This is a genomic window from Cyclobacteriaceae bacterium (assembly GCA_030584025.1).
Lineage (GTDB): Bacteria > Bacteroidota > Bacteroidia > Cytophagales > Cyclobacteriaceae > UBA2336.
This window is the reverse complement of record CP129487.1, coordinates 3315001-3372671: the sequence shown is the minus strand read 5'-3', so window position 1 is coordinate 3372671 and position 57671 is coordinate 3315001. Positions and strand designations below refer to the sequence as shown.

The 57671-nt window shown below is 43.9% G+C and carries 55 protein-coding genes, 1 tRNA gene and 1 pseudogene (1 of these 57 running past the window's edge); 39 read left to right on the top strand and 18 right to left on the bottom strand.

Annotated elements, in window-relative coordinates; all coding sequences use genetic code 11:
• Positions 1 to 388 carry the 3' portion of a 2-C-methyl-D-erythritol 2,4-cyclodiphosphate synthase gene (gene ispF, locus QY309_15180; protein ID WKZ59196.1) on the top strand. 98 nt of this gene lie to the left of the window's left edge, so the window shows 388 of its 486 coding nt (coding positions 99–486); the start codon falls outside the window, past its left edge; the stop codon is at positions 386 to 388.
• A 3-nt stretch (positions 389 to 391) separates the two neighbouring features.
• Here ispF and QY309_15175 read toward each other — a convergent pair whose 3' ends face one another.
• On the bottom strand, positions 392 to 1447 hold the full coding sequence (locus QY309_15175) for an AI-2E family transporter (GenBank protein WKZ59195.1): 1056 nt from the start codon (positions 1445 to 1447) through the stop codon (positions 392 to 394).
• Positions 1448 to 1473: 26 nt separating this feature from the next.
• On the opposite strand from QY309_15175, the gene mnmD reads away from it, so the two are divergent.
• The 5 genes from mnmD (at position 1474) to QY309_15150 (ending at position 10350) form a co-directional block, all read left to right on the top strand.
• Positions 1474 to 2145 (top strand): tRNA (5-methylaminomethyl-2-thiouridine)(34)-methyltransferase MnmD, encoded by a 672-nt coding sequence (gene mnmD, locus QY309_15170; GenBank protein WKZ61708.1) that lies wholly within the window; start codon positions 1474 to 1476, stop codon positions 2143 to 2145.
• 173 nt (positions 2146 to 2318) lie between these two features.
• Positions 2319 to 6839: a glutamate synthase large subunit gene (gene gltB, locus QY309_15165; GenBank protein WKZ59194.1), complete on the top strand. Its 4521-nt coding sequence runs from the start codon at positions 2319 to 2321 to the stop codon at positions 6837 to 6839.
• 3 nt (positions 6840 to 6842) lie between these two features.
• Positions 6843 to 8312, top strand: coding sequence for a glutamate synthase subunit beta (locus tag QY309_15160; GenBank protein ID WKZ59193.1), 1470 nt, complete (start codon positions 6843 to 6845; stop codon positions 8310 to 8312).
• Between the two features lie 60 nt (positions 8313 to 8372).
• Complete coding sequence (locus QY309_15155) at positions 8373 to 9254, top strand: carbon-nitrogen hydrolase (GenBank protein ID WKZ59192.1); 882 nt, start codon at positions 8373 to 8375, stop codon at positions 9252 to 9254.
• Between the two features lie 49 nt (positions 9255 to 9303).
• Positions 9304 to 10350 (top strand): agmatine deiminase family protein, encoded by a 1047-nt coding sequence (locus tag QY309_15150; protein WKZ59191.1) that lies wholly within the window; start codon positions 9304 to 9306, stop codon positions 10348 to 10350.
• On the opposite strand, the gene QY309_15145 is transcribed toward QY309_15150, so the two are convergent.
• From QY309_15145 to rimO, 3 genes and pseudogenes are all read right to left on the bottom strand, one after another.
• On the bottom strand, positions 10347 to 10919 hold the full coding sequence (locus tag QY309_15145) for a 5-formyltetrahydrofolate cyclo-ligase (protein WKZ59190.1): 573 nt from the start codon (positions 10917 to 10919) through the stop codon (positions 10347 to 10349). The genes QY309_15150 and QY309_15145 overlap by 4 nt on opposite strands.
• A gap of 23 nt (positions 10920 to 10942) precedes the next feature.
• Positions 10943 to 12481 (bottom strand): annotated as a pseudogene (gene bshC / locus QY309_15140) (bacillithiol biosynthesis cysteine-adding enzyme BshC).
• An 85-nt stretch (positions 12482 to 12566) separates the two neighbouring features.
• On the bottom strand, positions 12567 to 13880 hold the full coding sequence (rimO, locus tag QY309_15135; GenBank protein WKZ59189.1) for a 30S ribosomal protein S12 methylthiotransferase RimO: 1314 nt from the start codon (positions 13878 to 13880) through the stop codon (positions 12567 to 12569).
• Between the two features lie 85 nt (positions 13881 to 13965).
• Here rimO and QY309_15130 point away from each other — a divergent pair, with 85 nt between their 5' ends.
• Both QY309_15130 and QY309_15125 read left to right on the top strand, forming a co-directional pair.
• Positions 13966 to 14418, top strand: coding sequence for a DUF6452 family protein (locus tag QY309_15130; protein ID WKZ59188.1), 453 nt, complete (start codon positions 13966 to 13968; stop codon positions 14416 to 14418).
• A 13-nt stretch (positions 14419 to 14431) separates the two neighbouring features.
• Positions 14432 to 15061, top strand: coding sequence for a DUF6048 family protein (locus QY309_15125; protein ID WKZ59187.1), 630 nt, complete (start codon positions 14432 to 14434; stop codon positions 15059 to 15061).
• 195 nt (positions 15062 to 15256) lie between these two features.
• Here the strand turns inward: QY309_15125 and ftsY are convergent, their stop codons facing one another.
• From ftsY to QY309_15100, 5 genes are all read right to left on the bottom strand, one after another.
• Positions 15257 to 16216: a signal recognition particle-docking protein FtsY gene (gene ftsY / locus QY309_15120; GenBank protein WKZ59186.1), complete on the bottom strand. Its 960-nt coding sequence runs from the start codon at positions 16214 to 16216 to the stop codon at positions 15257 to 15259.
• Between the two features lie 104 nt (positions 16217 to 16320).
• Complete coding sequence (locus QY309_15115; protein WKZ59185.1) at positions 16321 to 16476, bottom strand: DUF4295 domain-containing protein; 156 nt, start codon at positions 16474 to 16476, stop codon at positions 16321 to 16323.
• Between the two features lie 2 nt (positions 16477 to 16478).
• Complete coding sequence (rpmG, locus tag QY309_15110) at positions 16479 to 16661, bottom strand: 50S ribosomal protein L33 (GenBank protein WKZ59184.1); 183 nt, start codon at positions 16659 to 16661, stop codon at positions 16479 to 16481.
• Between the two features lie 20 nt (positions 16662 to 16681).
• Positions 16682 to 16918 carry a 50S ribosomal protein L28 gene (rpmB, locus tag QY309_15105; GenBank protein ID WKZ59183.1) on the bottom strand — a complete coding sequence of 79 codons (237 nt, stop codon included), beginning with the start codon at positions 16916 to 16918 and terminating at the stop codon, positions 16682 to 16684.
• Positions 16919 to 17040: 122 nt separating this feature from the next.
• On the bottom strand, positions 17041 to 19233 hold the full coding sequence (locus QY309_15100) for a T9SS type A sorting domain-containing protein (protein WKZ59182.1): 2193 nt from the start codon (positions 19231 to 19233) through the stop codon (positions 17041 to 17043).
• Positions 19234 to 19299: 66 nt separating this feature from the next.
• Here QY309_15100 and murF point away from each other — a divergent pair, with 66 nt between their 5' ends.
• On the top strand, positions 19300 to 20583 hold the full coding sequence (gene murF, locus QY309_15095; protein ID WKZ59181.1) for a UDP-N-acetylmuramoyl-tripeptide--D-alanyl-D-alanine ligase: 1284 nt from the start codon (positions 19300 to 19302) through the stop codon (positions 20581 to 20583).
• A gap of 220 nt (positions 20584 to 20803) precedes the next feature.
• On the top strand, positions 20804 to 21463 hold the full coding sequence (locus QY309_15090) for a DUF2461 domain-containing protein (protein WKZ59180.1): 660 nt from the start codon (positions 20804 to 20806) through the stop codon (positions 21461 to 21463).
• A gap of 2 nt (positions 21464 to 21465) precedes the next feature.
• Here QY309_15090 and QY309_15085 read toward each other — a convergent pair whose 3' ends face one another.
• Complete coding sequence (locus tag QY309_15085; protein WKZ59179.1) at positions 21466 to 23946, bottom strand: AsmA-like C-terminal region-containing protein; 2481 nt, start codon at positions 23944 to 23946, stop codon at positions 21466 to 21468.
• Between the two features lie 162 nt (positions 23947 to 24108).
• On the opposite strand from QY309_15085, the gene QY309_15080 reads away from it, so the two are divergent.
• The 5 genes from QY309_15080 to QY309_15060 all read left to right on the top strand — a co-directional run bounded on the left by QY309_15080 (position 24109) and on the right by QY309_15060 (position 29990).
• On the top strand, positions 24109 to 24999 hold the full coding sequence (locus tag QY309_15080; GenBank protein WKZ59178.1) for a lysophospholipid acyltransferase family protein: 891 nt from the start codon (positions 24109 to 24111) through the stop codon (positions 24997 to 24999).
• 129 nt (positions 25000 to 25128) lie between these two features.
• A tRNA-Val gene (locus QY309_15075) sits at positions 25129 to 25203 on the top strand.
• A 254-nt stretch (positions 25204 to 25457) separates the two neighbouring features.
• On the top strand, positions 25458 to 27677 hold the full coding sequence (locus QY309_15070) for a bifunctional alpha,alpha-trehalose-phosphate synthase (UDP-forming)/trehalose-phosphatase (protein ID WKZ59177.1): 2220 nt from the start codon (positions 25458 to 25460) through the stop codon (positions 27675 to 27677).
• Entirely contained in the window at positions 27674 to 29449 is a 1776-nt protein-coding gene (locus tag QY309_15065; protein WKZ59176.1) for a glycoside hydrolase family 15 protein, read from the top strand. Before QY309_15070 ends, QY309_15065 begins: the two co-directional genes overlap by 4 nt.
• A gap of 43 nt (positions 29450 to 29492) precedes the next feature.
• A complete protein-coding gene (locus tag QY309_15060; GenBank protein ID WKZ59175.1) occupies positions 29493 to 29990 on the top strand; it encodes a DUF6265 family protein in 498 nt (165 codons plus the stop codon).
• Between the two features lie 19 nt (positions 29991 to 30009).
• Here the strand turns inward: QY309_15060 and QY309_15055 are convergent, their stop codons facing one another.
• On the bottom strand, positions 30010 to 30522 hold the full coding sequence (locus tag QY309_15055) for a YdeI/OmpD-associated family protein (GenBank protein ID WKZ59174.1): 513 nt from the start codon (positions 30520 to 30522) through the stop codon (positions 30010 to 30012).
• Positions 30523 to 30580: 58 nt separating this feature from the next.
• On the opposite strand from QY309_15055, the gene QY309_15050 reads away from it, so the two are divergent.
• The 5 genes from QY309_15050 to QY309_15030 are packed head-to-tail and all read left to right on the top strand — an operon-like array spanning position 30581 to position 34233.
• Positions 30581 to 31033: a MarR family transcriptional regulator gene (locus QY309_15050; protein ID WKZ59173.1), complete on the top strand. Its 453-nt coding sequence runs from the start codon at positions 30581 to 30583 to the stop codon at positions 31031 to 31033.
• Complete coding sequence (gene pxpB, locus QY309_15045; GenBank protein WKZ59172.1) at positions 31034 to 31798, top strand: 5-oxoprolinase subunit PxpB; 765 nt, start codon at positions 31034 to 31036, stop codon at positions 31796 to 31798.
• Positions 31795 to 32793 (top strand): biotin-dependent carboxyltransferase family protein, encoded by a 999-nt coding sequence (locus tag QY309_15040; protein WKZ59171.1) that lies wholly within the window; start codon positions 31795 to 31797, stop codon positions 32791 to 32793. The genes pxpB and QY309_15040 overlap by 4 nt, the downstream gene beginning before the upstream one ends.
• Positions 32790 to 33533: a 5-oxoprolinase subunit PxpA gene (locus QY309_15035; protein ID WKZ59170.1), complete on the top strand. Its 744-nt coding sequence runs from the start codon at positions 32790 to 32792 to the stop codon at positions 33531 to 33533. Before QY309_15040 ends, QY309_15035 begins: the two co-directional genes overlap by 4 nt.
• A gap of 43 nt (positions 33534 to 33576) precedes the next feature.
• Positions 33577 to 34233 carry a hypothetical protein gene (locus QY309_15030; GenBank protein WKZ59169.1) on the top strand — a complete coding sequence of 219 codons (657 nt, stop codon included), beginning with the start codon at positions 33577 to 33579 and terminating at the stop codon, positions 34231 to 34233.
• On the opposite strand, the gene QY309_15025 is transcribed toward QY309_15030, so the two are convergent.
• On the bottom strand, positions 34220 to 35308 hold the full coding sequence (locus QY309_15025; protein WKZ59168.1) for a serine hydrolase domain-containing protein: 1089 nt from the start codon (positions 35306 to 35308) through the stop codon (positions 34220 to 34222). The two genes, QY309_15030 and QY309_15025, sit on opposite strands and share 14 nt — an antisense overlap.
• Positions 35309 to 35357: 49 nt before the next feature.
• A complete protein-coding gene (locus QY309_15020) occupies positions 35358 to 35735 on the bottom strand; it encodes a helix-turn-helix domain-containing protein (GenBank protein ID WKZ59167.1) in 378 nt (125 codons plus the stop codon).
• A 150-nt stretch (positions 35736 to 35885) separates the two neighbouring features.
• Between QY309_15020 and QY309_15015 the strand changes: the two genes are divergently transcribed.
• The gene (locus QY309_15015; protein ID WKZ59166.1) at positions 35886 to 36542 is read left to right on the top strand and encodes an NAD(P)-binding domain-containing protein; all 657 of its coding nucleotides are present in this window, start codon (positions 35886 to 35888) and stop codon (positions 36540 to 36542) included.
• 82 nt (positions 36543 to 36624) lie between these two features.
• A complete protein-coding gene (locus QY309_15010) occupies positions 36625 to 37092 on the top strand; it encodes a YbjN domain-containing protein (protein ID WKZ59165.1) in 468 nt (155 codons plus the stop codon).
• Positions 37093 to 37094: 2 nt separating this feature from the next.
• Here the strand turns inward: QY309_15010 and QY309_15005 are convergent, their stop codons facing one another.
• Both QY309_15005 and QY309_15000 read right to left on the bottom strand, forming a co-directional pair.
• Positions 37095 to 37718, bottom strand: a complete 624-nt coding sequence (locus QY309_15005; protein WKZ59164.1) for a dienelactone hydrolase family protein — start codon at positions 37716 to 37718, stop codon at positions 37095 to 37097.
• A gap of 9 nt (positions 37719 to 37727) precedes the next feature.
• Positions 37728 to 38684 carry a ring-cleaving dioxygenase gene (locus QY309_15000; protein WKZ59163.1) on the bottom strand — a complete coding sequence of 319 codons (957 nt, stop codon included), beginning with the start codon at positions 38682 to 38684 and terminating at the stop codon, positions 37728 to 37730.
• 125 nt (positions 38685 to 38809) lie between these two features.
• On the opposite strand from QY309_15000, the gene QY309_14995 reads away from it, so the two are divergent.
• The 5 genes from QY309_14995 to QY309_14975 are packed head-to-tail and all read left to right on the top strand — an operon-like array spanning position 38810 to position 42357.
• On the top strand, positions 38810 to 39679 hold the full coding sequence (locus QY309_14995) for a pirin family protein (protein WKZ59162.1): 870 nt from the start codon (positions 38810 to 38812) through the stop codon (positions 39677 to 39679).
• Between the two features lie 57 nt (positions 39680 to 39736).
• The gene (locus QY309_14990; protein WKZ59161.1) at positions 39737 to 40339 is read left to right on the top strand and encodes a nitroreductase family protein; all 603 of its coding nucleotides are present in this window, start codon (positions 39737 to 39739) and stop codon (positions 40337 to 40339) included.
• A gap of 1 nt (position 40340) precedes the next feature.
• Positions 40341 to 40748, top strand: a complete 408-nt coding sequence (locus QY309_14985) for an OsmC family protein (GenBank protein ID WKZ59160.1) — start codon at positions 40341 to 40343, stop codon at positions 40746 to 40748.
• Positions 40749 to 40790: 42 nt separating this feature from the next.
• The gene (locus QY309_14980) at positions 40791 to 41219 is read left to right on the top strand and encodes a (4Fe-4S)-binding protein (GenBank protein ID WKZ59159.1); all 429 of its coding nucleotides are present in this window, start codon (positions 40791 to 40793) and stop codon (positions 41217 to 41219) included.
• Between the two features lie 34 nt (positions 41220 to 41253).
• Complete coding sequence (locus QY309_14975; GenBank protein WKZ59158.1) at positions 41254 to 42357, top strand: serine hydrolase domain-containing protein; 1104 nt, start codon at positions 41254 to 41256, stop codon at positions 42355 to 42357.
• Between the two features lie 249 nt (positions 42358 to 42606).
• Here QY309_14975 and QY309_14970 read toward each other — a convergent pair whose 3' ends face one another.
• Complete coding sequence (locus tag QY309_14970) at positions 42607 to 43656, bottom strand: IS481 family transposase (GenBank protein WKZ59157.1); 1050 nt, start codon at positions 43654 to 43656, stop codon at positions 42607 to 42609.
• 170 nt (positions 43657 to 43826) lie between these two features.
• Here QY309_14970 and QY309_14965 point away from each other — a divergent pair, with 170 nt between their 5' ends.
• Genes QY309_14965 through QY309_14955 form a run of 3 tightly spaced genes read left to right on the top strand, consistent with a single transcriptional unit; the run spans position 43827 to position 45847 of the window.
• The gene (locus QY309_14965; protein WKZ59156.1) at positions 43827 to 44468 is read left to right on the top strand and encodes a DUF4136 domain-containing protein; all 642 of its coding nucleotides are present in this window, start codon (positions 43827 to 43829) and stop codon (positions 44466 to 44468) included.
• A gap of 1 nt (position 44469) precedes the next feature.
• A complete protein-coding gene (locus tag QY309_14960) occupies positions 44470 to 45072 on the top strand; it encodes an outer membrane beta-barrel protein (GenBank protein WKZ59155.1) in 603 nt (200 codons plus the stop codon).
• A gap of 34 nt (positions 45073 to 45106) precedes the next feature.
• On the top strand, positions 45107 to 45847 hold the full coding sequence (locus QY309_14955; protein WKZ59154.1) for a hypothetical protein: 741 nt from the start codon (positions 45107 to 45109) through the stop codon (positions 45845 to 45847).
• A 14-nt stretch (positions 45848 to 45861) separates the two neighbouring features.
• Here QY309_14955 and QY309_14950 read toward each other — a convergent pair whose 3' ends face one another.
• Positions 45862 to 46548 (bottom strand): response regulator transcription factor, encoded by a 687-nt coding sequence (locus QY309_14950; GenBank protein ID WKZ59153.1) that lies wholly within the window; start codon positions 46546 to 46548, stop codon positions 45862 to 45864.
• Positions 46545 to 48020, bottom strand: a complete 1476-nt coding sequence (locus QY309_14945; protein ID WKZ59152.1) for a HAMP domain-containing sensor histidine kinase — start codon at positions 48018 to 48020, stop codon at positions 46545 to 46547. Before QY309_14945 ends, QY309_14950 begins: the two co-directional genes overlap by 4 nt.
• Positions 48021 to 48166: 146 nt before the next feature.
• Here QY309_14945 and QY309_14940 point away from each other — a divergent pair, with 146 nt between their 5' ends.
• The 9 genes from QY309_14940 to QY309_14900 all read left to right on the top strand — a co-directional run bounded on the left by QY309_14940 (position 48167) and on the right by QY309_14900 (position 57447).
• Entirely contained in the window at positions 48167 to 48934 is a 768-nt protein-coding gene (locus QY309_14940; GenBank protein ID WKZ59151.1) for a GLPGLI family protein, read from the top strand.
• A 23-nt stretch (positions 48935 to 48957) separates the two neighbouring features.
• A complete protein-coding gene (locus QY309_14935; GenBank protein ID WKZ59150.1) occupies positions 48958 to 51765 on the top strand; it encodes a TonB-dependent receptor in 2808 nt (935 codons plus the stop codon).
• 113 nt (positions 51766 to 51878) lie between these two features.
• Positions 51879 to 52817, top strand: coding sequence for a glycerophosphodiester phosphodiesterase (locus tag QY309_14930; GenBank protein ID WKZ59149.1), 939 nt, complete (start codon positions 51879 to 51881; stop codon positions 52815 to 52817).
• 57 nt (positions 52818 to 52874) lie between these two features.
• Entirely contained in the window at positions 52875 to 53870 is a 996-nt protein-coding gene (locus QY309_14925; protein ID WKZ59148.1) for an adenosine kinase, read from the top strand.
• A gap of 92 nt (positions 53871 to 53962) precedes the next feature.
• Complete coding sequence (rpmH, locus tag QY309_14920; GenBank protein WKZ59147.1) at positions 53963 to 54124, top strand: 50S ribosomal protein L34; 162 nt, start codon at positions 53963 to 53965, stop codon at positions 54122 to 54124.
• 64 nt (positions 54125 to 54188) lie between these two features.
• Positions 54189 to 54554 (top strand): ribonuclease P protein component, encoded by a 366-nt coding sequence (gene rnpA / locus QY309_14915; GenBank protein ID WKZ59146.1) that lies wholly within the window; start codon positions 54189 to 54191, stop codon positions 54552 to 54554.
• Positions 54538 to 56187: a S41 family peptidase gene (locus tag QY309_14910; protein WKZ59145.1), complete on the top strand. Its 1650-nt coding sequence runs from the start codon at positions 54538 to 54540 to the stop codon at positions 56185 to 56187. The genes rnpA and QY309_14910 overlap by 17 nt, the downstream gene beginning before the upstream one ends.
• A complete protein-coding gene (gene tsaB / locus QY309_14905; protein ID WKZ59144.1) occupies positions 56187 to 56864 on the top strand; it encodes a tRNA (adenosine(37)-N6)-threonylcarbamoyltransferase complex dimerization subunit type 1 TsaB in 678 nt (225 codons plus the stop codon). The genes QY309_14910 and tsaB overlap by 1 nt, the downstream gene beginning before the upstream one ends.
• Before the next feature lie 46 nt (positions 56865 to 56910).
• Complete coding sequence (locus tag QY309_14900; GenBank protein ID WKZ59143.1) at positions 56911 to 57447, top strand: DUF2480 family protein; 537 nt, start codon at positions 56911 to 56913, stop codon at positions 57445 to 57447.
• Positions 57448 to 57671: the final 224 nt, after the last annotated feature.

The window sequence follows — 57671 nt, the reverse complement described above, 5'->3', positions numbered from 1 at the left end:
AGCCACCGGCCATTCCGATGCGGATGTATTGATTCACGCCATTTGCGATGCGTTGTTAGGCGCAGCCAATTTGCGCGACATTGGTTTTCATTTTTCAAACAAAGATGCCCGCTGGAGCGGCATGGATAGCAAGTTTTTTCTGAAAGAAATAACGCGCATGCTGGAAGAAAAGGGCTGGAAGATTGGCAATGTGGATTGCACCATTTGCCTGGAGCATCCGAAAATCAACCCGCATATTGACGAAATGAAAAAAGTGTTGGCACCCTTGATGAACATTGAAGAGGATGATGTTTCTATAAAAGCTACCACAAACGAAAAACTCGGGTATGTAGGTCGCGATGAGGGTGTGAATGCCTATGCTGTAGCACTCATCACCAAGTCAGCGTAATACTTATTCTTTTTTCGACTCTCCGCCCAGTAAGATCGACCAGATTTTCAGATCCGGAGTTCTGTCGGCAATCATTTTCATAATCCCTATAAAGGGAATGAACAAAATCAATCCGGCAACGCCCCAAAGAATTCCACCAATAACAATGGCCGCAATCGTAACCAGCGCATTGAGTTTTAAGCGACTGCTTACGGCAACCGGAAATATTACATTGGCTTCCAGGTATTGAACAACGGAGAACACCGCGATTACGCCTACCGGATACCAGATGGAATTATAGGTGACCCATGAAATGGTAATGGGTAAAAGTGCGGCAATGATAATTCCGACATATGGTATGAAGGTGAGGATGGAGGCGGTGAAGCCAAACAGCACCGGGTGCGGTATGCCCAATATGTATAATCCTAAGCTGTTCAGTAAGCCCACAATCAGGTACACCAGTAACATGCCTTTGATGAAATTATAATACGATTGAATGCTCAGATGAAGAATTTCGCGAATACGTTCCTTTCGTTGCGCAGGAAACAATCGGTATAACACGTCAACCCAACGTTCCCGATGATAAAGTATCAGCACCACATAAACGGGAATCAAAATGAACAACACACCCGACACCGTGCCTGCGGAAATCGTTTTACGTACAAATCCCATCGCATCCGAGCCGGATTGCTGACTGAGATTTTTCAACCACTCGTTTTGTTTTTCAACACTGATATTTAGTTCCTGGGTTACCCACACACTCAACTCGCTGAAGGTTTGAGCAAGTTTATCTTGTAATGCTCCCCATTCGTTTGAGAAACTTAAAAGTTGGAGTACAAATAGATACAGGATGGCTGCAACCAAAATAAAAACCAACGAAAGGCTCAGCAGAATGGCATTCATTTTCTTAATCTTGCGTTGCTCCAGCCAAATACAAATCGGGTAAAGAATGCAACTGATGAGCAAAGCAAAAGAAAGTGGAATAAATAGCGGCCTTCCCACATACAGGATAACGCCTCCAAAAACGATATATTGAAGTACAGTGAGGTAGGAGGGTGCTGTGTTTGCCTGTAGTTTCACAAAACGAATGTAAGGTAAAGCCTGAAATTTATACCATGATAGAAATCATCTTTACGAAGGACGGTTCTCAGACTTTACGCAACGTTGAGTTAAACGAGACCTATCACTCCATTCATGGCGCGGTGCAGGAGTCGCTTCACGTTTTTATTCGACACGGACTGGAATTTGTGCAGGAAAAATCTCCTCAGAAGATTTCCATTCTTGAAATTGGTTTCGGAACTGGATTAAATGCGTGGCTTACCGCCAGGCATATTCAAGATGCGAATGGGCACGTGGAGTATGTAACACTTGAATCATTTCCGCTGGAAGAATCAATTTGGACAAAATTAAACTATGCTGAGAAGGATGCCGATAAAGCACTTTTCACCAGACTTCATTTGGCTGACTGGAACAACCCGATTCAGATTAACAATAATTTCAAACTTCATAAAAAGCACGTGTCAGTTCAGGAAACTGATCTTCCCTCATCCGAATTTGACCTTGTCTATTTCGATGCCTTCGCTCCTGAAAAGCAACCCGAAATGTGGTCGCAGGATGTTTTGAAGAAGGTAGTCTCGACTATGAAGCCCGGTGGAATATTTGTTACGTACTGTGCAAAGGGGCAAGTAAAGCGCGACTTAAAAAGTTTGGGACTAACTGTTGAAGCATTGCCCGGGCCTCCGGGAAAGCGGGAGATGATTCGCGCACATAAGACTTAGTCAGAGTCCAACATTATCCTGATTTTCTGGTTCAAATTTTCCGAACACGTTTGCAGCAAACGTTTGTTGTAATTTAATGACCATTATTCTGTTTTTATTTCTCATGATGTAGTTATTTCAAAATATTATTTTGACTTACTAATCATTTACAAAATTATCTACAACCACAGATAATGAGAAAAAAGGCCAGCCAAGGGCTTTATACGCCAACCCTCGAGCATGATGCCTGCGGCATCGGTTTTATTGCCAACATTAACGGAGCGAAGACACACGCGGTGTTAACGGATGCGCTTTCCATGTTGGAAAATATGGAGCATCGTGGCGGCAGGGGCAGCAGTGCAAAAACCGGTGATGGTGCCGGAGTGTTACTTCAAATTCCACATGATTTTTTTTACTCGGAAGCTGAACGCTGCGGATTAGCACTTCCTGAGCCGGGCAAGTATGGCGTGGGCATGATCTTCTTTCCGCGCGACAAAAAACTCAGACAAGCTTGCAAAGAAGCTATTCAACATATTGCTCATACACTTCAGTTGACTTTAATCGGGTATCGTCCGGTGCCGGTGAATCACAGTATTCCCGGCCCGGGCGCTGCTGAAGTGGAACCTTGCATTGAGCAACTGTTTGTTAAACCTCAAAACGAATCGTGGGAAAGACAAACATTGGAACGAAAGCTTTTTGTGTTTCGAAACTTTGTCACACACTCCATCACAAAAAAAATTAAAGGTGCCGGTAAGGAATTTTACATCGCGAGTTTTTCAACGCAAACCATTATTTACAAAGGCCAGCTACGAACGGATCAACTGCGAACGTACTATGCTGATTTGCAAAATGAATACGTCACCACTGCCCTTGCTTTGATTCACTCCCGGTTCTCTACCAACACCTTCCCCAACTGGAAACTTGCGCAACCTTTCCGCTTCATTGCACACAATGGCGAGATCAACACTATTCGCGGAAACGTCAACAAAATGAAATCGAAAGAAGCATTATTTAAATCCGCTCATTTTACAGATGAGGAGTTGAAAATGCTTTTACCGATAACAAATCCGGATCATTCCGATTCGGCCAACCTCGATGCCTTGGTGGAGATGTTGGTGCTATCGGGCAGAACATTGCCGCATGTGCTCATGATGTTGGTGCCTGAAGCCTGGCAGGATAACAAATTGATGGACACCCACCGAAAGGCGTTTTACAAATACCACGCCTCCATGATGGAACCTTGGGATGGGCCCGCAGCACTGGTATTCACCGATGGTTGCAGAATTGGTGCTACGTTAGATCGCAATGGATTAAGGCCTTTACGGTATTGTGTAACGCGTTCAGGAAGAGTAGTCGCCTCATCGGAAGCCGGTGCGTTAATGGTTGATCCGAAAGATGTGTTGGAGAAAGGACGCATCACTCCAGGAAAAATGTTATTGGTTGATCTGGAGAAAGGAAAAGTATTTGACGATGAAAAGGTGAAGCGGTCTGTGTATGAAGGCAAACCGTATTATCAATGGATCATTGATAAGCGCATCAAACTTCGACAAGAACCTGTACCGGAAAATTTTGAAGAGACCTTTGAGCCCGATACGCTGCTTCAACGGCAACAAGCGTATGGATACACCAGTGAAGATATAAAGACAATTCTTACACCCATGGCCGAAAAAGGATATGAGCCCATTGGCTCCATGGGCGATGATACGCCATTGGCGGTATTGTCGAAAGAAAGCAGGCACATCTCAAATTACTTCAAGCAACATTTCGCACAGGTAAGCAATCCGCCTATTGATCCGATTCGTGAACGTTTGGTGATGTCGTTGTTTACGCGTGTGGGTGCCAGCTTGAATGTATTGCAGGAGAGTGCTGAGCACACCGCTCAGATACACATATCACAACCGGTGCTGCTAAATTCCGATCTGGCGAAGCTTAAGAATTTTGTCGATCGGGGTTATGATTATGCCGTGATTAACTGCGTCTTTAAAGCCGACAACAAACCTGGTCGACTCAAAGAAGCGCTGAAGAAAATTTGTACTGAAGCCAGACAAGCTGTTGAAGCAGGTAAACGAGTTATTATTCTCTCGGATAAATCCATCGGTAAGGAATATGCACCAATTCCGTCTCTGTTGTCAACCGGCACGGTGCATCACTTTCTTGTTGAAAACAGAATTCGCACGCACATCGGACTGGTTGTTGAAGCGGGTGATGTTTGGGAAGTGCATCATTTTGCCACTATTATCGGGTATGGCGCAAGTTCGGTAAATCCATACCTCGCGCTCGAAACCATTTATAATTTAAATGAGAACGAGGCATTAACCAAAAAGCTTGAACCCAATCAGGTTTTTGCGAACTATCAAAAAGCCATAGGCAATGGATTGCTGAAAGTGATGTCGAAGATGGGCATCAGTACGTTGCAATCATATCAATCGGCTCAGATTTTTGAAGCCATTGGATTAAGCACCGAAGTTATCGAAACCAGTTTTCGTGGAACAATCTGTCGCGTTGAAGGATTAAGCTTTGATGATTTGGCAACGGAAGTGTTGGTTCGGCATCAGTTAGCATTTGCTACAAACAATTCGTCTTTACCCGTTGGCGGGATTTATCAATGGAAGCGTAAAGGAGAGAAACATTTATTCAGCCCTGAAGTGATCCATTGGCTTCAACACTCCACAAAGATGGATAACTATTCGTTGTATAAGAAGTATGCCGATAAAATCAATGACCAGACAAAAGATCAACTGACGCTTCGTGGGTTACTGGAGTTTAAGAAGCGAAACCCGATACCTGTTGAAGAAGTTGAACCAGTAGAAGAAATTTTCAGGCGATTCGCAACAGGCGCGATGTCGTTCGGCTCCATTTCGTTTGAAGCACATACTACCTTGGCCATTGCCATGAACCGGATTGGAGGGAAAAGTAACAGCGGTGAAGGTGGTGAAGATGAAAGTCGGTATGAACGAAAATCAAATGGTGACTGGGAACGCTCAGCTATCAAGCAGGTTGCCTCCGGAAGGTTTGGAGTAACGAGTTATTATCTCGCCAATGCCGATGAGTTGCAGATTAAAATGGCGCAGGGCGCAAAGCCCGGTGAAGGTGGCCAGCTCCCGGGTGATAAGGTGGATGACTGGATTGGTCGCGTGCGGCATTCAACACCCGGGGTTGGATTGATTTCTCCGCCACCTCATCACGATATTTATTCCATTGAAGATTTGGCGCAACTGATCTTTGATTTAAAAAATGCCAATCGCACCGCACGCATCAATGTAAAACTTGTTTCGCAAGCCGGTGTGGGTACGGTTGCGGCCGGTGTGGCTAAAGCCAAAGCAGATGCCATTTTAATTTCGGGTGCCGATGGAGGTACGGGTGCTTCGCCAATCAGTTCGGTTCGGCATGCCGGATTGCCGTGGGAACTTGGACTGGCTGAGGCGCATCAGACACTGGTAAAAAATAATTTACGCAGTCGCGTTACGTTGCAAACCGATGGACAGATTCGGACTGGTCGGGATATTGCCATTGCCACGTTGCTTGGCGCAGAAGAATGGGGAGTGGCAACAGCCGCCCTGGTGGTTGAAGGTTGCATCATGATGCGCAAGTGCCACCTCAACACCTGCCCGGTTGGTATTGCTACGCAAGATACTGAACTGCGTAAACTCTTCACGGGTAATCCGGATCATGTAGTAAACTTTTTCCATTTCCTCGCGCAAGATTTACGCGAAGTGATGGCCGAGTTGGGCTTCCGTACCATTAACGAAATGGTTGGCCGAACCGATGTGCTTCGTGTGCGACAAGATGTTAATCACTGGAAAGTGAAGAAGCTCGACTTCTCGCCAATACTATATCGTGAAGCCACGGCAGAAGGTGTTGGTCAGTACAAGCAAATCGATCAGGATTTTGAATTGGAGAAAGTACTCGACCGGAAATTGGTAGAGTTTGCACATGAAGCATTGGCTAAAAGCAAACCGGTCTCTGCATCATTCAACATTGAAAACACCAACCGATCAGTAGGTGCCTTACTTTCCAATGAAGTTTCAAAAATCTATAAAAGCAAAGGCCTTCCAGAAGACACGATTCATTTTCGTTTTAAAGGATCGGCTGGCCAAAGCTTTGGTTTGTTTACAGCGCCCGGCATCACTTTCGAGTTGGAAGGTGAAGCCAACGATTATGTTGGTAAGGGATTATCTGGCGGCAAACTCATTATCTATCCCGACAAGGAAGCCACATTTAAACCTGAGGATAACATCATCATTGGTAATGTGGCGTTCTACGGGGCTACTTCGGGTGAGGCCTACATTCGCGGTCAGGCAGGTGAACGATTCTGTGTGCGCAACTCAGGTGTGAAAGCTGTTGTTGAAGGTGTTGGTGATCATGCTTGCGAATACATGACGGGTGGACGGGTGGTCATTCTGGGAAAGACAGGCAAAAATTTCGCAGCAGGAATGAGTGGAGGAATTGCCTATGTGTTTGATCCGGAGCAGACCTTAAAGGAGTTGTATAATCCTGAAATGGTGGAGTTGGAAAAAATGGAAGCTGACGACAAAGCTGAAGTGTATAGCATGATTGAAAAACATTATCACCACACCAATAGCGATCCAGCCGATTGGATTTTGGAAAACTGGGACTTTGCTGTGGATATGTTTTTAAAAGTGATGCCGCGCGATTATAAAGCGGTACTGCAAAAGCAAGCCAAAATAAAAGTGACCGAAAATTTAGCACACTAACGCATGGGACAAGTTGATGGCTTTATGAAGTTCAACCGTGAGATGCCGCAAACGCGCCATCCGCATGAACGCATAAATGACTATAAAGAAATTTATCCACCGATTGATCACAGCCATGTGAACAAGCAATCAGCCAGGTGTATGGATTGCGGGGTTCCGTTTTGTCATAGCGGTTGTCCGCTGGGTAACAACATTCCCGATTTCAATGAAGCGGTGTACAAAGGCAAGTGGGAAGAAGCTATTCAGATTTTAAGTTCAACAAATAATTTTCCTGAGTTTACCGGAAGAATTTGCCCCGCACCATGCGAAGCCAGTTGTGTGTTGAGCATCAACAACAAACCCGTAACAATTGAATACATTGAAAAGGCGATTGCGGAAACCGCATTTGAAAAAGGATACATCAGACCACAGCCGCCTAAAGTCAGAACCGGTAAACGGGTTGCCGTGGTAGGCTCTGGTCCGGCTGGTTTGGCGGCAGCAGCGCAACTAAACCAAGCGGGACATTGGGTAACCGTTTTTGAACGCAGTGATAGAATTGGTGGCTTGCTTCGCTACGGTATTCCGGATTTTAAACTGGAGAAAAAAGTGCTCGACAGGAGATTGAAGATCATGGAACAGGAAGGCATCATCTTCCGGCCAAATTCACACGTGGGTGTAAACGTAAGTGCGCAGTTTCTTCGCGATGAATTTGATGCAGTAGTGGTATGTGGTGGTGCATCAGCTCCGCGCGATCTTTCCATACCTGGAAGAAATTTTATTGGAGTTCATTTCGCGATGGATTTCCTGACCCAGCAAAACAAGCGCGTGGCAGGCGACCGGATTTTTTCAGGCGATATTTTAGCAGCAGGAAAAAACGTTTTGGTGATTGGTGGTGGCGATACAGGATCAGATTGTGTGGGGACATCAAACCGGCAGGGTGCAAAGTCGATAACACAGATTGAACTTTTGGCGAAACCTCCCCTTGCCCGAAATACAGATACCAATCCGTGGCCGCAGTGGCCGATGATTTTGAATACTTCCTCCTCGCATGAAGAGGGCGTGGAAAGAAAATGGGCTCTCCTCACAAAAGAATTTGTTGGTGATCACATGAATCGCCTGACCGGACTAAAAGTAGTGGATATTGAATGGGGTTTGCTGGAGAATGGTAAGGCTGGATTCAAGGAAATTGAAAACACTGAGCGCATTATACCGTGCGACCTGGCGCTTCTTGCCATCGGTTTTACCGGAGCTGAACGTGGTGGCCTGGTAGCGGAACTAAAACTTAGATTGGATGAGCGCGGCAACATCCAAACCCATAATTACATGACTTCAAGAAAGGGTGTGTTTGCCGCGGGTGATGTTCGCAGGGGCCAATCACTGGTAGTTTGGGCGATTTCTGAGGGACGCGAAGCCGCCAAGGCAGTTGATTTGTGGCTGATGGGTGAGTCGCAGTTGGAATCGAAAGATGAGTCGCTTGTGAAAGTTTCTGTCTGACTTTGAATAATTTTTATTTACCGCCAATCACCGTAATTTTACGTCCTTAACTTTTCAGACGTGGCGAGTAAACTTGTAAAGATTGGCACCGTGCAAATGTCGTGCACGAATAACAAAGAAGAAAATCTTCAAAAAGCAATTAAAGGCGTTCGTGAAGCGGCTGCCAAAGGTGCGCAGATTGTTTGCCTTCAGGAATTGTTCACCTCACTCTATTTCTGTGATGTTGAGGATTACGAGAATTTTAAGTTAGCTGAATCTATTCCTGGTCCATCCACTGAGACGCTTGCTGCCGTTGCAAAAGAGCTTGGCGTTGTGATCATTGCTTCGTTATTCGAAATGCGCACACAGGGTATTTATCATAATACAACAGCTGTATTAGATGCCGATGGCGCCTACCTGGGCAAATACAGAAAAATGCACATCCCTGATGATCCATCATATTTTGAGAAATTTTATTTCACACCAGGGGATCTAGGATACAAGGTTTTCAAAACAAAATTTGCAACCATTGGTGTGCTAATTTGCTGGGATCAGTGGTACCCGGAAGCAGCCCGGATTACGGCTTTGATGGGAGCTGAAGTTTTATTTTATCCAACAGCCATTGGCTGGGCTACTTCACAAGACGAGGCTACCAACTCGGAGCAATACAATGCCTGGCAAACCATTCAACGCAGTCATGCCGTGGCAAACGGACTACATGTGGTAAGTGTAAATCGTGTTGGGTTTGAACAGGAGGGGAGAATGAAGTTTTGGGGAGGTTCGTTCATAGCCAATCCAATGGGTAGCATATTATACAAAGCCCCACATGATGTGGAGGAGGTGAATGTGCTTGAAGTTGATCTAAATAAGACGGACAGCTACCGCACACACTGGCCATTTTTGCGCGATAGACGCATCGATTCTTATCAGCCCATTACGAAGAGATTTATTGATGAGGATTAGGCAAGATTCCATGGTCGATAACTGACTGTGGACCATCGACTATCACACCATGGACTATATGAAGACGCCAAAAGAATTAGGATTTTACTTTCCAGCAGAGTTCGCCAAACACACTGCTACGTGGTTGAGTTGGCCGCACAAAGAAGCTTCGTGGCCTGGAAAAATTCACACCATTTACCCGGTGTATGCCGAGTTTATAAAGCGTGTTGCAGAAGGTGAGTTAGTCAATATTAATGTTGTTGATGAAGCAATGAAACAATTCGCTGTTCAACAATTGCAAAAAGCAGGAGCCGACTTAGCGAAAGTTAATTTTTTCTTTCACCCTACCAACGATGCCTGGTGCCGCGATCATGGTCCGGCTTTTCTGATCAATCCGAAAGAAAAAAAGAAAATGATTGTCGACTGGGGTTATAATGCGTGGGGCGGCAAGTATCCTCCGTTCGATTTGGATGATGTTATCCCCACTCTTATCGCGAAGCACTATAACATTCCAGTTGTAGAACCGGGAATTGTGATGGAAGGCGGCTCGGTTGAATTTAATGGAAAAGGAACGTTGCTTACGACCCGCGCTTGTTTGTTGAATCCAAATCGCAATCCCCACCTTAGTCAGAAACAAATTGAAGAATACCTGGTCAGCTACTATGGTGTTGATCACATTTTGTGGTTAGGTGATGGCATTATCGGTGACGATACCGATGGGCATATTGATGATTTGACCCGCTTTGTAAATGAAAATACAGTAGTGACAATCGTTGAAGAGAATCAAAGCGATGAGAACTACGAGATTCTTCAGGAGAATTTAAAAGAGCTAAAGACTTTGCGATTAGAGAATGGTAAACAGATTAATATTGTTGAGCTACCTATGCCTGCTCCTGTGATTTATGAAGATCAACGACTGCCGGCCTCATATGCAAATTTCTACATCAGCAACAACTATGTTGTAGTTCCTACTTTCCGCGACAAAAATGATGATAAGGCTTGCTCCATTCTTCAGGATTGCTTTAAAGACAGAACAGTAATCGGCCTTGACTCGACTGATATTATTTGGGGCTTGGGGTCATTTCATTGCTTGAGCCAGCAAGAGCCGGAAATCTAAAACTGAATCAATTGTTTTGGTGTAAGTACACTGTTTAGCGAAACATCGGAGTTGGTGACTGAATCAATTTCGTTAGGTGCATCGAAATGCGAAATTCCGATTTTCAAGCAAGCAGGTTTAGCAGTTTTTAAAAACCGATCATAATATCCTTTGCCATACCCAACCCGGTTGCCTTGCTTATCGAAAGCAAGAAGCGGAATCAGTACCATGTCAATTTTTTCAGGTGGTGTAGGAATCCCTTGAGTCGGCTCCAAAATTCCCCAGTTGTTTTTTTTAAGCTGGTGCAATCCCTCAAAATAGAAGTTTTCAAGTTGATCGGTCTCGTTATTTACCCGTGGAATGCTTAACCGGACATGTGGAAACTCCCTGCGGATGCGGTCAATGATAAGCCATGTATCAGGCTCACGTTTTTCAACTACAGGAAGAAAGGTATGCAGCACATGAATAAATGAAAGATCGACACTGGTAAAGAAAATTTCAGTAAGACGATGATTAAGGGCCAAATACTCGGCTTCGCTGAGTGCTTTTCGTTTTTGAAGATAAAGTTTGCGTAGTTCCGGTTTGGTCATGCGTAACGCAAAATAGAAAAATTGAAATCAAAAGGATTAAGTGACTGAATCAAGGTTGGAATGAATTGCTGGTCAGTTTGTGCGAAGTTCAGAAAGTTATCGGTACGTTCTTGTAAACCTCCATTTGGGAATAGGGCATCTTTTACCGCTTCAATTTGGCGGAGTAGGTCAGTATGTTTCCGCTTCTCAGCTTTCAAAAGTTTTTGTTCAATTCTCAGTAAGCCCTTCATTACACGTTGTTGTTCAGCACCAACCAGTGGGCCTAATGTTTTGTCGATTTGAGTTACATTTTCCTGGATGCGCGTGAAGTAATCTTCAATTACTTTTTTTTCACCATTCAAAGTAAGTTCTGCGGTAGATATTTTGAGTACCGCATGGTTGAATAACTTGTCTTTTGCTAAAAAGAGTTCTTCTATGGTTAGTCCGGTTTTATCAAATTTCCGCGCTAAGGGCGCATCCATGATCAGGGCAAAATTCCGTGGCATCAATACAGGGAAGGGAATGTTGTGGTGATCAAAAATACCTTTGAGCTGTAACCAATAGACCAATTCAGCAGGTCCACCCACATAAGCAAGGTTAGGTAAAATCATTTCCTGGTAAAGCGGGCGCAACACTACATTTGGACTGAATTTTTCGGATGATTGCTGTACTAACTCGCGTAACTCAGTTTCTGTGAAGGAAATGTCGGTGTCAACAACATTGTATTTTTCTCCAACTTTTTCAATCCGACTTCTTAATCCATCTTCCAGGTAAAACAAGTTTATGTCGCGACAATGGATTTGAGTCTTGTACCCGTTGGCTTCCAATGCCTGATCGGCTTGATCAACCAATGGTTTGTGACGTTGTTCGAACAGATCAGCCTCAATAGCAGGAATAAATAGTTTCTTTAAAGATTGATCGTCACCATCTACAACAATTAGCCCTTCACTGCCAAACAAGGCGTTTACATAGTAGCGTACTGCATCACTTAGTTTTTTGTGCTTGGTGTATGCCTCTTTAAAAAGTGCTATATCTCCCGGTATTTCTGAAAGCAATTTTTTAAAATCATCGGTATGAAACCGACCCACAGCGCCTTGTTGTTTCGTTTCCCATGTATACTTTTTTCCGTAAAGCCTGAAACTTTTTATTTCATCATAATCATGATCTTCGGAAGCCATCCAGTACACCGGTACGAAATCATATTCGGGGTAAGCTTGCTTGAGTTGCTTACAGGTATTAACAACCGTGATGATCTTATAAATAAAATAAAGCGGACCGGTAAAAATATTGAGTTGATGACCGGTGGTTATGGTAAACGTATTCCGTTGTTTCAGTTTTTCTACGTTAGCTTTTACAGCATCGGTTGCATCAATGTTTTCATACTGTTTGAGCAGCGAAGCAACCAACACATCGCGATGTTGTGCTGGAAAGGAACCTGACTTTTCTGCCAGCTGGTCTTTAAAATTTTCGATAGCCGGAAATCGGCCATAAAATGGTTTCAACGATTCCTTTTGATGGATATAATCCAGAAAAAACGGGGTAAATGCGTGGGTAGCCTCAAAAGGAATCTTCTGGATCTGCATGGGTCAACAACAACTGGTGGTCAGAAAAAACATACCGAAATAACGTTTATTTCGTCCTTGAGTTCCACAAAATTTACACGAAGATTTACCGCACAACCTCCCCGTACAGGTCAAATTCGGTGGCCGAGGTGATTTTTATTTCAGCAAAATCTCCTATGCGCAGGTATTCCTGAGAAGCGTTGATGATTACTTCATTATCCACTTCCGGTGAGTCAAACTCCGTTCGCCCGATAAACTCACCGCCTTCTTTCCGATCGATCAAAACCTTAAAGGTTTTTCCAACCTTTTCCTGATTGAGTTCCAGCGAAATTCCCTGTTGCAACTCCATGATTTCATCGGCCCGTTGCTGTTTAACTTCATCCGGAACGTCATCTTTCATGGAGTAGGCATGTGTGTTCTCTTCATGCGAATAGGTGAACACACCCAGCCGATCAAAGCGCGAACGCTCCACAAAATCGGCCATCTCCTGAAAATCTTCATCGGTTTCACCCGGGTGGCCAGCAATCAAAGTTGTACGAATGGCAATGCCTGGAACTTTGGTGCGGATGGTTTGCAATAGCTCTTCTGTTTTTTCGCGAGTCGTGCCCCTGCGCATCATTTGCAGCATACGACTTGAACCATGTTGCAAAGGAATATCAAGATATTTACAGATGTTACTTCGTTCAGCCATCACATCCAATACATCCAACGGAAAGCCTGAAGGAAAAGCATAATGTAGTCGAATCCAGTCAATGCCCTCCACATCGGATAATCGCTGAAGCAATTCAGCCAGGTTTCGTTTCTTGTACAAATCCAGGCCGTAGTAGGTTGAGTCCTGTGCTATCAGCAATAATTCTTTCGTTCCGCCTTTAGCTAAATTCCTGGCTTCCAGCACCAGTTCTTCCATGGGACGCGATACATGCATGCCGCGCATCAACGGAATGGCGCAAAACGAACAAGGCCGGTCGCAACCTTCCGAAATTTTCATGTAGGCATAGTGACTCGGGTTGGTAAGAATTCGTTCGCCCACAAGCTCCTGCTTGTAATCAGCTTTGAATTGTTTCAATAACCGCGATAGATCGCGGGTTCCGAACCAGGCATCCACATCAGGGATTTCTTTTTCAAGATCATCTTTATATCGCTGCGACAGGCAGCCGGTTACATATACTTTATCTACGATGCCTTCTTCTTTGGCGTCTACATATCGCAAAATGGTGTCAATCGATTCCTGCTTGGCGTTATCGATAAACCCGCAGGTGTTGATCACCACCACGCTTGCATCATCGTTTTTCGATTCATGCACTGCATCGATGCCATTGCCTCGCAACTGGGTCAGCAATACTTCTGAATCCACCACGTTTTTAGAGCACCCCAGGGTAACGATGTTGACCTTTGTTTTTCTGTTTCCTTTTGTTTTCACGTATGCCGGCTAAGAATCTGCAAAAGTACGAAAAATAAGCTGGCCCGAAGTTTGGCCTTGTAGATCAAAAACTATCTTTACAACCGTGAAAAACGCGTTTTGGTTATTATTACTGCCCCTCTTTTCCTGCCTGGATCAACCGGATTGTTTGCGTACCGCTGATACGGCTTTGGTTGTATCCTTTCGCAAGTTGGAAGGCGGGGCAAGAGACACCGTAGTACTGTATCAGGTTGTGGCGCTTGGTGCTGATAGCATTTTCTACAGCCCCGGCAATGAGCCTGATACGTTAAAAGGTACCACGGCCTTGTTGGCTGTTGATCCGTTTAATACCGAAACCTCGTTCACCTTTTATTTCCATGAAAGTGAGAAAGAATTGCAGATAGGATACAATCGTGAGGTGCGATTTGTGTCGGATGAATGTGGCAGTGAAATTTTTCTTTCCTCACTGGAGATTTTAAATACAACCTTCGATTCTGTTCGAGTTGTGAATCGTCAACTTACCAAAAGCCGGACTGTCAACATTGAGATTTTTAATTAGCATATTTTTTTTCATGGTAGCACTAACCGCGGTGGCTCAACAAGCTGATACGGTGAAAAAGAGTTATCTGCCAACCGGTGTTCGGTTCGGTGTGGATATGATCAGCATAATCCGCACACCCATTGAACCTGAGTTTGGCGGCTGGGAAGGCGTTGCCGACATCGATTTTGACCGATACTACTTGGTGGTGGAGGCTGGTCGCTGGTCGCGCGATCTAACATCAGAAAACGATACATATTCCAATAGCGGGAATTTCTGGCGGACAGGTGTTGATGTGAATTTTCTAACGAACGATCCGGAACGAAATAATTTCTTTCTGGGCCTGCGCTATGCGCGCGGAACATTTTCAGAACAACTCACCACATTTATTAGCGACCCTGTGTTTGGAGATGGCACCATTCAAAATACCAATAACGATGTGCGTGCTTCCTGGGCTGAACTAACATCCGGATTGCGCGTACGTATGTTTAGTGTGTTTTGGATGGGCTACACGATTCGATACAAATTCGGACTCAACACCAATGAATCGAGCGGGCTGGTGCCCTACGATGTGCCGGGCTATGGACGAACAGACAAAAACAGTACGTGGGGCTTTACATATTATGTGCTGATTCGGGTACCGTTTGAGGGGGGGGAGAAATAATTTTTTAGTGTTATATTTGACTAACAAGAAATAACACCAATGGAACCGATATTAATTCTCCTGACGCTCTCAGTAGTTTTATCAGTCGTGGTTGCAACCTATGCCCAAAAGAGGGGTTTTCGATGGGTAGAAATCTTTTTGATTGGATTACTCTTTTCTCCGATTATTTCTTTAGCCGTTGTTTTGGTACGCTCACTAACCTTTTTTGAAAAGTGAGTCAACAAACTCAGCTTTGTTGAACACCTGCAAGTCGCCAACTTTTTCGCCAACGCCAATATATTTAACAGGTATTTTAAATTCATCGGATATTCCGATGACTACGCCACCTTTCGCTGTGCCGTCCAATTTGGTAATGGCTAATGAAGTAACATCGGTTGCTTTGGTGAATTCCCGTGCCTGAATCACTGCATTTTGTCCGGTGCTGCCATCCAACACCAACAACACTTCGTGTGGCGCATCCGGTATCACTTTCTGCATCACCCTTTTGATTTTCGATAACTCGTTCATCAGGTTTACTTTGGTATGCAACCGGCCAGCGGTATCAATGATGATGATATCGGCACCCCGATTAACACCTTCCTGAACGGCATCAAAAGCCACAGCCGATGGGTCGGTGTTCATGCCTTTGCTGATTACGGGTACACCCACACGTTCGCCCCAAAGTTTTAGCTGATCTACCGCAGCTGCCCGAAATGTATCCGCTGCGCCCAACACAACGGATTTGCCGCGCTCTTTAAACTGCGCGGAAAGTTTACCGATGGTAGTGGTTTTACCTACGCCATTTACACCCACCACCATAATCACATATGGCTTCTTTCCTTCCGGGATTTCAAAATCAGCTTGATCGGTGGATTGATTTTCTGCCAACAAGGCGGCAATTTCTTCTTTCAGTATACGGTCAAGTTCGCTTGTGCCCAGGTATTTATCGCGGGCAACGCGTTGCTGAATGCGCTCAATAATTTTCAATGTTGTGTTGATGCCCACATCGGACGAAACCAGAATTTCCTCCAGGTTGTCCAGCACATCATCATCCACGGTGGATTTCCCCACCAGGGCCTTACCCAGCTTGCTGAAGATGTTACTGGAGGTTTTTTCTAACCCTTTGTCTAACGACTCCTTTTTTTCTTTCGAGAATAATCCGCCTAAAAATGCCATGGCACAACTTAGTAAAAATTAAGCCCCGCTCCATGAAGAGCAGTTACTGATTGGGTATAAAAAAAGTCCCGGGTGGGACTTTCCATGAATGCGTTAACCGAAGCTTACTTCTTGGCCAAAACGTCTTTCACCAATTCGGCAGGAACGATTTCTTCCTTGAATGTATAGGCGCCTGTTTTTTCAGACTTCACAGCACGGATCACTTTTGCAAAGTTTTTTCCGTCTGTCTTTTTCAGTGTAGCAACAACCTTCTTTGCCATGATTACTTAATTTCTTTGTGAACAGTTACTTTTTTAAGGATGGGGTTGTATTTCTTCAACTCCAAACGCTCGGTAGTGTTTTTGCGATTCTTGGTGGTGATGTAACGGCTCATGCCGGGCATACCGGTTGCCTTGTGCTCGGTGCACTCTAAAATCACCTGAATCCTGTTGCCTTTCTTTGCCATGATTCTTTACTGTTTATTGATTAAGCCAGGTGTCCTTTTGCTTTCGCTTCTTTCAAAACGGCAGTGATACCCAACTTATTGATCGTTTTAATTGCCTTGGTGGAAAGCTTCAACGTAATCCATTTTCCTTCTTCCGGAACAAAAAAGCGCTTTTTCTGAAGGTTCGGGTAGAACCTGCGCTTGGTTTTATTGTTCGCGTGCGATACGCTGTTTCCAACCTGTGGACGTTTTCCGGTAATTTGACAAACTCTCGCCATGTCTCTATTCGTTTACCCCTAAAAAAGGGACTGCAAATATCGGGAAAACGACCCCAATTATCCAAGTTTAACCTGAAATTACCTTGAAATCATCGAAATGACTGAAAATGACCCTTTTTACGCTAATGAATAACGATTCTGCGCGCAAATGATCGGTCATTAATAAAGAAGCGCAGGATGTATATCCCGGCAGGCAGCCCATCAACCCGAAACTGATACAGCTGCTGGCCCTGCATTAAAATGGGGCTTCCAAGTTCCTGCCCGGTAATGCTAACAAGGTAAACAAAGGCCGGGCGGTCCACGCTGATGTTAATCACATTGGTATTTTCACGAACAACCGGGTTGGGATAAACCGTGATTTGGGGTGATTCGGGCAAGGCCTGGCTTTCATCGGGTTGCAAAATGTGTAAGCCGCCTAAAGCATTACCCACCACAATAGCGGGCCGGTTGGTGTTAAAAATGTTGGCAATGGCTGGCCACACCCGGCCCCCCAGGTTTTGATTGATATACGTTTCGGAAAGTGAGTTGAACAAGATATTAGTGGTGCCCGAAGAAGCGTCCGTTTGATTTTTGAAATCATTAATAATGGTTAGCCGACCAAGCTGATCACCCAATACCAGGTCTGCTTTTCCATCACTATTCAAGTCGGCTGATGCCATAGAAAGATTCTGCCTCAGTATGCTTGGCCCCAAACCGAGGTAATCGCTTTCTACCAAGGTAAAATTGGGTGAGGTTGGTGTACCGGTGTTTTGCCAATACTCTATAGACCCATTCAGTTTTCCTATTAAAAGATCAGGCAACAGATCGTTGTTGATATCCGTGAGCAATACATTTTCGGCATTCCATGGAATGGGAAAATTCAGGGATTGAATCTGCTGGCCTGTAAAGTTTAATCCGGCACTGCTCGTGTTGGCCACGTAGTACAGGTTGGTGCCAACACCGAATTGGTTGGAGGCTGTAAACACCAGGTCAGCTTTTGCATCGCCATTCACATCGGCAAACTGAGGCTTGATGTTGGTGAAATTATTGAACGACAGGCCAATTACATCATCCGTAAAAAATTTGAAAACAGGTTCCGTGCGGGTTCCAATATTTTCATAGTAAAAGATTGAGGCTCGGTTTCCGTTAACAAACGTTCCGATAAACATATCCAAATCGCCATCGGCATCTGCATCAAAAAAAGCCGGCACAGCATTATCGCCAACATCAATCATATTGTTTTGTAAGAAATCACGTTGCTGAAACGAGAATTGAGGCAGTTCACTTGTGCCCGTGTTTTTATAAAACCAGGTGGACTGACGTAAATTGGTTTGCAGAAATTCGCGTGCAAAAATATTCGGAGAGGCCAGCAAATCTTTTTTTCCATCAAAGTCAACATCTTCATAATAGACAGATGGGAATGCCAGAATATTAACCGGTGTTGCTGTGGGGAAATCAATTGCACTGGTTATAACAGGGTTTTCGTTGGTGCCCTCATTGGTAAGTTGGAATACGTGCGTACACTCTGCCTCCGAAAAGAGCACATCCATGTCGCCATCGTTATCAACATCAAGCACGAGTAAACTTTTTCCGCCCGCGTGCTTTTGCCGGCCACCGGTTGAACAGGGTTCACCAAATTCAAAAACACCGCACTCACATTCCTCCACACCGCCCCAGTATTGGGTAATGCGTTCAAAATCCAGCGAGTCGCAGGTGCCGTAACGCTCCATGCTGAAGTTTTGATGATATTCGATTGTACTGCTGCCTACAAATTTCACATTCATGATATCCAGATCGCCATCGCCATCCATATCCACAATAGCAGGCAGGTCATCCGACTGCAATTGCAGGTTGATCTTTCCAGAGAATCCTTTGGTTAGCAGCACCGGACTTCTTGGTCCGTTAAATCCCGTATAAAACGTAAGTTGTTCCCATGCCGGTGGTTGATTGGGCTCACTGATGTTTCTGAAAACTTTTATTCCCTGTACATCTTTGGTGAACAAATCTTTTCTGCCATCGCAATCAAAATCGCGCAGCATCATAAAGCCCGAGGTTTCTTCCGGAAAATATGGCTCGTATTCGGGCGCGTGGCTGTATTGGTCGTCAACATTCAAATAAGTAATCACCCGATTCGCCATGCGGTCAAAAAGTACCAGGTCCTCTTTTCCGTCAAAATCAAGATCCATGGTATTGAACTGCGCTGCATTTAATCCGCCTGCCCAGGGCATGGTTAGGGTGTCCTGATCGACAATTACCGGAACCTGCTGATTAAGCACGTAGGTAAATTGCGCCTTGGCAAGAAGTGCGACAAATACAAAAAGCGTGGTCAGGCGCATAAAACTTTTTTACATGGATGTAACGCATACGTTCATCCTCCTGTTATCTTGGTGGGTAAGATAATCATGGATATTCAGAACTTATACCAAAACTACCTGAAGACCGGTAAAGTTTCGACTGATACGCGGCAGATCACACCCGGTTCGATTTTTTTTGCATTAAAAGGCGAAAAATTCAATGCCAACCAGTTTGCAGAGGAGGCATTGGCCAAAGGGGCTCAACTGGCTGTAATTGATGAAGCTGCTTTTGCCAAAGACAATCGGTATGTGGTGGTGGAAAATGTGTTGAAGACGCTGCAACAATTGGCGCGTTACCATCGCGATCAATTAACCATTCCTATAATCGGGTTAACCGGGTCAAACGGAAAAACCACATCGAAGGAATTGTTGAATGCCGTGCTGGCAAAAAAAATTAAAACCTTTGCCACAAAAGGAAACCTGAACAACCATATTGGTGTGCCGTTGTCTGTTCTCTCCATAGACAACACCGTTGAGATTGCTGTGATTGAAATGGGAGCAAACCATCTTGGTGAGATTGCAGATTTGTGCAACATCGCCAATCCAACCCACGGGTTTATTACGAATATCGGTAAGGCTCATATCGGCACGTTTGGCGGGTTTGATAATATTATTCGCGGAAAGTCGGAATTGTACATGCACCTGATCAACCAACAGGGCACCGTGTTCATCAATTCACAAAACCCGATACTGTTTAACATGGCCAAGCGGTTTAAAAATCCGTTGCTATATCCGACCAAAGGCGATTACTTTCATTGTGAATTGATCAGTGCTGATCCGTATATAAAAATCCGGACGGAGGATGGGCGAGAAGCGCAGACCAAATTGATTGGCGCTTACAATTTTGAAAACATTGCCACCGCGTTGTGTATCGGTAAGTTTTTTGGTGTGGATGCCACCCTTGCGTTGCAGGCAGTGGCTGAATATGAACCCGCCAACATGCGCTCGCAGGTAATTAAGAAAAATTCAAACACGATTGTTCTTGATGCCTACAATGCCAATCCGAGTTCAATGGAAGCAGCCATCAGAAACCTGGCGGACATGAAGGCCGATCATAAGGTTTTGATTTTGGGGGATATGTTTGAGCTGGAAGAGGAGGCAGAGGCTGAACATCGCAACATGGGTAAACTCATTCGTGATTTGGGATTTAACGATGTTTTGCTGTGTGGTGAATTAATGAGTTCAGCGCTAAAGGAGTTTCCACGAGCGAAACATTTTTATAAAAAAGAAGATTTGCTAGAATACCTGAAGCAAAACCCAATCAGTCGGGCTACCGTTTTAGTGAAGGCATCCAGGGGAATTGGTTTGGAAGCGGTGATGGATGTGATTTAGGAATTACGTAAGCTCAATAGGAGCGAACTTTTGGTAAGAATAAATGACCTGTGTGTCTACCCGTGCCGACTACTATAGTAGCTATGAAAAAATACCTGAATCCGGCACGTACGCACAAACCTATGATCAAAGGCGTAGGACCGCGGCTGAGCGTGGACGTTTCAAATATATGGATGACTGGGATTAAATTGGAAAGAATAAAATAAATAAGGTTTGTGATATGCAATTCGATAAAATTCTAAAATTTCTGAAAGACATCGCGAAGAACAACAACCGCGATTGGTTTGAACAGAACAAGCCACGTTATGTAGAAGTGAAAAACCTTTTTGATGATTTTTTGGAAGACCTGCATAAAGAATTGTTAAAGTTTGATGAAAGCCTTGGCGGAATCAATCCGCGCAAGCTGGCCTTTCGCATTTACCGCGATGTGCGTTTCAGCAAGGACAAGCGACCATATAAAACGAATATGGGTGCCGGTTTTTCCTTTCGTGGAAAAATGGAGCAGGAGCCTGGCTACTACGTTCACATTGAACCAGGCAACAGCTTTGTGGCAGGAGGCTTGTACATGCCCAATGCGGAAAACTTAGCCAAGGTGCGCCAGGAAATCGATTACAATGCCGATGCATTTTTGAAAATCCTCAAGGACAAAAAATTTAAAAAATACTTTTCAGGATTGGATGAGTTTGATCAGGTAAAAACCGCTCCGAAAGGGTATGCTAAAGAGCACCCGCACATTGGCCTGCTAAAGAATAAGAGTTTTATTGTCTCGCATTATTTCAGCGACACACAGGTGAAGGATAAAAAATTCATGAAGCAGGTTGCCGAGGTGTGTAAAGCAGTAAAGCCGTTGAATGATTTTTTGAGAGAGGCGATTCAGTAACCTTACTGATTTTCATTATCCCAATCAAACTCTTCCGTAGAAAGCTCAACATCCTTTTTCTTCTTCTTGTTCTTGAAGATATCTCTAAGTTCCTGTACTTCCTTTTTCAGGTCGGCAATGATTTTTTTCTTAACAGCTTCTGTATCATACAAAACCCGGTAGTCATCCGTGGTGCCCACAATCTTCAAAAACAACTTGGCCCGGCCCTCCATTTCTTCAATGGCCCCGGCTGCTTCGTTGATGTCGATTTTGCGCCTGTTGTTTAAGGGCGTAACCACGCGGTAATCAATGTGCTGATCAAATTTATGCGTACCACTGATCTGCAATACGGTGGCGTTGCTGCGTACTTCCATCATGGGAATGTAAACCGTTTTGTTTTCGATGTGGATGTCGTTTTTCAAATCGGCAAAACGAAGGGCACTTAAACTTTCATCGTCTAAGTATTTGTTCAAACTTTTTAAGGGTTCGAAATTATTCAGTTCTCCATTTTTTATAGTGGCACTGATGTCGGCCACCAGCGTTTCAGGGAAAAGTTTCAGGTTTTGATTTAAGGTCATGTCGAGCGTAACATCGGCATAAGCCTGGCCTTTCAAATGCCGATCTTCAATAAAATCCTGATAAAAGTTTTCGAACACATAAAAGATGCTATCTACGGCAAGTCCGTTTAGCTTGAATGTGCTCATCACATCAATGGCTTTCGGGTTGTTGGCATCTACAATGCCAGAGAGCGTGAGTGCGCCACCCATGGCGTTTACCTGAATGTTACGCGATATAGCCACCTGGTTCTTCACCAGTAAATCGCCTTTCAGGTTTTGGCCCGTAAAACGTTTGTAATTCAATCGTTGCACATCGCAATTGAAATTCAGGTTAATGTTTCTAGAGATTTTGAATTCATAAGCGGTTGCTTCTCCGGTTTTATCAGACTCACGACCAAATGCATATGCGAACAATTCATCCACGTTAAGTGAATTTGATTTCAAATCGGCCTCAATGCCTACGGGCTGATCTTCAAATAGCAAAAACGTGACAATATTTTTAAAGAATCCATTTAGTCTGAAATCGCTGCTGCCTAAAGATCCACTTACGTTGCTAAGCGCAAGATCATTGTTGTTGAATTGAAAAGTGCCGTTCAGGTTTTTTACTGGGATTTCATCTTTCCCATAAACAAAATTCAAATCCGTAGCCTGAATTGATCCGCGTGTGGAGGTGCGCTGTGCCGTAGCCTTACTTTTTAGCCACGATAATCTTCCTTCAAAAGCAATATCAGTAATCAATGTTCCGCTAACCTGACTTAACGTGGCAATCGGATAAAAATTTACAATAGCCTGTGCATCGAGGTCGCCTTTGAAATCGAGAATCACATCCGGATCAGAAAAATTTCGGACCACCAGGTTGGCCCGAAACGGTTGACCGTTGAGTTTACCGGTCATGTTTTTTAACGACAACACACCTGCTGATGCATCGCGCAGGCTTGAAGTAGCAAAGGAGCCTTCGAGGTTGGCATCTTCAATTTTTGATGAATAGGTGGGATGCAAGAAAGTAGCCTTATTAAAACCAAAGGTGGCAGAAAAACCCGGACTTTTATTTTTACTGATCTCGCCCTGAAGACTTGCACGAAAATACACATCGCCACGACTTTGGTATTGCTGATAGGCGCTTGCATTCTTTTCCGGAAGCAGCGATAACAGCGTTTGGATGTCGGTGTTTTCACCTTCAGCAACCAGGTTAATTTCGTTTTTGGCTTTCCAACGATAGGTACCCTGAACATTGAAAAGTGAGGTGCCCAATATCAGGTCGCCCGATTTTATCTGAATGGCTTTGTTGTCATCATCGTAATCAAGAGAAGTATTTACTACGAAAGTCTTGCCGGCTAGCAAATCAACGTTTCCTACATCCATTTTTTCGGTAGTCACATCGCCCTTGGCCGTAATGGCATACACATCATTAAACGAGCGGATGGTAGTGTACAATTGTTCGCTGGTAAAAATCATCTCATCAGTGCGCTCCAGATCGATGTACCGCACGCGTGTGTTTTTTAACACGACATTCTTCAGTTCAAATTTTATTGGCCCGCCATTGCCGGTTGATTTGGTGATGGTGTAATTATTCTCCCCCTTCGCATTAATTTTCAGATTGGTTTCGCTGTCGGAAATTTGTAAACCTTGTATGGTGTATTGCCCACGGTAAACTTCTACCGGGTTAAGGTGAAAGGAAATTTGTTTGGCGGTAAGCAACGGGTACTGCCCCGCATGGCTGTCTTCTACATACACATCCTTAAACACAATTGACATATGCGGGAAGCGCTGAAATACTGACACATCAATCTTCCCGATTTTTACCGGGGTACTTAACTGCTCGTTGGCTTTGAGAATAAATTGCTTGATGATTTGATCCTTGAACAAAAATGCAGACACCACCAGGGAGATAACCGCTACGGATACCACAAGGGCAACATAGAAAAGTACTTTCCGGAAGGTTTTCAAGCTTAAAAAATGGTTTTACAAAAATACTATACAAAGTTCAAACCAAAGCCGGGCAGGCTTTATTGTTTAGACAAGATATAATTTGAACAGGTGAAGTGAAGGTTTTGCCAATTAATGGTTGCGGTTTATCAATATCTCCCTATTCTTATGGGATTTTAACCTATGCGCCTACTCTTCTACCTCGTTATTCTGCCCGTCAGCAGTATGCCCAGCTGGTTCTTATACAGACTATCCGATGTGATGTTTGTGGTTATGTACGTTCTGATTGGCTATCGGAAGCGGGTGGTGCGAACAAATATTGAAAACTCATTTCCACATTTTTCAAAACAACAATGCCGGCAAATTGAGCGAACCTTTTATGTTCATTTTTGTGATTTAATCGTGGAGTCAATCAAGGCGTTTACCATTTCGAAATCAGAAGTTAAGAAACGGTTTACGCATCGTAACCCTGAAATTTTAGAAACGTATTTTAAACGCGGGCAACACGTTACACTTGTTGGCGGGCATTATGGAAACTGGGAGTTATTTGCAGTTTCTATTGGCATGGATATTTTGCATCAGCCGGTTGCGCTCTATACCCCATTGGCCAATGCGTTCATGAATACAAAAATTCTGGCTAGTCGTTCGCGCTATGGACTGTGGATGAAAAACTACAGCCAGGTGAAACAACTCGTGGAAGCGGATGGCGAAAGACCAATGGCCGTGATCTTCGGCTCGGATCAATGCCCCAAACGAACACAACAGCCTTACTGGCTTGAATTTCTGAACCAGGAAACGGGTGTACAGTTTGGAACCGAGAAATTTGCACGTGATTTTAATACTCCGGTTATCTACGGGGTAATCCATCGGTTAAAGCGGGGGCATTATCAAACCGAGTACAGGTTGATTTGTGAAGAGCCTAATGAAATGCCTCATGGCAGCATTACAGAACTACATACGCAACACCTGGAGGCCGACATAAAAGCGAACCCTCCGTTTTGGTTGTGGTCGCACAAGCGATGGAAGAGGAAGCGAAAAGATTTTGAAGCAAGGGAGCTGTTAAAAGTTGGTTAACGTAAATCCGGAAAGATTCTATCCATGACTGGAATGAGGGATTTGTAGAATTAAAAATCTCTACTACTTTTGCAGTCCTTAACGGGAGCTTAGCTCTCCCGATAGCTATCGGGAGGTTCAGCGCATTTTGGGAGCTTAGCTCAGCTGGTTCAGAGCATCTGCCTTACAAGCAGAGGGTCGGGGGTTCGAATCCCTCAGCTCCCACTGAAGAAAAGCAATTAAGCCTCAGGTTTCTGAGGCTTTTTTGTTTTAGACCTTTTTATGTTGAGTGATTTCGGGGGATCCCTCAACTTCCAATGAAAATAGATAAAGACCTTTGCACACGTTTGTAAAGGTCTTTTTGTTTTTAGGACTTTCGCTAAATCCTCATTTTCCTGACAAATTGAAGGGTTTTCCTTGTCGACCACCCCCTAATTCCCGATTTTTGCGCCTCTTGTTTAACCAACCACCTGTTGTCAATGGAATCAAAAACCAAGAAACGACTGGTTGTGGTGTCCAATCGGTTGCCCTTCAAACTTCTTGAACGAAGCGGCAAAATTACCTTGCAGCCCAGCGATGGCGGATTGGTATCGGCACTAAAAAGTTATTTCGACCGGCATGCTACCGATACCGAGTTCTCGGAAAAGCTATGGATCGGCAGCGCGGATTTTCCCGAAAAGCGTTGGGATAAATTTGCATCGCTTCCGCAGCCCGAAACGCAGTCGTTTGAGATTGAACCTATTTTTATAGAGACAAAACTCTATAGCCGCTATTATAATGGTTTTTCGAACGCCACGCTTTGGCCCACGCTGCATTACTTCGCCACGTATGCCGTGTTCGATAGCGCTTACTTTGAAGCGTACGAACAGGTAAACCGCATGTTTGCCGAAAAGCTGGCTGCGATCATCCGGCCCGATGATGTAATCTGGATACATGATTACCAATTGTTTTTGTTACCGGAGATGATCCGGGAAAAATTTCCGGAAGTATCCATCGGATTTTTCTTGCACATTCCGTTCCCTTCTTACGAAGTGTTTCGGTTACTGCACCGATCCTGGAAAGAAAAAATTGTTCGCGGCATGTTGGGTGCCGATTTGATCGGGTTTCATACGCACGAATACGTGCAGCATTTCTTAAAGGCTGTTCGCATGATTGCCGGCTATGATCATCAGTTTCGTTCCATCAACATGGGTGATCGAATTGCCAAAGCTGATTTGTTTCCATTGGGTATTGATTACGACAAATTTCATAACGCTACACACGATGATGACGTCATTCAGAAGAAGAATGAAATCCTGAAAAATTTTTCGGAGAAGAAAATTATCTTTTCGGTTGATCGACTGGATTATACCAAAGGTGTCACCAATCGCTTAAGCGGCTATGAACGTTTTCTGGAGCAACATGCCGAATGGCACAAAAAAGTGGTGCTTGTTTTGGTTGTGGTTCCCTCTCGTGAAATCATTTCAAAATATAACGAACGCAAAAACCTGATTGAAGAACAGGTGGGGCGCATAAATGGAAAGTGGTCAACGCTGGATTGGCAACCCGTAATTTACCGGTATGGCCACATGCCTTTTGATGAATTATGTGCCATGTACCAGGCAGCCGATGTAGGACTGATTACTCCACTTCGAGATGGTATGAACCTGGTGGCTAAGGAATATGTAGCCAGTCGCGTGGCGCAACGGGGTGTGCTCATTTTAAGCGAGTTGGCAGGTGCAGCAAACGAGTTAGGCGAAGCCATTCTGGTTAATCCATTAGATATTGATGAGTTGTCGGACTCGATTAATAAAGCGCTAACTATGGAATTGCCGGAGCAACGCGAACATATGGCGCGCATGCAAAAGCGATTGGTAGAGTATACCGTTACCGATTGGGTGAAGGATTTTCTGGATCAGTTAAAAGAAGTGAAAGTTTTGCAGGAAAGGAGAAAACTCAAGCTGGTCAATGATTCCATCCGTAAACAAGTCATTTCAAATTTTTCACAAGCAAAAACGAGGCACTTGTTTCTGGATTATGACGGAACGTTGGTTCCGTTTGCCCGCCATCCGCGCGAAGCACGCCCGGATGAAAAGTTGTTGAAGTTACTGGAAGCATTGGCATCAGAAAAGCATACTGAGATTACCATCATCAGTGGGCGCAACAGCGATATATTGGAGGAGTGGTTTGATGATTTGCCGCTTAACCTGGTGGCAGAGCATGGCGCGTCTATTCGTATGAAGGGCGAGCCGTGGATGCACGGTAACTCAATAGACCAAACGTGGAAGCCGCTTATCCGACCCAGCTTCAATATGTTTGTGCAGCGTTGCCCGGGTTCATTTGTGGAAGAAAAAAATCATACACTAGCGTGGCATTACCGAAATGTAGAAGCAGAACTGGGGTTTGTGCGCTCACGCGAATTGCTCGACAACCTCTTTCATCTCATTCGCAATGCACAGCTTCAGGTTATTGACGGCAATAAAGTAATTGAAGTGCGTGTAGCCGGTATTGATAAAGGATCAGCCGCGCGCAAAGTGCTTGAGCGTAAGCCTGCCGATTTTGTATTGGTAATCGGTGATGATAAAACCGATGAAGACATGTTTCATGCGCTTGAACATTCAGCGTTGACTATAAAAGTAGGGCCGGGCATCACCCAGGCACAATACATCTTGCCTACGCAAAAAGAAGTTTTAGGATTACTTACTCAACTGAACAAATGAGCATACACAAATACAACATGGGTATCGTTGGCAATTGCTCCTACATTGCCTACATCGATCATGCGGCCAAAGTTCAGTGGATGTGTATGCCCCGCTTCGACAGCGATTTTGTTTTTGGTGGATTGCTGGATTCGAAAAAAGGAGGTGAGTTTTCTATTACACCAGTTGGTGAATATAAGAGTCATCAATATTATATACCCAACACCAACGTATTGTGTACAGAGTTTGAATGTGCCAGCGGAAAATTTAAAGTCATCGACTGCGCACCACGCTTTTCGCAATTTGAGCGCTACTTCAAGCCCTTGATGCTTGTACGCAAGATTGAACTGTTGGAGGGAAGTCCGCAAATAACCGTGCGTTGCCGGCCGGTAAGTAATTATGGAAAAAAGTCACCCGATGTGGTGCAGGGCAGCAACCATTTACGTTTTTTGAATTTTTCCATGCAGGTGCGCCTGACCACCGATGTTTCCTTATCGCATATTGTAGAGGAGCAGTCGTTTGTGTTGGATCAAAACCGGTACCTCGTGTTTACCTATGGCGAACCGTTGGAGGCTGCACTGAAAGCCACCGCGGAGGATTTCATAAATAAAACTGTTCGCTATTGGCAAGGCTGGATCAAGAGCACCTACCTGCCCGATATTTATCAGGATCAGATTATTCGATCGGCCTTGGTGTTAAAACTTCATCAGTATGAAGACACGGGTGGCATCATTGCCTCGGGTACTACCAGTTTGCCTGAACACCACGGCAGTTCGCGTACGTGGGATTATCGCTATTGCTGGTTTCGCGATGCGTACTACACATTGAAGGCATTTAACGAGATTGGCCACTTTGATGAACTGGAACGCTACTTCGAATACATTCAGAATATTCTGATCACGGAAGAAGATCGCATACAACCCATGTACAGCATTACCGGTAAAAAAGACCTGGAAGAGATTCACATCGACCTGGAAGGTTATCTGGGCAATCAACCCGTACGGATTGGGAATAAAGCGTACATCCAGATTCAAAATGATGTGTATGGGCAGGTGTTGGTAAGCTTGCTTCCCTTGTTTATTGATAAACGACTCTCCATCGCCAAGAAAAATTCCTACACGCGATTAATTGATCGATTGCTGGCTTCTATTGAACGAACCATGGATGAACCCGATGCGGGTTTGTGGGAATTCAGAAATGTAAAGCAAGTCCATTCCTACACCATGTTGTTTCATTGGGCGGGAAGCAAAGCCGCGTTGAAGATCGGCAGGCTTACCGAAAATGCCGACCTCTGTGCACGTGCATTAAAAATTGAAGCGTTGGCGATTGATCGTATTGAACGCTGTTATGATCCACAGCAACAAGTGTATACGCAGGCGGTTGGCTCACCTAACCTGGATGCGAGTACGCTGAAGTTGATTACGATGAACTACCTCGATCCGCGTTTGCCTAAAACACACGAGCACCTGAAGCAATTGGAGGCCAAACTAAAAACTGATCAGGGATTATTTTATCGCTACGTTCATCCGGATGATTTCGGAAAACCTGAAGCCACGTTTTTGGTGTGTGCTTTCTGGTATGTGGATGCGCTGGCCTGTGTAGGCAGGGTAGACGATGCCATCCGAACGTTGGATGGAATTTTACCGTATGCCAATCACCTCGGTATTTTCAGTGAAGATGTCGGGCTGGATGGCTCGCAGTGGGGTAACTTTCCGCAAACGTACAGCCACGTGGGGTTGATAAATGCAGCGTTTCGCATTTCAAAAAAACTGGATATGCCGACATTCAAGTAAAGCTCTGCGTTGTCAACATGGTTTTAATCCCTATCTTGATCATATGAAGCAATCTGGATTAAAAGCATGGATATTCATCAGTCTGATCTTTATAGTGTTTCACGCAGCGGGTCAGACAAAAGCCGAATTGAATGAGCTTAATTTTATTTCCGGCAAATGGGTTGGCAGTATGGCCTGGGGAGCTATGGAAGAGTATTGGAGTGAGGCGATGGGCGATAACATGGTGTGTGCCTTTCGTTGTGTGAAAGATGGGAAAATCATGTTCTATGAATTTATCGTCATTGAGCAATCCGATGCGGGTGTGCCGGTGATGAAACTCAGGCATTTTAATCGCGGCAATATTGCATGGGAAGAAAAAGATAAGCCCTACGAATATCCATTACTAAGCCTGAGTAAAAACAAAGCTGTATTTGAAGCGCCCGATAAAAAGACTCGCCTGATTTACGAACGCCTGAATGAAAGTCAACTCAAAGCCGTTCTTGAACGCGAAAAGGACGGTAAGTGGGAAGCAGATGAGTTTCTTTATAAACTGTCCAGGTAGTCAGAATAATTGTCAATTGTTAACTGTACTTATTTCGCTTCTCCTCCCGCAGCATTTCCGGGAAACCCATTTTTCGCGCGAGTGCATTAACAGCCATTACAATTCGTTTGGTTTTGGTTTGTGTTGTCTTGGCGCTGTCGATCCACTTACTGAAATAGCGTTGGTGTCCGGCTGGTAATGTTTTGAAAAAAGTGTTCGCCATCGGATCATCTTTCAGGCAGGCAACAAAATCGGCATTCATTACAAACTTGCTTTCATCAGGCTCAAGCACAACTTTTATTTTATCCCCATGTTTTTTGCCGGTGCCTTTGCGCATGGTGGCGTTGAAGGGGATGATAAATTTTCCATCACCCATCGGGATTACCGCAATTTGTTTGATGGTGAACTGGTCCAGTTTTCCTTTCACCCGAAAGGATGTTTTCGTATCCGGTTTCAGTTTTTTAGCATGAGCGGCACTGATTTCAATATAGCTCCAGCCGGTTTTTTCTCCCTTTTTGTCGAAACGTTGTATGGTGGCGGTAAAAGCGATCATGGTTTAATTGTATCTACAACTATTGTATTAATTTTGATTTTGTTAACTATTCAGCGCTATGCCTTCCATTGAGAGTGAAGTTAAACAGGAAAAATTTCAAAGCGAATTTCAAAAGGCGGCTGTAAACATTTTGTTTACCGGAAGCTGGTTGTATAATCTGAACGCAACGTTTTTGAAAACGTTTGATGTTACTCCGGAACAGTTTAATGTATTGCGTATTCTGCGCGGAAGTCACCCCAAGCCCATGATGCTGGCCGACATCACCTGCCGCATGATTGACAAGAACAGTAACGCCACACGCCTGGTGGAGAAACTTCGTGTAAAGGGTTTGGTAAAGCGCGAAATCTGCAAGAACAACCGCAGGCAAGTCGACATCAGCATTACTGACAAAGGATTGACAGTATTGACTAAAATTGATCGCTCATCCGATGCCTGGCAGTCGACTTTAAAAAACCTGACAAAAGCCGAAGCGCAGCAATTGAATTTTTTGTTGGATAAACTACGTGGTTAATTGTCAGAGCTCGTTTCGATATATCCAATAAGTGAAAATGCCCTAACGGTTTGTTTGGGTGATAAAATGGATGTGGCTATTAACGACCGGGTTTTCAGGCTGTTTCAGTATTTACATCGGCATCCCAATCCGTTTTGGAAAGATTTGATACCTGCCTACTGCACATTAACTGTTGTGTATGATGTTCATGTTATTCGCAAGTACCACCCATCGGCATTTGAATGGGTGACCCATGAAATGGAACGCGCCTTAAAAGCATGTAAGGAAAGAGAAATATTGCCTGCTCGAAAACTTCGTATTCCTGTATGTTATGATTCTGAATTTGGCTTTGATATAAAGTCGCTGGCCAAAACTCATAAACTTTCCGTTGATCAGGTGATTGAACTTCATACACAGCAAACGTATCGGGTTTACATGCTGGGGTTTTTGCCTGGCTTTGCCTACATGGGCATTGTGGATGATAAAATTGCCACACCCCGATTATCTACACCACGTAAGCATGTGCCTGCCGGTAGCGTGGGTATTGCCGGTAATCAAACCGGCATTTATCCGCTTGATTCACCGGGAGGATGGAATGTTATCGGAAGAACACCCCTTCAACTATTTACCCCCCAGGCCTGTGTCGACACAGGCTTGGGTAAAGGCACAAGTTTATATGAATTATTGGTGTTTTTTCAACCAGGCGATGAAGTGAAATTCTATTCCATCAGCAAGGAAGCATATGATTCTTTTGATGTTCGAAACTTCAATCCGTTTTCAACATGAGCATCGAAGTAATCAAAGCAGGTATTGCTGATTCCGTTCAGGATAACGGGCGATTTGGTTTTCAACATTTGGGCATAAACCCGAATGGGGTAATGGATATGAATGCCATGAAGATTGTCAATGCGTTAGTAGGAAATGAATTGAATGAGGCCGTTATCGAAATGAGTTTTCCGGCTTCCACATTTCGTTTTACTAAACCGGCATTGATAGCCCTAAGTGGTGCCGACTTTTCCGCAAAGCTGGGCGGGCAACATATTCCGTTGAATCAACCGATTCGTGTGGCATCGGGGAGTGAGTTGAAGTTTACCAAAGTTTTGTATGGTGCATGGTGTTACGTGGCGGTGCATGGAGGTTTCGAAATAAACAATTGGCTGGGAAGTAATAGTACCCATACAAAAGCTAAGGTTGGCGGAGTTGATGGCCGGTTTTTAAAGAAAGGAGACAGACTCAATTTCAACTTGAGTATAGAAAAAGCAGAAACAAAAATTTTTCCATGGCGCGCAAATGTTTCGGACTATTACTACTCGTGGTCTGTGAGGACACAGACCAAGTTGGCACAGACCATGATAAGATGCATTCAAGGAAACGAATTTGACTGGCTGACAAAGAAATCACAGCAGGATTTTTTGAACCGTGATTTTGTCATCAGCAGGCAAAGCGATCGTATGGGTTATCGGTTAACCGGAACGCCCCTGAAGCAAACCAAAAACCAAGAATTACTTTCTGCAGGTGTCTCTTTTGGTACGTTACAGTTGTTGCCTAATGGTGAACTTATTGCGTTAATGGCCGATCATCAAACTACCGGTGGTTACCCAAGAATCGCGCATGTTATTGCTGCTGATCGGTCGCGGTTGGTGCAAAGCAGGCCAAATGAAGAGATTTCGTTTTCATTTGTTACGATTCAGGAAGCAGAAGATTTGATGATGATTCAGGAAAGGAGTTTACGGCAATTGCAGGAAGCATGTAAATTCAAACTTCGGGAAATTGGACTATGAAGATTGATATCAATTGCGATATGGGAGAAGGCATGCTGAACGATGCCGACATTATGCTGTACATCAGCAGCGCCAACATTGCCTGTGGCTATCATGCAGGCGATGAGAAAACAATGCGCAACACCATCGATTTGTGTTTGAAGCATAATGTTGCCATTGGCGCTCATCCCGGCTTTGATGATAAAGCAAACTTTGGCCGCAAGCCAATACTGCTTTCCGCGGATGAACTGTATCAACTGGTGTGGAAACAATTGGAAATCATCCAGGCAATCTGCAATGAAAAGCAGGCAGCGTTGCATCATGTGAAACTGCATGGAGCGCTGTACAACATGGCCGCAAAAGATAAATCGATCAGTAACATTACGGCTCAGGCTGTTAAGGATTTTAATCCTGAGTTGATTTTTTATGGCTTAAGTGGAAGCGTAATGATCAGCGAAGCAAAAGCATTAGGTTTGAAAACCGCCAACGAAGTATTTGCCGACCGCACCTACCAACCGGATGGAACCCTAACGCCCCGAACGCAACCGCATGCGTTGATTAAACAGTCCACTGAAGTGATAAGACAGGTTGAACAAATTGTGAAAGAGAAGCGTGTAACGACCCTTACCGGTGAAATTATACCTATAAAAGCAGATACGATTTGTATTCATGGCGATGGTGACCACGCACTTGAATTTGCAATTCACATTCATAAATCACTTCAATCCATGGGCTACATAATTTCTGCAGGCTCGTTGTAACATCTGGATTTTTTAAACGTCTGGAGTCATAAAATCATAACTTATGCTCGCATTTATTGACCGCTGGAAGCAGAAAACCTTTTTACAGATTTTCACAATTTATCTTCGCTACCTCATTGGCGGAGCATTTGTTATTGCCGCATTTGGCATGGGAAAAGTAACAGGCACCTCAAACCTGATGTACAGCATGGATAAACCCATTCAGGATTTGCAGCCTATTCAACAATTTTTTAGGGTTATGACCGATTCAGGGTTGTACTGGCAGTTTATTGGCTGGACACAAATTGTTGCCGGCTTTTTATTAATGACACAACGCTTCGCGAGGCTGGGTGCACTGATTTTCTTTGGACTGATACTCAATATTTTCATCATTACGGTTGCCTACAAATTCACGGGTACCCCTTTCGTTACCGGGTTGATGTTGTTGGCTACAACCTATTTACTGGTTTGGGATTTGCGGTCGTTACAATTTTTAATTCGTGATGATGTTCAGCCTGTGCGTTTGTCGCTTCCGGTAATTCAAAGTTCGTATTGGATGTGGCTGGGCTTATTAATGTTTATCACCATCGTTTGCTTCGCAGTGCTCAGTCCCAATATTTTCATTGAACTGGGTGTTCCTTTTATCGAAGGGTTGATTGCTTTTATTGTCTTCTTTACCGTGGGCAAGAAATTCCGAACCAGTCAGGTTAATCCGGTATGATTTCATTTAGTTTTTCCCACAAATCATCCTGAAATAAAAACGGCACTAACGAAGTATCGGGCACATCGCCCATACGAACAACCACTAAATTCTGTGAGGGCACTACATTGATGATCTGCCCGTTTTTTCCCATGGCCGCAAACATGTCGGCAGGTGCACTGGGTGAAACCGAACCGGGAATACTGACTTGCGTATTGGGCAAAATGTAAGAGGCCTTTCCGTTTAGCCAGGTAAGATAACCGTACGAAGGATTGAGATTTTGAGAAGAGGATTTCATCAGTGTAATATATGCTTCCGGAACAACTGGGGTGTCATTCCATTTTCCATTGTTAAGTAACAGCAAACCAAATCGCGCCATAGAACGCGCGGTGCTGTAATACACATTATTGTCACCGGTTTGAATGTACTGGCCGTCCATACCGGTTTTTGATTTCAATTCATCGTTGAGGTAAGCATTTAATGTTTTGCCAGTTGCGTTGGCAATCACGCCATCCAACAACGTATAGGGGGCATTGTGATAAGCCCATCGCGTACCGGGTGCAGCTTTAAAAATCAAACATTCCGGATCCGTACAATCGCGGTTGGGTACATCATCGTCCAACCCGGTAGTCATGGTAAGCTGATGACGCACGGTAATGTTGTTTTCCTGTTCAATAGTAAGATCAGTCCAGCCCGTTCCCAGATAAGTAGACGTTTTTTCATCCAGATCAATCAGGTTCTGCTCTTCGGCAATACCAACAACGGCTGCCGTTAAGGTTTTTCCGGCTGAAGCCCAGTACCAATTGCTGGTAACGCTAAAGTCTGTTACATCATCAAATTGCTTTCCTCTGTATTTCTCCAGCACAATTTTTCCGTCTTTTAAAACAATTAACGCGCGGCTGTCCGATGCCTCCAGAAAAGCATCCAGGTCTGCAACTTTCGAAGTGTTCCACCCGAGGTCTGCAGGGCTCACCGTTTCCCATGTAGATGTACCGATCGGGGGGAAGTATAATGCGGCAGGATTTGGTGCAGGATCTGAATCCTTGCTGCAGGAAGTGACCAGGCAAATAAAAAGCAATAATCTGAACAAATGCATAATTCGGTTTTAGACAAATATTGTACGTGAAAGTTTAATTCCGAAACGGTTACCGGAGATAAACTTTCACCATTTTTCCATCCTTCTTCGCTTTAGTTCTTCCCCATTCGGCCATGGCTTCCAAAACAGGAACCAGCGATTTGCCTTCTTTGGTGAGTTCATATTCTACACGTGGCGGCACTTCCGGAAAAATGGTTCTCTTCACCAAGCCATCTTCTTCCAACGCACGCAATTGAAGTGACAGCATTTTATCAGTAATATCCGGAATCACATCTTTTAATTCCTTAAAACGTTTTTTGTCTTTACGCAAATACCAAAGCACTACGGTTTTCCATTTTCCGCCAATGAAGGAGGAGGTTACATCCAATGCACAATGGTAATCCTGTCCGTCAATCACGAACTTGTACTGCTCATCGTTGATTTTCATAAGTTTTTTTAAAGATTTTTTCCGTGTACATCATGACGATTTCCCAATTCTGTCAAATCTGATAGTAACTCCCATAGCTAACACGTACTTGATTTACTACACAACAAAACTATACTTTTGATAGTAAATAACTAAAATAAATTTAAAATCATGAAAATAGCTGTATTTGGAACCGGCACGGTTGGCGACACCATCGGTTCGCGATTAATTGAATTGGGTCATCAGGTGATGATGGGCTCGCGTACTGCAAACAATGAAAAAGCGTTAGCCTTTGTGGCGAAGCATAAAAGTGGTGCAAGCGCTGGGACGTTTGCAGAAGCCGCTACGTTTGGTGAACTTATTTTTAATTGCACAAAAGGAGAGGCTTCCATTGATGCATTGCGTGCTGCCGGAAATGCCTTAGATGGAAAAATCAGTGTGGATGTTGCCAACCCGCTCGACTTCAGTAACGGAATGCCGCCTTCTTTGATTCCATCTTTATCCAACACAAACTCCCTGGGCGAGGAAATGCAAAAAACATTTCCGAAAACCCATGTAGTAAAAACACTCAACACCATGTGGTGCGGGTTAATGGTTAACCCTAACCTGATTGGTGGGGGAGATCACATCAACTACATCTGCGGGAATGATGCCGGGGCCAAATCAAAGGTTATTGAACTCTTAAAAGAATTCGGTTGGCAGGAAAAGAATATCCTCGATTTGGGCGACATCACAAATGCACGCGGAACGGAAGCTGTGCTGCCCATTTGGTTGCGGGTGTGGGGCGCAACTAAGAACGGTGCCTTTAATTTTAGATTGATAAGTTGATTTTTTGAGGAGAAATACGCGTCAGAAAATATTCTATTGTAACTCCATTGATTAAAGGAAAAATCTTTTTGAACTTTATTCAATGGACTTACAACAAACCTCAGCTTTAGTCGAAGAAAGCATACGCGGACTGAAAGTTGACCCTGTAGCCTGCCGGGGACAAAAAGAAGGTCAATGGTCATTAATTTATCGTGGCTCTACCGTGTGGATTGATGTCTTTAATTTTCAGGACAATCCCACACGCTGGTATTTCCAGATCATGAGTCCGTTGTTGCCCGTACCGGATAAGAACGTGGAAAGCTTTTATCAAAATTGCCTGGAGATTAACCACAATCTGTACGGATCATGGATTTCCAAAAAAGGCGATTGGTTGTATGTGATGTTTCTACGTGAAGCAGCCGGCCTTGACCTTAATGAAATCAACGCCACGCTTGATCGCGTTGCCATCTACAGCAGCGATTACAACGGCAAATTGAAGTTCAAATTTGAAGGAAGCTGGTTGCCAAAAGATACCCGCCCGAAGGCCACTACGGAAGACGGCAAATCGTAAGTTTATTGGTTTGCCATCATTCGGCTTACAGCATCAAGTTCTTCTTTAAGAATGGTGTGCGGTCTGTTTGGAAATATTTGTAACGAAACAACTGCACCCATACTTTCCATTATTTTTTTAGATTCTTCACTTCGCGATAACGGTACGTGAGGGTCGTTGTTGCTGTTGCTGATGTAAACTGGAGTTCCGCTGAAATTTCCGAGATAATTTTCAGCATGGATTTTTTCACCGATTAATCCTCCGGTTAAAGAAGCAACGCCACCCCATCGCCTGGCATTACGCGTGGCGAATTCAAGTGTAAGGCAGGCGCCTTGTGAAAAGCCCAACACAAAAATATTTTCTGATTTGATTCCGCCTGCTTCAATGTCGCTTACAAGCGAGTTCAACAACTTCAATGCACTACTCAACCACGGTTCGTTTTGTGGAACAGGAGCCATAAAGCTGTATGGATACCATGTAAAGTTGGTGGCCTGTGGCGCTGCGATGTAAAAATCATCAACCGGAAGATATTCCTTTAATGAAAGTATATCCTGCGCACTCGCTCCACGACCATGCAACATAATCAACGCTTTCTTTGCATCCTTTAACGGCTTGCCCGCTTCGATAATATTTTTTTGATGTGCCATCTTTCTTTGTTAGTCCATGAATTTATCCGTCTGCACCTTTATGGGTTGCAATCCTTTCTCAATTTTGTTACGCGATTTTTCATACCAGGGTGGAAGCTTCAGCGATTCGCCTAAAGCAGTAGGCGCTTCATCAATAGCAAATCCCGGAGGATTGGTGGCAATCTCAAATAGAATACCACCTGGTTCGCGGAAATAGATGGAATGAAAGTACTGCCTATCCATAACCGGTGTTACATGATACCCTTTCGATAAAAGTTTTTCGCGCGCTTCTAATTGCGTGTTGTCATCCGGTGTGGCAAAGGCCAGGTGATGAATGGTGCCGCTGCCACCCAATCCCCGGGTGCTTTCGGGTGTCCAGAGAATATCTACAAAATCACCAGGCTCACCACTGGCGGAATACCGAAAGCGATTTCCTTTTTCAACAATAAGCTTGTGATCCATACCTTCCAGCAACAAGCCAGCTGTGCGTTCGTAACCTTCTTCAGAAAGTACCACACCATAGAATCCTTTCACGGCATGTTCAATGGGTATTTGCCCGTATGAAAAACCCGGACGCTTGTCTCCTTTATTAAATACGAGTTCCAATCCCAAACCATGAACATCTTCAAAGTACACAAACACTTCGTCATCAAATCGTTTTTGAGGTTCGGTGTGTTTGATGTTGAATTTCTTTAGTCGCTTCAGCCAGTAATCCAGGCTGGTATCCGGAACGGAAAAAGAAGTTACCGTCATTTGGCCTTTACCGTGCCGTCCTTTTACCATCCCCGGAAAGGGAAAGAACGTCATGATAGTACCCGGGCTGCCCGTTTCGTTTCCATAATATAGGTGATACACATCGGGCGCATCAAAATTGATGGTTTTCTTAACCATGCGCAGGCCAAGAATGCCCGCGTAGAAATCCACGTTTTTCTGGGCATCGTCTGCCAAAGCAGTAACGTGGTGAAGTCCGGTAACAAGGGTGCTCATATGCTTGAATTTAGTAGTAAAGTAACCATTTCTGCCCGGTTTGGTTTGCGGGCTTGGTGAAAGAACGAAAATCGGATTAAAATAGTTGTATATACAACAATTGTAATAACTTTGTTTAGAACCCTATGAAATACAGATCCGTTTCGCGTTTGCTTTATGCACATCAGGTGGACATGGGCGGGATGCCCATTCGCCAACCGCTACCTACCCAACAGGTAGATCAACTTGATCCGTTTTTATTGCTCCATCATGCCAACATAAAAGTGCCGCAACATGTCGACACCAGGCATGCCGGGGTAGGTCCACATCCACATCGGGGGTTTTCTCCCGTCACGTTTATTTTTCAAGGTGGTGTGCATCATCGCGATAGCCGGGGTAACAACAGTGTAGTGTATGCTGGTGGTGCACAATGGATGAATGCCGGTATGGGCATGATGCACAGCGAACGACCACCACATGATATTCATGAATTGGGCGGGCGGCAGGAAATCATTCAGTTATGGATTAACACACCGGCAAAACACAAGATGGACCAGCCGGCTTATTTTCCGCTTGCTGCGGAAGCGGTGCCGACTTTTAAAAGCGATGATGCGAAAGTCAAAGCAAAAGTATTCTCAGGAAACTTACTTGGATTAAAGGGCCCGATTCCCTCACAAGTTGAGGTGAATGCTGCCACGCTTGAAGTTGAAGTGGGTGGAAAATTGGAGATTCCATTTCCGGAAGAGCATAACCTGATGCTTTACTTGTTGGATGGCAAACTTCGTGTGGAAGGTTTTGGAATGGTTGAAGCATTGCACCTGATTCATTTCAAGCAAGATGGTGAAGGAATTTTGATTGAAGGTCTGGAAAAAACAAGGGCTTTGCTGTTAAGCGGAAAACCAATCAACGAACCGGTGGTTTCCCATGGCCCGTTTGTGATGAACACCCAAACGCAGATTATGGAGGCGATGCGCGATTATCAGATGGGAAAAATGGGTATACTCATTGAAGATTAAGGTAATACAGAACTGTTTTTATGCTGTGTTGTTAATCTATTACCAGACTTAGAAACTATGACATCAATTTTAGAGAAAGTAACACCTGCTACCGGTTTCGATGCACCGGTGCTGGAAGTAATACAAGAAAGGCGAAGCAAACGGGCTTACTCGAACCAACCGGTTGAGGAAGAAAAAATAAAATCGTTGTTCGAAGCTGCACGCTGGGCGCCATCCAGCATGAATGAACAACCGTGGACATACATCTATGCAACCAAAGATCAATCTGAACTTTGGAACAGGATTTTCGAAACGCTGTCGGAAGGCAACCGCATTTGGGCTGTAGATGCTCCGCTGCTGATTGTGAGCCTGGCCCGCACAAAATTTATTCGTAACGGCCGCACCAACACTTCTGCCCGATACGATTTGGGAGCAGCCAATGCATTTTTATCGTTGCAGGCAACCGCACTTGGCTTGAATGTTCATCAGATGGGCGGTTATGATAAAGAGAAGCTGGTTGAAAATTTAAACGTACCTTTAGATGAGTTCGAACCGGGTGTGGTGATTGCGGTAGGTTATCCAGGCGATGCTGAAAAGCTTCCGGATAATTTGAAACAACGTGAAGAAGCTCCACGGTTGCGCTATCCTCAGGAAAGTTTTGTGATGAATAAAAGTTTTTAACATGCATGATGAAGGCGTACAAGTAGCCGTTGCAACAATCGGTAATGATTTATATAAAACCGAACTGGTAGCACGCGATCATACGGTAATTGCGGATGAACCGCTGGATGTTGGCGGCAAAGACCTGGGTCCCCGCCCCGGAGATTTCATTCGGATGGGTCTTGCCTCATGCACAGCCATTACGCTCCGTATGTACACCAACCGAAAAGGTTGGGATGTTCAGCAAATCCGTGTGCAGGTTTCAAACGGTCCGTTTGATGGAAAAACTTCATACAAGACGGAAATTGAAATAACCGGTAATGTTAATGAGGAGCAACGAATGCGATTACTCCAGATTGCAAAACTTTGCCCGGTTCATAAAGTACTCACCAACCCAATCGAAATCGACACCTCACTTTCAATAACCTAACTGACGCCCAAGTCCCAATACCTAAGCCTAACACCTACCGCCATGAAAGACATCACAAAAAAATACACCAACGGAGAAGTAACCATTGTTTGGAAACCCGATATGTGTATCCATTCGGCCATTTGCTTTCGCGGATTAGGTGAAGTGTTCGATCCACAAAAGCGACCTTGGGTTAATCCGCAAGGAGCCGAGACAGAAAAAATTATATCACAGGTTAAGAAATGTCCAAGCGGTGCGCTGAGTTATTTCATGAATGAAGAGGCAGATGGCGGACAAGTTCAGGTCGATGCTGAAACGATTGTGGAGACAGTTCCGAACGGTCCGCTGATGGTGTACGGTAACGTAACCGTGAAAGATGCCGGAGGAACGCTCACCAAAAAGAATAAAGCCACCGCGTTTTGCCGGTGTGGAGGCTCATCGAACAAGCCTTTTTGTGACGGCACACACAGAAAGATCAATTTTCAGGGTTAGCAGCAGTTCGTAATCTTTTCCTAACTTCGGAAGTATGAAACAACTTTTACTTCCTGTTCTTATCATTTTCCTTTTGGTGGAATGTGCACCGAAAGAAAAAACTTCAACTTTCAGTGAGGAAATAGACAACCTCTTCTCAACGGAATTCAATGCGGATGAACCCGGAGCGTGTGTGTTAATTCGAAAGGGAGACTCAACCCTATTTTTGAAATCATACGGACTTGCAGACCTTGTTACCAAAGAGTCGATCTCTCCCAAAACGTTGTTTAACCTCGGTTCCATTTCCAAGCCCTTTGTAGCGTATGGCATTTTGATGCTGCGCGATGAAGGTAAACTTTCGTTGGATGATCCGATCAGTAAATACTTTCCCGATTTTAAAAATAAAAGCATGGCAGAATCGGTAACGATTCGTCATTTGCTTACACATACATCTGGTTTACCCGATATTCGAAAAACCAGGGAAGATTCAGTTTTCTACCTCACCGCAAAAGATGCTGAAAACTGGGTACCCATTATGCAAGCCGACTCGCTCGAATTTAATCCCGGAGAACAATACGAATATTCCAACCCTGCTTTCAATGCACTTGCTTTGATTATTGAACAGGTAAGCGAAATGAAATGGCAAAAATTTATTGAAGAAAGAATCTTTAAACCGGCAGGGATGACAACAAGCACGATAACGGATGGGCCGCATCCGGAAAGTGGTGTGTCGCATGGGTATGTAAACGTGAAAGGCGAATGGTTAGAGAAGGATTATGGCGAAGAACCAACCTTTGCTGCAGCCGGAAATGGCGGTGTGTGGAGCTCAGTCGATGAACTTGTTTTGTACGAACGCGCCATGCGCAACGCGGTGTTTACTTCACATGAAACCATAACCGAATCGCACCAGGTTGTTAAACCACAAAACTGGAAAGCCGATTATGAGCCGTTTATCGGACTGTCGTGGTTTATTGAAACAACCAATGCTGGAGATAAAATTGTGGCACACACCGGTACGCAAGGCGGGTTTTATTGCCATTATGTTTCTGTTCCTGCCAAAGGAATTTTATATGTGGTTTTGGCGAATCGGCACTATGAGCGCGAAAGCAGGTATGAACAGGTTTTTACCATACTTGAAAAACATGGGCATTTGAATTAATACCAGCTTTTATTCTGCGCTTTGTGCGAAAGTTTCAGCAGTCGATTTAGCATTATTTGTAATAGCTAAGACTTGATCTGACAGTCAGGTAGGCATTCCTTCCTCAAAGGCAAAGGTAGCCACCGCTCCAAAGAAGTCAAGGGCTGCGCGAGTGGCCGCGCAAAATCCTACACACAGCCAAAGCCACCCTTGACTTCTTTTCCGCTTGCGGCTGTTTGCGGCCTATGAGGAAGCAATGCGGACGAGTGATCATGCTGATTCATAATTTTGATCAACCATCTTCTGGATAGCAAGCTCTTTGGAAGCCAGGAACGTTTCCCAGGGAGTTCTTCCAAAGCAATACTTTCCTGAGTGCGTTCTTTGCTCGTTGTATTCTTTGATCCACACATCAAGATCTGCCTGAAGTTCTTCCAGTGACTGATACAACTTTTTCCGGAAGGCCACCGCATAGAATTCATCCTGGATGGTCCGATGGAAGCGTTCGCAGATTCCGTTGCTCTGAGGACTTTTTACCTTCGTTTTTGAGTGTTCGATGTTTTCGATTCGTAGATAGAGCTCATATTCATGATACTCTGCTTTTCCGCAATATTCGGTGCCACGATCGGTAAGGACACGCAGCAATGGAATTTCCTGCTCCTCGAAGAATGGAACGACTTTGTCGTTTACCATATCTGCTGCGGTGATAGCGTTCTTACGATCATACAGCTTGGCAAAAGCAACTTTCGAATACGTATCAATGAAGGTCTGCTGATAGATTCTGCCTACCCCTTTGATATTGCCAACGTAGTAAGTATCCTGTGCGCCAAGATAGCCCGGATGTTCAGTCTCAATCTCTCCGAGGGCTTCGCGTTTTTCTCGCTTACGCTCCATGGCGATCATTTGTGCTTCGGTGAGAATGATTCCTTCCTGAGCAACCTTTGCTTCAAGCGCAGCTAGCCGTTTAGCGAAAGTCTCCATGTCGTGGCGCTGCCAAACGCAGCGCACGCCAGCAGGAGACACAAATACACCGCGCTTGCGAAGTTCATTGGCCACGCGCACCTGCCCTAGAGCGGGTTGATCGATAGCCATCCGGACAACGGCTTGCTCAACTTCTGGCTCGACACGATTCTTTGGAATAGCTTTCCTGCGACTGACCTCTTTCAAAGCCAGTTCACCACCTGTATCATAAAGCTCTTTGATTCTGTAGAAGCTGTCGCGGGAGTAACCCATCATCCGACATGCCTGGCTGACATTACCCAAATGTTCAGCTAAATTGATAAGACCTAATTTCGTTTTGATTAACTTCGTTTCTGTTCTCATTTTCTGACAGTTTAAAGGGTTTAACTTGATTGTTTGCACTTCTAAGTTAACCCAACTGTCAGATTAAGTCGAAACTACTTCACATTATTTAATAAACTGAATTTAAACTTTCTTTGTTTTTAGGGTGTCTAATGCACGATAGAACTGACTTTTTACGTTTTTAAGAAACTATGAAAAACAAAATCCTGTATATTATTCCACTTGCGTTGTTGTTGGCAGCCTGTGAGTTACAGCCACAATCGGGCGAGTTGGCCCGTGATATGGTGGTTCAAACGCAATACGATCAACCCTCTATTACAGCTAACATTTTTTCTACCTACAGTACATTCATCATACGGGAAGACACGATCGGATTGGTGAAACGTGGCGTGGCTCCGGAGCATGCATATTATACTGATGAAGATTTTACCGGCATTCCCGGTGGTTATGTTGAGCCGGTTATTGCTTTGGTGAAGGAGAACCTGTCTGCGCGCGGATTTGATCAGGTAACAGAAGAAGAAAACCCTGACTTTGCGGTGAACATTGTTATCCTGGAGGATTTCAGTTTCTTCCAAACGGTAAATTACCTGCCCACATATGGAGGTTACTATGGATATTACGGTTATTACCTGCCGGTAGTAAATACATATTATTCCCAATTCGCGTCCATGGTTATTGAAATTGTTGATGTAAAGAATGCAACGGGAAATGATTACAAGGTTATCTGGAAAGCTTTTATCGGTGACTTGTACACTACGTTCGACTTAAAAGCAAAAACGTTGGAAGCCATTGACCAGGCATTCGTTCAATCACCTTACATTTCAAAGGACTAATATGAGATCAGCAGTAATAGTATTTTTTGTTTTGATGATGGCAACTGCCCATGCGCAAATTGCCGAGTCGGGTTTTCATATTAACTGGACAATAGTAAAACCCACCTACACCGATTATGTGAGCAAAACCAGTTCGCGCGGTGTACGTCTCGGATTTACCAAATTCATTAATGAGCAATTTGGTGCCGGCATTGAAGGCGGGTTTACGGTACTGGATGATTATGTACCACGCCAAACCTATGTAGAACCAGGCAGGGCTATTACCACTGATTTATTTAACTACATGTACAATTATACCTTAACAGCCAACGGTCAGTACTATTTTAAAAAATCAGGCTTGTTTGTTCCGTATGCAGCCTTACATGCCGGGGTAGTCTTTACCGAATACACCCAGTTTTATAATGCCTACTCATCTACTGAAAATAAAACAGGTGCTATCGTGAGACCGGAACTCGGTGCCATGTATCGGTTTCAAACCTATGGTGCACTCGGGCTAAAAGCCGCTATCGGTTATGAATATGCTACGAATAAGATTGAAGAAGTCGGTATCGACAATTTCAGCGGGTTAAATGTGCAGATTGGGATTGTGTTGTTTAATAATTGAGTAAATTCCTTTTTAGAACTCTCACGAAGCAAAGATGAAACTTTACCTTATCCGGAGCTTAGTAGGTGAGGAAGAATTAATTGCAAACAATCCATCTGAAAATCAGATTTCGCACTTAGTTAATTCTATTGATTGGAATAAATTCAAGACTATAAGACTTCGGAAAGACGACAATAATTGGATTGAGGTAAGTGGAAGTCTGGTTGAAGACGGATTAGCCATAATTTATGAGGAAGCTGGGGTTTCATTTGTAATAAAAGATGCCCCGGAAACATTGACCCAATTAGAACAAGCACTTCTCTCATTCTTTAGAGGAGACGAGAAGTACAAAGGCCAAGAGTTTGTTCGGCTTGGAACTTCCGAGCCATCACTGAGTTCGCCAGAATTTCAATCTTGGAAAATAGACTTTGACATTAGACGAAAAGCTGATAACAGAGAAAGGCTTTTAAGGTTCTTTGTTGTTCTCCTTGTCACAGCCAGTATAGGCATTCTTTTCTTTTTATGGTATAATGATGAGCTTAGATTCTTGGGGCGAGAAACTGATTACGCAATAGCTACAGTTGTCGAAACAAAAAAAATCGCAATTAAAGGTGGGTATATTCTATTGGTTAGGTATGAATTTGAATACGATAAATCAAAGTACTCTGGTTCTTTTAGAGTCGGAAAACCACTTGGAAAACATTATGTTGGGGATAGATTAAAAGTCAAATTTGTTACAAGCGCCCCTGAGGTTTCGAAAAGAGTGGCGAGGCTAAAGCGAGAAAATGAGCTTTAGTTAATAGAATGGATTTACCCCACCGCAAAGTGATACCCAATCCCCTTAATGGTGATAATTTGCACCGAAGGGTCATCTTTTAAATAATCACGCAATTTGGTAATGTACACATCCAGGTTGCGGGAGTTGAAAAACGAGTCATCGCCCCACAGTTCCAGCAAAATATCTTTACGACTAATGGTTGTGTTTTTGTTTTTGCACAACTGCTTTAACAAACTGGCTTCACGGTGCGAAAGTTTTTTTACACGGTCCTTGTATTTCAATTCGTAGCGGGAAACTGAAAATTCATATTCACCAATGGTCAGTGCTTCGCGCGCATGATTATTTTTCTGCTGCGTCATGTTCAGCAGGTTGGTGATGCGAACAATCAGCTCTTCCATGCTGAAGGGCTTTCGTAAATAATCATTCCCGCCCGATTCAAACCCTTTCAGCACATCTTCGGTTTGTGTTTTGGCGGTCACAAAAATGATCGGAACAGCAGGATTTATCTGTCTGATTTCTTTCGCGAGTGTGTATCCATCTTTAACCGGTAACATAATATCCAATACGCAAATTTCTGGTTGCGTTTCGCGAAAGGCAGTAAGTGCTTGCTTGCCATCGGTTGCCATGTGTACAACAAAATCACGACTCTCCAGGCTTTCCTTTACAATCCTGCCCAGAAAGGGTTCATCTTCTACATACAGAATATTGGTTTTACTCATGCCGATGCTGCTATCGGTAAAGTTATGGTAAAGGTGCTTCCTTTTCCAGCTTCGCTTTTCAGGTCTATGATTCCACCATGCGCCTTTACCACGCTGGCCACATAGTTCAATCCAAGTCCGTAACCTTTGGCATCGTGCACATCACCAGTGGGCACCCTGAAAAACTTTTCAAAAACTTTTTGTTGGTATTCCTCCGGTATGCCAATGCCGTTATCCGCTACAATCAGTTGAATGATTTCTGGATTGCGAATTAATGAAACAGAGAGGGCACAACCCGGTTTGCTGTATTTGATGGCATTGTCGAGGAGGTTGTACACCACATGCGTCAGGTGCTCCGTATTTCCCTGCAGGGTAAAGTCATCACCTTGCTTAATAAGTGATACGTTTGCCCGATGCTTCTCAAAAACCAGTTTGAGAGAGGCTAAAACATCTTGAACTACTTTTTCAAGATCAACCTGTTCACGTTTTAATTCCAGTCCGTTTTGTTCAAACACCGAGGTCTTTAAAATTTTATCGGTAATCAGTGAAAGTCTGCCCAGTTCATTCTGTGCAATATTCAGGTACTCCTGCGTTAAAGCCGGATTATCTAATGCTTTAAAATTTTGAAGCGCCTCTAAGGCAACACTAACTGTGGCTACAGGGGTTTTGAGTTCATGTGTAATGTTGCTGATCAGGTCGTTTTTGAGTTGCATGAGTTTTTGGTGCGACACAATACTGCGATACATGAATACAAAAGCAGTTACGATAAGCGCAGTAAGGATAACCGAAAATATAATCTGCGGACTGATTTTAGTCAACAACATGGGACGTATGTTTTCAAACTTGGCCTGATAGGCGGGGGTGTGTGGCAAAAAGAACGGCTCTGTTATAAAGATATTTGCATTTTCAGTTTCTGTTTTTCCCGAGTCAATTTTTCTCATCTCTACTTTTCCTACAATTGGTGAGATTGTTATGCCAATTGTTTTTAAGGTATCCTGGTAATTGCGTTGTATATCATCAACACGCAAGGAATCATTGCCAAACCGAAAAAGAAAATTTCCGGTTTCGCGTTTTCTTCTGAATTCTGTAACAACCGGACGGAGTACTTGTCTGATACTATCTCCTGGGCCGGTTGATGAAATAAGAATTTGAATGGAAGAGTCACGAACAGTAATCCGCGAGATTTTATCAGGTGATATACCCGCCATAACTGAATCGCGAGTTACTTTAGTGTTCCATACCCTAAACCTGGCTGGATCACCTGATTTTTTATATTCGATACTGTCACCAATAAAAACAGGTTCAATTCCCTTCATAATCAGGGAATCATGCATCCCGATTATGGTGGTTCGAAAGAGTGTGTTTGTCTCTTTTTTGAACGATTCCAACTCTTCATTGTAGGAACTGCGCAACCATAGCAACTGAAGAATGAGCAGCAGTACAATGCTGCTGGTCATTAAAATAATCGTGCCGATGTTTTTCTGACTTTTCACTATGCAAAGGTAACGGCAAACTACGGGCAAAGGATCGAGGATTAACATTAATTAACATTGCTTTCAGAACTATTAACCACCCGGTGCCATCTCAAAGCGTACTTTTACAGTGAAATGTTTTTTCCAAAATGCAAAACTCTATAACCATGAAGCGAATATTGATTGTAATCGGGGTGCTGGTATGCCTGGCAGCTGCCCATATGGTTTTTGGCCAGGTGGCTGAAGGCGTCATACACTACGAAACAAAAATCAACATGCATAGGAATATCCCTGCTGAGCGCGAAGGCATGAAAACCATGATTCCGGAATTCCGCACAGTAAAGAATCAGTTATTCTTTAATGCAACCGAAACACTTTACAAGCCGGTGATTGAAGATGAAGAAGAGGAATGGACAGGTGGTGGAGGTATGCGCATGCGTTTCTCGGCTCCGCAAAGCGAAACGTATATTAATACAGAGTCGCAGTTGCGAACCGTGTCGCAGGAGTTTATGGGTAAAAAATACCTGATTGAGGATACGTTGAAAATGTCGCCCTGGAAATTTGGCACTGAAACCAAAACAATTTTGGGGTATGAGTGCAAGCAGGCCTATTTCACGGAAGAAGTTCAGGTAATGATGGGCCCGCAGCAAGAAACCCGCACCATTGAAATTACAGCATGGTATACCGATAAAATCAGGCCCTTTCTTGGACCGGATCGCTTCAATACATTGCCCGGAACGGTATTGGCGGTTGATGTTAATGGAGGGGAGCGTGTTACACTCGCTGTGAAAATTGAAGACAAGCCCTTAAAGAAGAGCGAATTGAAGGCGCCTTCGTCCGGAACAAAAGTTACACAGGAAGAATACAGAAAACTGGTGGCCGAGCAAATGGAGAAAATGCGGCAAAGCGGTGGCAATGTGATTATCCGTAACTGATTCACGACTTAAAAAATTACTACATGCGTTTCATTTTACTTGTATCAACCTTTTTGGGGTTGGCCCTGACGGCTCATGCCCAAAAAATAACGCTGAAAGGTCAGCTTGCCGATTCTACCGGCACATCGCTTCCTTCTGCTACTGTGCTGATCCTTAATCCTAAGGATTCATCGTTGGTGAATTTTGGTGTAAGCAACAACCTGGGATTTTTCGAAATAAAGAATCTGAATCGTGCCGAATATTTGTTTCGTGTTACATATGTGGGCTATGCTCCGCTAACGGTAAAAGTTTCTCCGAAGCCTGAAGAAGCCGTTATTGATTTAGGCTTATTGAAAATGGAGCCTGAAAGCCGAATTTTAGATGAGATAACCATTCAGGCTGAAAGGGCACCGGTGGTGGTTAAGAAAGACACTATTGAATTCAATGCTTCATCGTTCAAAACAAAGGCAAATGCAAATGTTGAAGATTTACTGAAAACCATGCCAGGCATTGAAGTTGAAACGGATGGAACAGTTCGGGCGCAGGGCGAACAAGTGCAGCGCGTAACCGTTGATGGCCGGGAATTTTTTGGGCGCGATCCGAAACTCGCTACGCGTAACCTTCCTGCTGATGCAATTGATAAGGTACAAGTCTTCGATCGTAAATCTGATCAGGCACAGTTTACCGGCATAGATGATGGTCAGCGTGAAAAAACAATCAACCTTGAACTTAAGGAAGACAAGCGTAACGGAGCCTTTGGTAATTTAATGGCTGGTGCCGGTACGGATAGTCGCTTTCAGGCGAGTGCTAGTGTAAACCGATTCTCAAAAGGACAACAGCTTTCGTTTCTCGGCATGGGTAATAACATTAATGAGCAGGGATTTTCTGTTGGTGATTTCATGAACTTCTCCGGAGGAACACAGGCGATGATGTCGGGCGGTGGAGGAATACGGATTACGGTTGGTGGCCAGGGAGGTAATAGTGGTGGAGGCCCAAGTATTAACATGGGCGGTCGCCAAAGTGGCATCATGACCAACTATGCCGGGGGAATTAACTTCAATAAAGATCTGAGTAAAGACACTAAGATCACTTCCAGTTATTTCTATAACCATCTCGATCGTAATGTGAGCAGTTCGCTGCTTCGGATCAATACGCTGCCTGATGGCGGAAGCTACAACTTTCTTCAGGATAGCCGCCAGTTAAGCAACAGCGATAACCATCGCGGTACGCTGGTGTTGGATCATACAATTGATTCAGCTAATGTAATTCGTGCAACGGCCAATGCATCGTACACCGATTCAGAGTTTAAATCATTTAGTGAAAGTCAAACGATGAATATTGGCAATACAGAGGTACGCAACGAAAGTGAAAGGAGTATTTACACAGCACAAACCGGCATTAACCTGAATGCAAATGTATTGTGGCGACACAGGTTCAATAAAAAAGGAAGAAACATGACCACCACTCTTTCGGCTGGGTTGAATTCAACCGAGAGTGAAGGCAATCAGCAATCGATTAACATCTATAACACGCAGGGAACCGAAGAGCAAATCGACCAGACCAATGCACAAGAAACAATTAATCAGACCTACGGTGTATCGGTTTCTTATACCGAACCGCTTGGAGGAAGAAAATACCTGGAGGCAAACTATAACTTCTCAACCAATCAGAATGACGTGGATCGCGAAGTATTCGATTGGAATTTAGGAACACCGGAATTCAACACGGGGTTAAGCAACAAATTCAAAAGCAATTACATCTACAACCGTCCGGGCATTAACTTCAGAATGAATAAAGAAAAGTACAGCCTGACGATCGGAACAAGTTACCAGATTACAAGCCTGAAAGGCGAGTTGTTGTTGCATGATGTTACTATCGATCGAACTTTTAAAAACCTGTTGCCGGTTGCACGCTTTAACTATGATTTCTCCAGTGTAAAGCACTTGCGCCTTGATTATGAAACGTCCATGCAAGAACCAGGAATTCAGCAATTGCAACCCATTGTGGATAACAGTGATCCATTGAACATTTCGGTTGGTAATCCAGATCTGGAGCCTGCCTACACGCACCGCATTACTGCAAATTATACGGCCTTCAATCCGGTAAAATTCATGAACCTGTTTGCATTTGTAACGGCATCCTATATGCGCAATGCCATTACAAACTCCCAAACGGTTGATGAGGATTTTGTACGCACTACAAAACCGGTTAATGTTGATCGGGCAACAAACCTGAGCATCAACATCAATGCAGGATTCCCGGTAAATAAAATTAAGAGCCGGTTTAACGTTGGGCCGACCGCTTCAATTTCTGAAAGTATCAATGTGCTGAATGATCAGGAGAATAATATTCGTCAACAAACCTTAGGTGGCTCGGCCCGATACAACTTTACCTTCAAGGAAATTGTGATCCTGGATTTAAGCGCCAACCTGAGCAAGCAAAAAATAAAATACGATTTTGAAACACCCGATCAGGATTATTTTAACCAAACCTATCGAGGTGAACTCAACTTGAGTTTCCTGAAAAAGTATGCATATAACACCAGTTTCGATTACCTGATTTACACAAGTACAACATCCGATTTCAGGGAAACTATTCCGTTCTGGAATATGTCCATCTCTCGCTTTGTACTAAAGAACAATGCCGGTGAAATTAAAGTAGGAGTGAACAACCTGTTGGATCAGAGCAACAACGTAACGCAAAGCGCGGGTGAAAACTTCGTACAGCAACAAACCATGAATAACCTGGGGCGGTTTTACATGGTCAGCTTTACGTATGCACTAAACAAACATCTTAACCCGATGGGCGGTGGCCGCAGAGGTGGCCCCGGCATGATCAGAATAATGAGGTAACGAAATGGGTGGCTGAGGTTCCCGAAGCCACCATTACCGTTGCCTGAGGCTCCCGAAGCAACGAATCTTCCTATCTTTGGTGCATGAAATATTTCGTGCACCTTATTTTTTTTATGGCCATACTAGAAACGCAAGGTCAATACATCCCCAAGTTTGATCTGCAGGGTCATCGTGGGGCAAGAGGCATTTACCCGGAAAACACCATTCCTGGATTTATCAAAGCACTTGATTATGGAGTTACCACGGTTGAGCTTGATCTCGCCATTACCAAAGACAAACACGTTATCGTTTCGCATGAGCCGTGGATGTCGGCTGAAATTTGTTTACAACCGGATGGAAACGAAATTTCTAAAACAGACCAACTGAGCTTCAATATTTATCAGCTTACCTATGATGAAGTAAAACAATTCGATTGCGGATCAAAAGGCAATGAGCGATTTCCTGAGCAGGAAAAAGTTAAGGCCGTTAAACCCTTGCTGAGCGATGTGATTAAAGCTGTGGAAGACCACATCAAAAGTTATTCACGCTACGAAGTAGACTATAACATAGAGATAAAGAGTAGAAAGGATGGCGATAATATATATCATCCAACTCCGCAGGAATTTTCTGATCTGGTATATGCGTTGGTTGATCAATATCTTCCCTGGGAGCGGATCGTGATTCAGTCGTTTGATTTGCGTGTGCTGAAATATTGGAAAGAAAAATATCCGCACGTGCGCCTTGCGTTGCTCATCGAGAATATGAAAACCCCCGAGAAAAATATTGAAGAGCTGGGGTTTGTTCCTTCAATTTACAGCCCCTACTTCAAATTATTAAAAAAGGAGCAGGTGGACTATCTCCATTCACTTTCGGTTACGAAATCGCCATCGGCAACAACAAATGGACGCAACGGCAAACTGCGCGTTATTCCCTGGACAGTGAATGAAATTGAAGACATGAAGAAAATGCAGGCGATGGGTGTCGATGGATTAATCACCGATTATCCTAACCGTGCAGCCGAACTTGGGTTGGGCCATAAAGCCAATGGATCATCAAACGGTTCAAAAAAATAATCCTATCATTGCAGAAATTTTTAAACCACGCTTTTCAAGAGGCGTAAAATAATTTTTATGAGTAAATACGATGTGTACGGCATTGGCAATGCCATTGTGGATATAGTAACCGAAGTTGACCACGATTTTTTTGAGCGGAATAATATCGAAAAGGGTGTGATGACCCTGGTGGATGAGAAACGTCAATTGGAGCTACTCAAAGCAATCGACATGAAAAAGAGTCGCATGTCGGGTGGAGGTTCTGCCGGTAACACGGTTGTAGCATTGAGTCAGTTTGGGGGAAAAGCCTTCTATTCCTGTCTCGTAGCAAAAGATGAATTGGGCCAGTTTTTTCTGGACGACCTGAAACGCAATGGGGTTGACACAAACCTGACTCCTGAAAAATGTCCGGAAGGCCATTCGGGTAAATGTGTGGTAATGACCAGCCCGGATGCGCAACGCACCATGAATACATTTTTAGGCGTTAGTTCTTTTCTGGCCCCTGAACATCTGGATGAAGAAGCAATCAAGAACTCAACGTACCTATATCTCGAAGGCTACCTGGTGGCCAGCCCCAAGGGTTTGGAAGCCATGAAGGAAGCTAAGAAAATAGCAGAGCGGAGTAAGGTACATACATCGCTTACCTTTTCCGATCCGAGCATGGTTAAATACTTCTCAAAACAAATGGAAGAAGTGGTAGGCGCCAGCGTAGACCTATTGTTCTGCAATGAAGAAGAGGCTATGATTTTTACCGGAACGGATAACCTGAATGATGCCCGTGAAAAACTGAAACTGGCCGCAAAACGATTTGCCATTACCCTCGGGGCAAACGGTGCACTTATATATGACGGAGATACCTTTATCCAGATTGAGCCTTACAAAGTGCGGGCAATTGATACGAATGGCGCTGGCGATATGTTCTCGGGGGCATTTTTGTATGGCATAACCCATGGGCATAGCTATGCCGAAGCGGGAAAAATAGCCTCATTGGCCTCATCTCGGGTGGTTTCGCAGTTTGGCCCGCGCCTTCAGCCCGATCAGGCTAAAAAAGTATTAGCCGACCTGATTGCCTGATAGTTGGGGTATTTTCTGGCCCGAGGGGTTGTAAATCCATGAATGTTCATTATTTTTGCAGCCCTCATTCAATGGGGTAAACCGTTAAGAGCATGAAACGTACGTATCAACCATCCAAAAGAAAGCGCAAAAACAAGCACGGTTTCCGTGAAAGAATGGCCTCTGCCAATGGTCGCAGGGTGTTGGCTTCGCGCAGAAGAAAGGGCAGAAAGAAACTGACCGTTTCTGACGAAACTACTTTTAAGAAGAAATAATACCCTTTTTGCCTCCCGATAAAGGCTAGCCTGCGGGAAGGGCAGGGGTTACCAACCTCACCCCATGGGCAAATTCAGTTTTAGTAAATCCGAGCGACTTTCCAGTCGAAACAGTATACAGGAACTCTTCAGTAAGGGTTCCTCTTTTTATTTAGCCCCATTCAAGGTTTTGGTATTAACAGGTCAGGGGCCGAACCATCAGGTGCTTTTCTCGGTTTCTAAGCGAAATTTTAAGAAAGCGGTTGACCGCAACCTGATTAAGCGGAGGCTTCGCGAGGCCTACAGGCTCAACAAAGCCAATCTACCCGAATCACCTGCCCTGCAAATCGCGTATATTTATACAGCCAAAGAAATTTTGGATTTTCACCAGATCGAACAGAAAATTAAAGAGACCATTAAGCGTTTACAGCAGTATGCAGAAAAGAATTAGGTGGGTGGCAGGTATTGGCATCATCGCGATTTGTCTTGTTGCCTTTAAACAACCAGCTGAGAATTATTTCGAGATCGCGAAGAGTCTTGACATTTTCGCAACCTTATTTAAGGAGGTAAACACCTATTATGTTGATGAAGTGGATCCTAAAAAATTGATCCGCCATGGCATTGATGGTATGTTGGAATCGCTTGACCCGTACACGGATTTTATTCCAGAAGAAGAACTCGAAAACTTTAGAATTACAACAACCGGTCAGTATGCTGGCATTGGTGCATTAATCGGAATTATAAATAACAAGATTATTATCACCCATCCCTATAAAAATTTTCCGGCTTTTAAATCCGGATTGAAGGTTGGCGATGAATTGATTGCGGTTAATGGCATCAATGTACAAGGAAAAACAACTGCTGAAACAAGTACATTATTAAAGGGCCCTGCGCGCACGGAAGTTGAGGTGAAGGTGAGGAGATACGGGCAGAAAAATGATCTCGTATTCAAAATTAAACGCGAAAAAATTACCGTAGGTAACCTGGCGTATGCCGGATTGGTAAATCCCGAAGTTGGATACATCAAGCTGGATGATTTTACACCTGGAGCATCCAAAGAGGTTTCGGATGCAGTAGCAAAGTTAAAATCGCAGGGAGCAAAAAAAATCATTCTGGATTTACGTGATAATCCAGGCGGCCTACTTCATGAAGCGGTGAATATTGTTAACCTCTTCATCCCGAAAGGAAAAGAAGTGGTAAGTACACGCGGCAAAGTGGAAGAATGGAATAAGTCGTACACAACACTGAACAATCCACTGGATACGGATATTCCGCTTGCGATTTTGATTAACGATGGAAGCGCTTCTGCATCTGAAATTGTAGCTGGTGCGCTGCAGGATTATGATCGGGCCGTATTGTTGGGCGAACGTACATTTGGAAAGGGGCTTGTTCAAACTACTCGCCAATTATCTTATAACGCGCAACTAAAAGTAACTACTGCGAAATACCATATTCCAAGTGGGAGATGTATTCAGAAGCTTGACTACACCAATCGTCAACAAGATGGTTCTGTTGTTGCGTATGCCGATTCAACGAAATCGGAATTTAAAACAGTGAATGGCCGTTCCGTATTTGATGGCGGAGGGTTGGATCCGGATATAACAATTGATCAAAAATATCTCGGAGCCATTACTTCTTCTTTATACACATCAGGTTTGTTGTTTGAATATGCTACAAGGTATTGTGCTGAAAATCCCGCACCTGCAGATTTTAAATCGTTTAATTTATCCGATAAGGAATATGAGAAATTCTTATCGTGGTTGAAAGAGCAAAAATTCACTTACGCCACCACATTGGAGTCAGAAACCAAACAATTGCTCGAGCTGGCAAAAAAGGAGCGTTATTATCCTGAACTGGAATCTGAACTAAAATCACTTTTCTCAAAAATTGAAGCGAATAAAGCAACCGATCTGATGCGTTTCAAAGATGAAATCGCGACAGTATTAACCCGACAAATAGCATTTAACTATGCACTTAATGACGGTCAATACACGGTTTCGTTGGCTCACGATACGGCAATTGCCCAAGCTGTAAAAACACTTCAGGATCAACAAGGCCTGAATAAAATTTTAGCCAGACACTAATGGCTATCCTAAGCCTGGAAACATCCGCGAAGGTTTGTTCAGTAGCCCTTCATAGTAACGGTCAGTTAATTACTTCAGCCGAAGTTCATGTCGAACAATCACATGCAACCCGCCTGGCACCACTAATTGATGACCTGATAAAATTTTCTAAGATAGAGTTCAGGCAGATTCAGGCTATTGCCGTTTCTTCTGGCCCTGGATCCTATACCGGATTGCGAATCGGTGTGTCGTTGGCAAAGGGATTATGTTTTGCCTTGAAGGTTCCACTGATTGCGATTAACACACTTGAGCTATTGGCTTATCAAATGAGTAAAGAAGTTGATCCGGATGTGCTTCTTTGCCCGATGATAGATGCACGCAGAATGGAAGTATATAGCATGATAGTTAATGCCGATCTTAATTCGGTTTTGCCAATTGCTCCGCGTGTGATTGATGCATCGTCATTTCATGATCTTTTACAGGAAAGAAAAATCCTTTTTTTTGGAGATGGCGCAACAAAATGCAGAACGGTGATCAACCATATAAATGCACATTTTATTGATGGTGTGTATCCACAGGCTTCAAAAATGGGTGAGTTGGCATATTTAAAACTGAAGTCGGGTGAGATTGAAGATTTGGAAAGTTTTGAGCCGTTTTACTTGAAAGAATTTATGATTAAGACCGCCAAACAAGATTGAAATTTTTTGCGGTTGATTAGTGTTATTCGCAGGTAGTAAAAGATGTATGATTAATAAAGGAGATGAAATAATAAACCGGGTATCTGCCAGCGGATTGATAACCTTCGATCTGGAAACATTTTATCAGCAAGGCGAACGGATATCACTGGATATCAAAGATCAACTCTTTCAGGGTCTGGTGTTGAGAGAAAAAGATTTTCGCGACTTCGTGAAGTCGCACGATTGGAAACAGTACCAGGATAAGTTTGTTGCTATAACCTGTTCAACCGATGCCATTGTGCCAATCTGGGCGTACATGTTAATTGCCACGGCCCTCCGTCCCTACGCCCGACTATTTTTCTTCGGATCACTTGAACGCCTGGAAGAAAAAATATTTGAGCAGCAACTAAGTGAGGTTGACTGGCAGGAATTCAAGAATAAAAAAGTTGTTGTCAAAGGTTGTAGCAAAGTTGAAGTTCCGGTTTCCATTTACCTAGAAGTGGTTCGCCAGTTGCTACCGCTGGTCTCCAGCCTGATGTTTGGTGAGCCATGTTCTACCGTCCCTCTTTTCAAGGTGCCAAAGCAAACATCTGACAAAGTTTGAATTTTGTGGATAACTTTTTTTGTTCATCCGCCTGACCAACATTCTAAAAATCTAATTATCAACAACTTGTAACAGCCTCATTACCGAAGAAAATTTGGGGCGATGTTGCGTAAAGAATATTAATACATTACCTTTGCACTCCTTTTGCGCCAAAACGCAGAAAGGAAACCCAAACAAGTAGTGTTCGGGAATAATTCAAAGAGGCTGAAAACCTGTTTTAATTA

What these genes read in the sequence shown, in the direction of transcription:
- QY309_14925 (WKZ59148.1), top strand. Translation starts at nt 52,875, where the DNA reads ATGAGTAAATACGATGTGTACGGCATTGGCAATGCCATTGTGGATATA.
- QY309_15060 (WKZ59175.1), top strand. Translation starts at nt 29,493, where the DNA reads ATGAAGCAATCTGGATTAAAAGCATGGATATTCATCAGTCTGATCTTT.
- QY309_15065 (WKZ59176.1), top strand. Translation starts at nt 27,674, where the DNA reads ATGAGCATACACAAATACAACATGGGTATCGTTGGCAATTGCTCCTAC.
- QY309_14970 (WKZ59157.1), bottom strand. Translation starts at nt 43,656, where the DNA reads ATGAGAACAGAAACGAAGTTAATCAAAACGAAATTAGGTCTTATCAAT.
- QY309_15055 (WKZ59174.1), bottom strand. Translation starts at nt 30,522, where the DNA reads ATGATCGCTTTTACCGCCACCATACAACGTTTCGACAAAAAGGGAGAA.
- QY309_14980 (WKZ59159.1), top strand. Translation starts at nt 40,791, where the DNA reads ATGAAAGACATCACAAAAAAATACACCAACGGAGAAGTAACCATTGTT.
- QY309_14955 (WKZ59154.1), top strand. Translation starts at nt 45,107, where the DNA reads ATGAAACTTTACCTTATCCGGAGCTTAGTAGGTGAGGAAGAATTAATT.
- rpmH (WKZ59147.1), top strand. Translation starts at nt 53,963, where the DNA reads ATGAAACGTACGTATCAACCATCCAAAAGAAAGCGCAAAAACAAGCAC.
- QY309_14975 (WKZ59158.1), top strand. Translation starts at nt 41,254, where the DNA reads ATGAAACAACTTTTACTTCCTGTTCTTATCATTTTCCTTTTGGTGGAA.
- QY309_15025 (WKZ59168.1), bottom strand. Translation starts at nt 35,308, where the DNA reads ATGCATTTGTTCAGATTATTGCTTTTTATTTGCCTGGTCACTTCCTGC.
- QY309_15035 (WKZ59170.1), top strand. Translation starts at nt 32,790, where the DNA reads ATGAAGATTGATATCAATTGCGATATGGGAGAAGGCATGCTGAACGAT.
- QY309_14910 (WKZ59145.1), top strand. Translation starts at nt 54,538, where the DNA reads ATGCAGAAAAGAATTAGGTGGGTGGCAGGTATTGGCATCATCGCGATT.
- QY309_14940 (WKZ59151.1), top strand. Translation starts at nt 48,167, where the DNA reads ATGAAGCGAATATTGATTGTAATCGGGGTGCTGGTATGCCTGGCAGCT.
- QY309_14900 (WKZ59143.1), top strand. Translation starts at nt 56,911, where the DNA reads ATGATTAATAAAGGAGATGAAATAATAAACCGGGTATCTGCCAGCGGA.
- QY309_15030 (WKZ59169.1), top strand. Translation starts at nt 33,577, where the DNA reads ATGCTCGCATTTATTGACCGCTGGAAGCAGAAAACCTTTTTACAGATT.
- QY309_15080 (WKZ59178.1), top strand. Translation starts at nt 24,109, where the DNA reads ATGCGCCTACTCTTCTACCTCGTTATTCTGCCCGTCAGCAGTATGCCC.
- QY309_14935 (WKZ59150.1), top strand. Translation starts at nt 48,958, where the DNA reads ATGCGTTTCATTTTACTTGTATCAACCTTTTTGGGGTTGGCCCTGACG.
- QY309_15070 (WKZ59177.1), top strand. Translation starts at nt 25,458, where the DNA reads ATGGAATCAAAAACCAAGAAACGACTGGTTGTGGTGTCCAATCGGTTG.
- QY309_15010 (WKZ59165.1), top strand. Translation starts at nt 36,625, where the DNA reads ATGGACTTACAACAAACCTCAGCTTTAGTCGAAGAAAGCATACGCGGA.
- QY309_15050 (WKZ59173.1), top strand. Translation starts at nt 30,581, where the DNA reads ATGCCTTCCATTGAGAGTGAAGTTAAACAGGAAAAATTTCAAAGCGAA.
- QY309_15090 (WKZ59180.1), top strand. Translation starts at nt 20,804, where the DNA reads ATGCAATTCGATAAAATTCTAAAATTTCTGAAAGACATCGCGAAGAAC.
- tsaB (WKZ59144.1), top strand. Translation starts at nt 56,187, where the DNA reads ATGGCTATCCTAAGCCTGGAAACATCCGCGAAGGTTTGTTCAGTAGCC.
- QY309_14995 (WKZ59162.1), top strand. Translation starts at nt 38,810, where the DNA reads ATGAAATACAGATCCGTTTCGCGTTTGCTTTATGCACATCAGGTGGAC.
- QY309_15005 (WKZ59164.1), bottom strand. Translation starts at nt 37,718, where the DNA reads ATGGCACATCAAAAAAATATTATCGAAGCGGGCAAGCCGTTAAAGGAT.
- QY309_14950 (WKZ59153.1), bottom strand. Translation starts at nt 46,548, where the DNA reads ATGAGTAAAACCAATATTCTGTATGTAGAAGATGAACCCTTTCTGGGC.
- QY309_15100 (WKZ59182.1), bottom strand. Translation starts at nt 19,233, where the DNA reads ATGCGCCTGACCACGCTTTTTGTATTTGTCGCACTTCTTGCCAAGGCG.
- QY309_14965 (WKZ59156.1), top strand. Translation starts at nt 43,827, where the DNA reads ATGAAAAACAAAATCCTGTATATTATTCCACTTGCGTTGTTGTTGGCA.
- QY309_14960 (WKZ59155.1), top strand. Translation starts at nt 44,470, where the DNA reads ATGAGATCAGCAGTAATAGTATTTTTTGTTTTGATGATGGCAACTGCC.
- gltB (WKZ59194.1), top strand. Translation starts at nt 2,319, where the DNA reads ATGAGAAAAAAGGCCAGCCAAGGGCTTTATACGCCAACCCTCGAGCAT.
- QY309_15015 (WKZ59166.1), top strand. Translation starts at nt 35,886, where the DNA reads ATGAAAATAGCTGTATTTGGAACCGGCACGGTTGGCGACACCATCGGT.
- QY309_15040 (WKZ59171.1), top strand. Translation starts at nt 31,795, where the DNA reads ATGAGCATCGAAGTAATCAAAGCAGGTATTGCTGATTCCGTTCAGGAT.
- QY309_15145 (WKZ59190.1), bottom strand. Translation starts at nt 10,919, where the DNA reads ATGACCAAACCGGAACTACGCAAACTTTATCTTCAAAAACGAAAAGCA.
- QY309_15000 (WKZ59163.1), bottom strand. Translation starts at nt 38,684, where the DNA reads ATGAGCACCCTTGTTACCGGACTTCACCACGTTACTGCTTTGGCAGAC.
- QY309_14930 (WKZ59149.1), top strand. Translation starts at nt 51,879, where the DNA reads ATGGCCATACTAGAAACGCAAGGTCAATACATCCCCAAGTTTGATCTG.
- QY309_15125 (WKZ59187.1), top strand. Translation starts at nt 14,432, where the DNA reads ATGGTAGCACTAACCGCGGTGGCTCAACAAGCTGATACGGTGAAAAAG.
- QY309_14990 (WKZ59161.1), top strand. Translation starts at nt 39,737, where the DNA reads ATGACATCAATTTTAGAGAAAGTAACACCTGCTACCGGTTTCGATGCA.
- QY309_15160 (WKZ59193.1), top strand. Translation starts at nt 6,843, where the DNA reads ATGGGACAAGTTGATGGCTTTATGAAGTTCAACCGTGAGATGCCGCAA.
- rpmB (WKZ59183.1), bottom strand. Translation starts at nt 16,918, where the DNA reads ATGGCGAGAGTTTGTCAAATTACCGGAAAACGTCCACAGGTTGGAAAC.
- QY309_15115 (WKZ59185.1), bottom strand. Translation starts at nt 16,476, where the DNA reads ATGGCAAAGAAGGTTGTTGCTACACTGAAAAAGACAGACGGAAAAAAC.
- QY309_15020 (WKZ59167.1), bottom strand. Translation starts at nt 35,735, where the DNA reads ATGAAAATCAACGATGAGCAGTACAAGTTCGTGATTGACGGACAGGAT.
- QY309_15150 (WKZ59191.1), top strand. Translation starts at nt 9,304, where the DNA reads ATGGACTATATGAAGACGCCAAAAGAATTAGGATTTTACTTTCCAGCA.
- ftsY (WKZ59186.1), bottom strand. Translation starts at nt 16,216, where the DNA reads ATGGCATTTTTAGGCGGATTATTCTCGAAAGAAAAAAAGGAGTCGTTA.
- murF (WKZ59181.1), top strand. Translation starts at nt 19,300, where the DNA reads ATGGATATTCAGAACTTATACCAAAACTACCTGAAGACCGGTAAAGTT.
- QY309_14985 (WKZ59160.1), top strand. Translation starts at nt 40,341, where the DNA reads ATGCATGATGAAGGCGTACAAGTAGCCGTTGCAACAATCGGTAATGAT.
- rpmG (WKZ59184.1), bottom strand. Translation starts at nt 16,661, where the DNA reads ATGGCAAAGAAAGGCAACAGGATTCAGGTGATTTTAGAGTGCACCGAG.
- rnpA (WKZ59146.1), top strand. Translation starts at nt 54,189, where the DNA reads ATGGGCAAATTCAGTTTTAGTAAATCCGAGCGACTTTCCAGTCGAAAC.